This window comes from Candidatus Thiodiazotropha sp. AKIB8, from assembly GCF_058244675.1.
This window is the reverse complement of the sequence record NZ_JBSYOO010000052.1, coordinates 1-57,671: the sequence shown is the minus strand read 5'-3', so window position 1 is coordinate 57,671 and position 57,671 is coordinate 1. Positions and strand designations below refer to the sequence as shown.

Genomic DNA, 57,671 nt, shown 5'->3' with positions numbered 1-57,671 from the left:
AGATTATAGAGACCGACGGTGGACGTGCCTCTACCACCAATGGACTGGTTTGGCACATCGAATTGCAGATAGCCAAGTCGCCAGATTGGGGAAGCCTGAATGCTTCAAACGCAGACAAAGAGTGGCTTCTATTTGGTCTGTGGTCAGACAAGGAGGGGTTGATAAAAGCGCCAATGTCCAACAACAGTGGTGGCTTGAGAGTAGAATACCTGATTAAGGCCATACAGGATCTCCAACACCAACTACCCTTTCCTCTAAAAGACAATCGAGAATTATGGTTACTTGATGAACTGGAGCAAAAACCACTTGCACTGTTGATGTCGATGGTGCCGGGAGCCAGTTCCAATAGTCAGAAGCCGCGATATTGGAGAGGCTGTCTGGAAAATCAGGGGATAGGTGGTCAACATCGCTTTGCTGAAATTGATCGTCTGGAAATGGAAGTCAGAAAAAGGGCTGGATTCAATATCAGTCGGTTATGGGTGACCTGGGATTCACAACGCACCTATGCAGAAACAGACCATGGAGAGCATTTGAGCCGGAATATATTTCCGCCCTTTGGTATATCTGAGGATTGGCGAGACGAGAGGAAAAGAGCGTTAATGCAGCGATATCTCAACTGGGTCTCTCCAGCACTGTTAACTCTACCCAGTCTGAATGACATCGAGCGCGCAAGATTGGAATCGAATCTTGAGATGCGGGCTTGCCGCATTGAGTATTACTGGCGGCTCTATCCAAGAATACTGGATAATAAAAAGATCGTCTCTGCCCGGGTGCAGGCCAGATTGCAGGCAGGTGAGGGCGGCTTGTGAACACTAACACTAGCGGAGTAACGAATGGTTGAACTGGGTCATATTGCTATGTATGTGAGGGATCTGGGTAACTCAATAAGTTTTTACACAAAAGCATTGGGACTTGAGCTGCAAGGTAATATTTTTGGCGGCAAAGCTGCGGTGTTGACTGGTGGTCGTACCCACCATGAACTGTTACTGATAGAGATGGGGGATGCGCCGGGTCCTCTGCCAGGCAGACGTATCGGCATGTACCACATGGGATGGAAAGTCGGTAACGATCTGGCAGCACTCAAACTCACCTATGAGCGGATAACTGAGGCGGGTATTGTGATCGAGGGATTGGCAGATCATACCATCAGCCAGAGTATCTATTTACGGGATCCTGATGGTAATGAAGTGGAAGTGTACGTTGATGACCAGAGTGTTGATTGGCGCAAAGACAAACAGTGGATGAACGAACCTGTAAAACCTCTGGATCTAGGTTGATAATTATGATTGAGCGAATTATTAATCTGAAATTACTGCTTTTTTATACACTTTTTAGTTTTTCAGTTGTTGTGATTGCCGAGGATCAGCAGGGTTTGGAAACAGTGCCAGAGCTAGATCTGGTTCGCTATCAGGGACGCTGGTTCGAAATTGCCAGACTACCGAACAGGTTTCAGGATCAGTGTCTCGGAAATGTAACCGCCAATTACAAACAGTTGGATGATGGCAATATAGAGGTTATTAATCGCTGTCTTGATGAACAGGGCAAGATGGATGAAGCAAAAGGTGTTGCACGAATTATTGACAGATCGACCAACGCAAAATTGGAAGTTAGTTTTGTATCCCTTTTAGGTTGGAATCTGTTTTGGGGTGATTACTGGGTAGTCGGACTTGGCGACAGTTACGAGTATGCCATTATCGGTGAGCCAAGCCGCAAGTATGGTTGGATTCTTTCACGTAGTGATCATCTGAGCATGGAAAACTGGGTCGTTATTCAACAGATTCTGATCCAATCCGGTTACGATCCAAATGATTTTGTGCAGACAATACAGAAAGTTTCTGCTGATCTATAGATTTCTTATATAATGTCTGCCCCCCTTTTAAGGGGTCAAAAAAGTAGCGAATCAAAAGCTTGAGCATAAGTTGATTGGAAAGGGCAGGTGACTATCCTTTGTTTTTACGACCAACTATTATTGCTGGGCATAGACCTTTGATTCATCTATTCATGTGGATGAATATTGGGGTGAGTGATTGACAGAAGTGGTGGATTCCCGGTGGAGAGGGTGTATATACTGGGCAGGTAACACCTGAAAAAATTTCAACAGACTGCTAAGTGGTGTTTTTTTATTTTTTTCCAGTAGTTTCAATCTGATACTGGAAACATAGCGAGTTTCAGCAAAGGAGTGTCTTTATCAACATGGAAGTACCAGGCTTCAAACTCGGCAGACGCTATGATTTTGGGCAGCACTACCAAAGTTTCAGTGCGCTCAACCTGAAAAACCATAAAACTGTCGATATACAGTTATTTAATCCCTCGCTGGTTGCTAATCAGACATTTAAAACTCAGTTCAAGAAGATAAGCCAGAAGCTGATTGACAGCGATTTTGGCATCATAACGCCTATTCTTCACGCCGAGATATCGGATGATGCCTGCTATGTGATCACTGAACACCATGCCTGCACAGAGAAAATACCCTCTACCGGTTTGAACTCAAAAAAGTCTCAGGTTTTACAGATTGCTTTAAAAATCTCAGAAAGCCTGGCGGCGTTGCATAAATTGAGATTAGTCCATGGTGGTCTGGATTTGAGTGCATTGTGTTTCAAGTCACCAGATCTGTTGATATTGAAACCACCGAAGCTGCAACTTGTGATTCCTCTCTTGCGCCAGACTACATTCAAAGCAATGACACCAGCACAAAGGCAGTATTTAGCGCCTGAAGCTTATGATGACCTGACCCCGGCAACCGATTACTACGCACTGGGTGTGTTAGCCTATCAATTACTTTTTGGTGCCAATTCGTTTAATGCAAATAGTTTTAAATCTCAACTGCGAAATATATTCAACGAGAATAATAGAGAGCTTGAACATTTATTCATGCAGTTATTGACAGAGGATCCCAGAAAAAGAATCCAAAGCCATGAACAATTTAAGGCGGCAATTCAGCGGTGTGGTAACGGTAATCCTGCTAGTAAATCGTTCTATAACAGAGTCGCAACAAAGGTTATTCCTAAAGCGAAAGGCGCTGTAAAAACTTCCAACTCTCTTTGGAGCTGGATGATTCCTGCGACTGGTATCGCTGTTACTGCTCTGGCAGGGACAATTTTCTTTTCATTGACTCATGAAGCAAAACTACAGAATAGATTGCCTGAATTAGAAAGAGAATCAGTTGCTGAAACAGGTGACTTCGATAAAAATGGATTGGATCAAACCCCAAGTGTTTCAAATACAGACCATCGTGGAACCTCAGTCGGGTTCAATAAACTCATCCAGTCAGCATTAACTCAAAGTGAGACAAGTCCAAAAACCGCACTGAGGATTATTAATGTTGCACTCAAACAAAAACCTGATGATGCCGATGCGATCAGTCTGAAACAGCGCATCGAACAGCAGATTGAAATAGACTCGATTTTTGAGGATGCAGAATTCCTGCTGAGTAATATGCAATTACTCACGCCCGAGGGCGATAATGCCTATGAAGCCTATCAGACATTAGCCAGATTGCTCTCCCCTGATGATGAACGGGTGCTTGAAGGATTTACCAGAATCGCTGTTATCTACTATGCGCTTGCAGAAAATGAACTTGGAAACAACCAGCTCGACAAGGCTTTGGCGTATATCGATCTAGGGCTATCTGTTAAGAGTGAATACCCACAATTGCTTCAACTTCGTAGTAGTATCATCGAGCGACAGAATATGGCTGAGAGTGAATCACTGTTGGCAAAACATGATCAGCAACAACGTCGACGCGAACAACAACTCACAGATGAGCTTATTCGCAATCAGACCAATCAAATCAAGCAAACTAAGCAGACCTCGAGACACGATAGGAAACTAGAATTAGGCTATGAACAAGCCAGATAGATAGCGATAGGGTCACCTATCAGTCAGAACATCAACCACGCGGCCCACTAGAGTAAGAATCAATTATTCACAAACATCAATGATGCGGTTTGTCCCTCACCACATCCTCGTAGTATCCATACCGCACGTTAAGAGCTACACGCTTCAGGTCACGCAGAGGGCATAAGCAATTAATAGAGGTGCCCTTAACTATTTTCCTCAGTAATTTGTCACAAACTGGTGGTGGCATAGGTCACTTCACTGTTTATTTGAACGGCTATTATTTATTTAGAGATAGAACAAAACAGGGATTCTGACGAGAGATCTATCCGGTTTTGGTGGAGGAGTAATGGAATTGCGAATGAGTTTGGCCATTGTCAAACAACGCTCTTTGTAGAAAAACGCTATTTTGCTGACGTGATAAAACGCTTGTCGAAGTGACAGCAAGAATCATATCGGGGGATTGATATGTTGAATAACAATGAACTGATTCAAGATCTGTATGAACAGAGATCGAGAAGACGGGGTAGAGACAGGAAGATCAAGAAGATATCCGTACGTAAACTGGAGGCCCTGGCTGATGAACTGCGCGCTGTTGGCGATGAGCAGAGTGCTGAACATCTGGAGTGTCAGGCAATCGAACTACTGGATAAAAAAATATGCAGAAAGATCATCAGACAGAGTCGTCGCTCAAGCAGTGGCCTGGGTGATCTGGTAATGCCGCTGATGGAGGGAATAGGGTAGGCCAGTATTCAGGAGAGCCTTCCCTCGTAGTCCCTGTAATTGAACTTTCTAACAATCTCGATCTCACCAGTCTCATGACGGATCGCAATGGCTGGGTGACTCACCCCATTGAATTGGGTGGTCTTCACCATGGTGTAGTGGATCATATCCTCAAAGATGATCCGGTCTCCCAGTTGCAGTGGCTGGTCGAAGGCATAATCACCGATCACATCCCCAGCCAGGCAGGTTGGCCCGGTAAGCCGGTAGGTGTAGGGTTTGCTGCCAGCTAAACCGGCATCACGGACTTCGGCTCGATAGGGCATTTCAAGTATATCGGGCATATGTGCGGTAGCTGAGACATCCAGCAGGGCGATCGAAAGGCCTCCCCGTTCAATCAGATCCAAAACGGTGGAGACCAGCGGCCCGGTATCCCAGGCAATGGCAGAACCCGGTTCGAGGATTATTTCCAGGTGGGGATGACGATGGCGAAAGGCTTTGAGCGTGCTGATCAGACCTTCCAGGTCATAGCCATTGCGGGTCATCAAGTGTCCACCCCCTAAATTGCACCACTTCAAGTTGGATAGAAGATCTCCAAACTTCTCTTCTACGGCTTCAATCAGCCGTGCAGTGGCATCGGCACCGGATTCGCATAATGCGTGCACATGCAAGCCTTCAATGCCAGCTGGCAGGCCGTTGCAAATCTCCTCAGTAGAGATACCGAGCCTGGAGTGGATATGGCAAGGATTGTAGAGATCGGTTTCAACCTCATCGATACCTGGATTGACCCTTAATCCGCAAGATATACCTGAGGCGAGGGCCTCCTCTCCGAAGCGTTGCCATTGGCTCAAAGAGTTGAAGCTGATGCGGTCTGCAAGGGGGATCAGGTGAGGGAATTCCTCTGCAGTATAGGCAGGCGCATAGAGATGAACATGGCCACCAAAGTGGGTTTTTGCGAGACGCGCTTCATTGTATGAACTGGCTGAACATCCAGAGAGATAGTTGTTTACCATAGGGAATGCAGACCACATGGCAAAACCCTTGAGCGCAAGAATGATCTTGCACCCTGACTGCTGCTGTACCTGATCAATCAGCTGAAGGTTCTGTCTCAGCTTAGAAGCTTCCAGCAAGTAGCAGGGTGAGGGTATCGAATCCAGTTTACTGTACATCGATGGGTAGGCTGTCTATATCGATGTCGCATGCCTCATCCTGCCAGGGAAGACCATAAAGATTGAGGTCTGCCATAAACGGATCGGGATCGTATTGTTCCATGTTCCAAACCCCCGGTTTTTGCCAGCTTCCTTCTAGAATCATTTTGGCCCCGATCATTGCGGGTACACCAGTGGTGTAGGAGACACCCTGGGCCTGGGTTTCTCGATAGCATGATTGATGGTCGCAGACATTGTAGATATAGCGCGAAACAGGTTGTCCCTCTTTCTCCCCTTTAATGATACAACCGATGTTTGTTTTACCTTTAGTGCGTGGTCCCAAGGTGGCGGGATCGGGTAAGAGTGCCTTGAGAAACTGCAGCGGTACAATCTGTTGCCCCTGAAACTCCATCGGTTGGATGCTGTCGAGTCCAAGATTCTGTATGACTTGCAGATGTTTCAGGTAACTCTCTCCGAAGGTCATCCAGAAACGCATACGTTGAACCGGAATATGCTTGGTCAGGGATTCCATCTCTTCATGGTAGAGCAGGAACATTTTACGCGGGCCGATTTGTGGGAAATCAAAGACCCTGGAGATCTCCATGGGCTGGGTTTCCACCCACTCTCCCTGTTGGTAAAAACGGCCGTTTGCAGTGACCTCCCGTATATTGATCTCTGGGTTGAAGTTCGTGGCAAAGGCATAGCCGTGATCGCCGGCATTGCAATCCAGAATGTCCACTTGATCGATTCGGTCGAAATGGTGCTTCAGGGCATAGGCGACAAAGACGTTGGTGACACCGGGGTCAAAGCCGGAGCCGAGCAGTGCTGTCAGGCCCGCTTGTTTGAATCGATCCTGATAGGCCCATTGCCATTTGTATTCGAACTTTGCCTCATCGAGGGGTTCGTAGTTGGCGGTATCCAGATAGTGAACACCAGTTTCCAGGCAGGCATCCATTATGGTCAGATCCTGATAGGGTAGTGCAACATTGATAACCAGTTTAGGCTCGATATGTTTGATCAGAGCGACTAATTCAGGAACCTTGTCAGCATCCACCTGGGCAGTATGGATCTCAGTAGATTTGATTTCACTGGCAATCTGATCGCATTTCGAAAGGGTTCTACTGGCCAACCAGATGTCACTGAATACTTCAGGGAGTTGTGCGCATTTGTGGGTGACAACCCGGCCAACACCGCCGGCACCGATGATCAATACTCGACTCATTATATCTGCTCTCTAAGAATCATGATGATCCGCGGATTTTAGTACCACGTCGTTGGTTTTGTCTTCTGTTTTTTTTTAACTTGCTGGTGCTCCCATCTTACTGCAATTTTCCGTGAGGGAATGAGGAGTGTGGTGCGCGGCTCGAGTCTGGAATTTAAGATGTAGGGTGCCGACCCTGCCGAACCAATGCAGATAGGCATAATCGACTTATTGGTAGATATTTTTCTATAGAAAAATCAAATCCGATTGGCAATCTCAATCAGATTATTGTCTGGATCACGTAGATAGACTGATAGGATAGGTCCATTGGCCCCGGTTCGTTCGATCGGGCCCTGTATGATGTCGACAAAATTCTGCTTGAGGAGTGCCTCCACTTCATGCAGTGGTGTATCGGTGAGGAAGCATAGATCGGCTGATCCCGGCGTGGGTTCAGCCGCTTTAGGTTCAAACTCTTTTTTATACTCGTGCAGGTTGATCTTTTGAGCGCCGAATTTTAATGCTTTGCGATTACCCGCAAATTCGATCAGTTGCATGCCCAGTATCTGAGTGTAGAAGTCGCAACTCTTTTGAATATTATTGACGGTAAGTACCAGATGATCGAGATTGGATATCTGCATAATTGAATAGCGGAGAGGCTTATTAAAGCTGATTAAGGAAAAAGTTTTCCCGGTTAATCATTCTGTGGGTCATGTTGGGTACGTGGTCCAAATTCTGTGGAGAGACGTTGATCAATCAGGAAACGAATCTTTTGCTCCAGTGTGTCATCGAGTTCGTCATGTAGTGTCCGCACAATCTGCTCTCCAGCTTCATCGATAGCACGATTCAGTGCACTCTTGATCATTGCTCGCAGATCCTCTTCCAACTGCTGTGCAATCTCATCCCGCATGGCCAGCAGCACTTCATCATACTCTGGGATTCCGCTGTCTTCGGATGGCTCTGAACTATCTACGAAGGGATGAAATTCAGAGGCGATCTCATCCGCAGTAATAACATCTTCCAAGAGTGGAATATCAGTGACTATATTCTGTTTGTGCTCGTTATCGTTCATTTATCGATATCATGTTTTTTGAGTGGGTAGCCCCGATCACGGTAGAATCGGAAACGTTCCCGTCCTGCGGTCACTACTGGGGGCTCCTGGTCAATAACCTCTGCAACTCTTTCGAATCGACTGAAAAAGCTGGGGACCTCCTGGCTCAGATTGATCAGGACATCTTTTTCCGCTCCCGCATCCTGCTGGTGAGTGATGATCACCGGCGTGGCAGAGTAGTCACAATTGTCGACAACCCCGTGCGGTACAAAGCTCCCCTGGCGAAAGGTCCATAGCAAGCGATCGAGATGTCGTGTCTCATCTTCTGTGTCGGTATGTATGAGTATTCTACGCCCTTGATGGTAGATCTTCTCACACAATCGGCATGTCAAACTATAGCGGTTGCCTTTGACGCCTTCACCGAGCACGTAAAAATCGACTTGAGTCATGGATCTATCTCAAGTTCGAGGTGGTGATTTGTGCGCCTTGGGTTCACTGACCACAGCGCCCCATGAGAAAACGGGTCAGCAGCGGTACGGGGCGGCCTGTAGCGCCTTTTGCAGCTCCGGAACGCCAGGCAGTGCCGGCAATATCCAGGTGAGCCCATTTGAATTTTTTTGTGTAACGAGAGAGAAAACAGGCAGCGGTTATGGTGCCGGCCCCTTTTCCACCTATATTGGCCATATCGGCAAAATTACTGTCTAGCTGCTCCTGGTATTCATCCCAGAGTGGTAGCTGCCAAGCCCGGTCACCGGACTGGGATCCAGCATCAAGCAGCTCTTCTGCCAGAGCTTCGTTGTTGGCCATCAATCCTGATGCCTGGTCACCCAGTGCCACGATGCAAGCCCCTGTGAGTGTGGCGATGTCAACTACCGCCGCTGGTTTGAAGCGTTCGCAATAGGTTAAGGCATCACAGAGTATCAATCGTCCTTCTGCATCGGTATTAAGAATCTCAATGGTCTGACCAGACATGCTGGTGACCACGTCCCCAGGCTTGTTGGCATCACCATCAGGTAGATTCTCCGAACTGGGTACTACCCCGATCAGATTGATAGGCAGCTTCATCTCAACACAGGCCAACAGGGTGCCGAATACAGAGGCACCACCACACATGTCGTATTTCATCTCATCCATAGCGGGAGACGGCTTGAGGGAGATGCCGCCTGCGTCAAAGGTCAAACCTTTACCAACCAGCACCACTGGTTTAGCGCCAGGTTTGCCACCCTGATAGTTCATGATAATCAACTTTGCAGGCTGACGGCTTCCCCGTGAAACAGATAGCAGTGAGCCCATGCCGAGCTTTTGCATCTGTTTCTCGTCCAGTACCTGCACCTTGAGTTGATCATGATTTCGGCCTAATTTTTTTGCCTGATCTGCCAGATAGGTAGGCGTGCAGTGATTGCCGGGCAGGTTGCTCAATTCTTTGGTCAGTTTTATACCATTGGCAATGGCTTCACCCTGAGCAAGACTTTTTTGAGCCGATTTCAGCTGACGTCTGTCTGGCAGCAAAAAAGCGAGACGTTTCAAGGGGCGTTGTGCCTTTTTAACGTCACTCTTGGTCTCTGTGAACCGATAAAGAGTCTCTTCAGCCTGAATTACAGTTTCACGAATCACCTCGGGGGAGGGGATATCGCTGATTGCAAGATCGCTAAGGCCCCAGATGGCTTCAATGGAATGCCCACTGTTCAGGCTTTTAATCGCAGAAGTCACCGCTTTCATATACTTTATTCGGCTCAGATCCAAAGCGGGCCCTAATCCCAGCAGTAGAACCCGCTCGGCATCGACTCCAGGAATATCGTATAGCATCAGGTGTTGTCCGCTCTCCCCGGTCATATCACCTCGCTTGAGGATGCCTTGCAGAAATCCATTGCTCTCTTTATCGACCTTTTGAGCCATAGGGGATAATTGACGTTTTGCAAATACCCCCAGTATCAAACAGGCAGTGCGTTGCTTGACGGGATCACCGGATTTGATGCTGTATTCCATGAAGAGTCTGGCCTCTTTGCTTTTGTATAGTTCGGATAGTTTTACATATTATGGGAGGTTTGAGTGGCCGACAACCTGAAATAGAGAAGGGAATGGATAGATATTCACCATTTATTCCGATATCCATTGAAAACAGCAGAGGAAAACTGCCTCGTTGGCACTAGTGGGCGGTGCGGTATACTAGTTCAATACAAAATACCTAATGAGTACAGGAACACCATTTGATTACGCTGATTGACCGTTATCTGCTGAAAGAGGTTCTTAAGGCGATGTCGGCGATTCTGCTGGTATTGACCCTGATCTTGTCGAGCAACAGTTTTATCAAATTGCTCAAAGAGGTCGCAACAGGGGATCTGAATGGCGAGCTGCTGGCTCAGGCATTGGCCCTGCAAATGGTGGTCTACTTCTCCCGCCTGATACCTCCTGCCTTCTTTTTTGCGGTGCTTTATGTGGTTGGACGAATGTACCGGGACAGCGAGATGGTTGCGCTCGAGTCCTGCGGCATCGGGGGAATGAGAATCTATCGATCAATGCTTTTGGTGGTTATCCCCGTTGCCCTGATTACCGGTTGGCTCTCTCTCTATGTAACCCCCTGGGCCGGTCGACTGAGTGCTGAGTTATTGAGCAGTCAGCAGGGGCAGGCGATGGAATTGGCGGGTATCAGTGCAGGCCGCTTCAATGAATACAGTCAGGGCGATCTTGTACTCTATGTCGAGTCAATCACGAAGAATAAAAGGCACATGGAGAATGTCTTCGTACAGCAGCGCAAAGAGGGTGAGTTGACTCTGGTGAGTGCAAAGCGAGGCTATCAACGCGTCGATGCCAAATCGGGAGATCGCTATCTGGTGCTGGAGGAGGGGCTACGTTATGCCGGCACGCCGGGGCGGGCCGACTATCAGGTCAGTGAGTTCAACCAATATGCACTTCTGGTCAAGCCCTCTACAGGGGGTGAAGCAAAAGTGACGCGAAGATCGCTCTCCAGTCAGGCCCTGCTGAATTCCGATTCGATCAAGGATAGGGCAGAGTTCCAGGTGCGTATGTCTCAGGTTTTGGGTCTCTTGGTATTCGCGATATTGAGCCTGCCACTCAGTCGCACCATGCCGCGACAAGGGCCCTTCGGCAGGTTGGTATTCGCATTTGTGCTCTATACCGTCTATCTGAGTCTTCAGGGTGCAGCAGAAAACTGGATGGTCAATGCCACCACACCGGAGTGGCTGGGTATCTGGTGGGTGCATCTGATACTGGCAATTACAGGATTATTGCTACTGCTGCCGGACACCCCTCTGTTTCGAAGAGTAAGGCGTAGATTCAGGATGCAGAGCGCATGATCACCATCCTGGATCGCTATATTGGTCGTGCGGTTCTGACCGGCATTTTGGCGGTGCTACTGCTGCTTCTGGTTTTGATCGGATTTTTTGAAGTGGTGGCTGAACTGGAGGATGTAGAGCATGGCTACACCACTGGTATGGCCTATACCTATGTGTTTCTGGGTCTGCCCCGTTACAGCTATGAGTTGTTTCCAGTCGCTACCCTCTTGGGCAGCCTGATTGGACTGGGGATTTTAGCCAACAATTCGGAGTTGATGGCGATGCGTGCTGCGGGTGTATCTATCCCCAGAATCGTCCTTTCGGTATTGAAGGCAGGGCTGCTGGTATTGTGCGCTGTGGTCTGGCTTGGTGAATATTTAGCGCCTCAGGCTGAACAGCAAGCCCAACGTATGAAGATGGAGGCGCTCTCGGATCAGATCAGTCTGAAAACCCGATATGGATTTTGGTCAAGGGATGGAAATACCTATATCAATATCCGCCAGGTATTGCCTGACGCCCAACTGGCCGATCTCTCTCTCTATGAGTACGATGATCAGGCGCAGTTGCAACGGGCAGTATATGCCGAACGGGCAAGTTATGAATTAGATGGCTGGGTGCTACAAGGGGTGTCGATGAGCACCTTCAGTGAGAAGCGTGTTGAGATCAGCCAGCAGGAGACTCTGGCCTGGCAAACCCAATTGGAACCCTCATCACTCGATGTTTTGACGGTTAAACCGCACATGCTCGCTGCCTGGGATCTGTGGCGATATATCGATTATCTGCGCAACAATGGTCAGGCATCGGTCAGCTACGAAGTCGCTTTTTGGGGAAAGCTGGCGGCTCCGCTGGTTACCCTGGTGATGCTTTTTCTGAGTATACCCTTTGTCTTTGGCTCTCTGCGTAGTGCTGGCGTAGGCCAGCGGATATTTGTAGGAGCGATGCTTGGGATTATATTCTATCTGTTGAACAGGGCCTTCTCCTACATGGCTGTGGTCTACTCAATGGATGCGCTGTTTGCCGCAGCTTTTCCACTACTTCTTTTTTTGGCGCTGGCGGCGTGGATGTTCAGACGGATTTCATGATCGCTACTATTGTTACTATAAACCCTGAAGACGACATACTTAGTCGCCGGGTTAATAATCAGAATATTCACCCACTCTCTGACTATCTGGCGTCGGGTTAATAGGGGGTATCAAAGGGGTGGTTTCAATTGGCATGGTAAACTGCTTTTCCTTAAGTTTTTGCAGGCGTTCCTGTAACTCCTGAGTCAAATCCCAAAGCACAGGAATGATAAACAGTGTTAGTGCTGTCGCGGTTGCCAATCCGGTAACGAAAGTGGATGCCATGGTTCCCCACACCAAAGAGTAACTGGGAAAGCCGATGGCCATTGGCAGTAGACCAAGACTTGTGGTCAGCGTAGTCAAAAGAATAGGACGGAGTCTGATGTGAACACCCATGGTTATGGCCTGACGCCTGGGCACGCCTCTTCGATATCGTTTGTTGATGAAGTCGATCAATACCAGGGCATCATTCACTACCACCCCGGCAACACCAATCATCGCAACGAAGCTGTTGATGGTGAATAGTGATTGTGTGATCAGTTTGCCGAACACCACTCCGATCATGGCGAAAGCAATGGCAGAGAGAATGATTAACGGCTGCAGATAAGATTGAAACTGGGTTGCAAGGATGACATACATGACCAACACGGCAATGATAAAAGCGTAGCCCAGAGACTCAAACGAGCGCTGGGTATCCTCATGCTCTCCACCGAAGATAACAGAAGCACCGGGGTAATTGTCGCGGATGGTTTCATAGTAGGACTGAACCGCATTCACCACCGCAGGTGTCGAGGTGGGTGCACCTGTACGAATATCCGCCTTCAGACTGATGGATCGCTGACCTTGGTAACGGTTGATTTCACCTGTCTCATTGTAGGCCCTGACCTTGACCAGATCAGCCAGATAGACCGGTTTTCCAGCACGCTCCACCACAGGTATATAGAGGGCACTCTCCGGGGTCGTTAATATCGAGGGGTCGATTCGTAACTTTAAGTCAACCTCTTCATCGATATGACGGTATTTGCCCAGATAACGTCCATCCAGCACGCTCGCAGAAAGTTGTGCCACTTGACTGTTATCCAGACCGAACTCCGCAACCCGCTGCTGATCCACCTCAAGACGAAAAACCCGTTTTGGCAGTCCCCGGTCATCACTCAAATCGATAAGATGAGGCCCGATATTTTCTGAGTTGCGCATGAAGGCCAACAGATCAGTCGCAAGGTTCGATACTGCTTTCACATTCGCGCCTACAACTCTTACATTAATATCTTTACCACTGGGTGGGCCGTCTTTCTGGGGATGAATATGGAGTTTAAACCCGTCAGTCTCAAAGGTCTGTTTGAGCTTTTCACGCATCCGCTCCAAGTGCGTCAATGGGTTGTCGAAGGTCTGTTGATCCTTACCTGGCATAGTGACAATCACAGATCCATGGTTGTTTCCATAGATCGGCTCATAGTCTTCATTGAAATACATGCCAGCCATTCCTGAGGTAGCGGTGGCCATTCCGGGGCCGTCTTCCATTACTACATCCGCAATCTGCTTTACTCTTTGATTGACATCGTCAATGGAAATATTACTGGGACCAACTATATCGACATAGTATATCTTGTAGTCGTCGGGAAAAAACTGGATTCGCACCAAAGGCACTTTACCGCTGGCAGAGAGTCCGATTATTAACAGTGAAGCTACAAATAAAACTGCTACAACTGACATCGTCAGTAACCGGTTACGCATGGTTCGCTTCAGCATCCATTTGGTGAAGCGTCTGGTTACTCGCAACATTGCGTTGTCGCTATCCTGCAGCTTTTTGGTTTTTTTGTCGCGGGGTCCAAAATCGAGATAATGAATAGGTAAAATCAACAGACACTCGATCAGAGAGGCTCCAACGGCAAAGGTTACTGCCTTAGGTACCAAAGCAAAAAACTGGCCGGTGGATCCGCTCATAATCAATAGCGGCATAAAAGCGGCCACCGTAGTCAGGGTGGCAGAGATTACCGGCATCGCCACTTCAGAGGTGCCCTTGATGATCGCCTCTCGCAGCTCATATCCTTTCTGCACTTGTCGATAGATATTTTCTGTTACCACAATCGCATCATCCACTATGACACCGGTAACCAGGACAAGAGAGAATAGGGTGATTTCGTTTAAACTGTTACCGGTCAGATACATGATCAGAATGGTAATCATGAAGGCGAATGGAATACCGATTGTGACCAGTCCGGCATTTCTGATCCCCATGAAATACCAGATGACCAGGGATACAAGAATGATTCCAGCGAGCATATTCATGCTCAAGATGCTTATTCCATCATTGATATATACCGTTGAATCCTGGGTCAAAACCAGATCAACTCCTTGCGCCTTCAAAATTGGCTTAAACTTGTCTGTCAGCGCAATGACTTGGTTACGAATGTCTACAGCGTTACCCAGTTCAGATTTGATTACCTTCAACCCCAATGAAGCTTTACCATTGACCGTGGTGATGACGATAGGATCGCGGTAGCCCATACCAATGTGTGATGATAGATCTGCAACCCGTAGCAGACTGCCATCAGCATCACGCCGTACAACACATGACTGCACCTGTTCAAGGCTGCGAAAGCGCTCATCCATTTTGATACGGAACTCACCGCTCTCATTGGTATATTTACCCGCAGGTATGGTTTGATTTGCACCGCTGACAGCTTGTGCAACTTGATCGAAGCTGACACCCAGTTCGCGCAACTTTTTTGAATCGAGATAGAGATGGAACTCCTGAGTCTGTCTACCTGAGAACTCCACTTGTTGCACGTCGGGAATCTTTGAAATTTGAGTTTTGATCTCCTCTGCCATCAGAGCCAGTGTTCGATTGTTAAGGTCTCCAACCAGGTTGACAGCAATTACCGGTAACCAATCTTGTACCTTTGTATTCAGCAGTTCCGGTGGGTCAATCCCTTCTGGAAGTTCGTTAATGATATTCATCACCTTAAAACGAACCTCGTTGAAGAGGGTGTCATAATCAGAATCGTCAATGAATTTTAGGCGAATGTTTGAACTTCCACTAAACGAGGTGGAGCTTATCCACTCCACATCATCCACCAATTCCAAGGCGTCTTCGATTTTGCGGGTGACCAGACTCTCCACCTCTTCTGGAGAGGCACCAGGGTAAGCGGTGAAGATGATGACTTCACCAAAACCAAAATTGGGATAGCGTTCAGAGGGTAGTGCAAACAGGGAGATGAATCCCGCTACCATCAACATGACGAACATCAGGTTATAGAAAACCCGTTGTTTTAGAGAGAAGGCAACAACTTCGCGCATAGGTCTACTCTTCAAGGGCTATGAATTGATCACCAGGCTTGACGTCCGGTGAAACCACTCGAATCCAATCATCATCCAGTCCCTTGGATCGACCAAGATAGACAACTGGGATCTCATTGCCGTCTGACCGTTTCAGCCAATACTGCTCATAGCGTTGTTGAAGTGCGCTTTGCGGCACTAACACTGCCCCTGATCGGGTTGGAATATTCAGGGATAGATCCACTCTTAATCCTCCCCGGTGAGCAGGTAGTCCCTCTGAGAGTTCTAACTCGAGATGGATCTTGCGGGACTGATCATCAAAGGCGGGGGAAACCCTGATCAGCTTTGCCGGTAGTTCTGTTTGTAGATCCGGAAGGGTTACTTTCAGACCACCACTCTGTTGTGCGGTTTTCAGCGCCTGAAACTCTCCCATACTGAGTGCAAATGGCGCCACCAGGCGACTGTAATCACCGACCTCAAGGACAGGTTCCCCAGCATTTACCCATTTGCCTGGTTCAACGTGACGTTTTATAACCCGCCACCCATCTGGCGCTTTAATGCATAGCCTTTCCTTGCGCTCTTTTAGTATGTCAGCCTCAATGGCCAATGCCTTAAGTTGGTTTTCGGTCTTGTGCAAGCTTCTCAGTGCCGTGTCTAGCTGGCTTTGAGAGGAGGAGTTCTTTTTTAGTAATTTTTTGTAGCGAGCTGCCTCCTTACGGAAATAGGTACTATCCACTTTTAACAGTCTACGTTCTGCTTTATTGGTGCTCAGTTCCAGTTTCAGGTAGGTGTCATCCAGACATGCGAAAGGTTCTCCTTCCTTTATGCTGTCACCCACATCTCCATTTACTGTTGCGATACGTCCTGCTTGTTCTGCGGAGAGGGTAAGCCTCGAATGAGCGCGGGTAAAGCCTGACTGTACCTCTCTTTGTACCGCCGCCTTTGCTAACACTAATGTGTCAGTTGCATTTATAGGGGAAGTAAAAAAAGATACAAAAAGGGCGAGGAGAAGAGAGTTGAATTTCATGGCGTTTTAGTCCTTGTCCCAACGAGAAACTTCATGACCTGGAATCTATTCGCAAAGACGACCACTCTCCCGCCAATGATAAGGCGGGGAAGTGGTCTGATCTTTTATCAAGCAGTATTATCGGTTGCTATGCCACTCTGCATATCCTTTGGCAAATTCATTCAATTCCTCTTCAGGTATAAGAGTGTCAAACCGATGTGGTTGTGCGGCCTTGAATCCATGTTTTTCTGCCAGTCCGGTGATGTAAGCCGCTTCCTTCTGGGTCAGAATCTGACCAATGCTGTGATCCCCCTCTGCTGACTCCAGAGCCAGGAGGATGGTTTCACCCAGGCATCCCCAGCAGACGCCTGGTGGGAGACCCATCGCACTAAACTCCACGGGGTCTGGAAGTTCGACCAGACCGCCATCAAAGATGAGTGCTTTGGAATTCCGCCCCGCGTCGTCGGAGACGTTTGGTGGTCGAGCTACATCGCAGACGATAGACCAGTCTCTGAGATGATGGGCTTTGATAATGGCAGTATCAGAGTTTGTTGCCGCGACGATGATGTCAACGTCTTTCAAGCCTTTGTCGAGATCTGTTGTTATTTGGATAGGGAGTTCATTGTGCATACGTCGAACAGCGCTCGCGACTGAGCCGTTTTTGGCCTCGTTCATTGCTGCTGCGATATCACAACGCAATGAGCGAACTAACTCACCATCACTCTCTTTACTATGAAACCCATTCGGTCCAAGCTCATCATCGTTCAGCAAGTCACTATATATCTCATCGGCAATGGCCTGGCAGCGCTCGACTGCATCGGTATTCGAGGCGTTGCCAACGAGAACCAATGAACCGATCTTATCTGCAATCATCAGTGAAACAAGCCGTCCAATGGCGCCAGTAGCTCCAACAACAGCGACCCGTGCCTGACTGAGATCGACATCCACACGCTTAGTGATCTCTTCGATTCCGGCAACGGCCAATACCGAAGTTAATGTGTTACCACTGGTAACCCAGGCATCCTTCCCGGCAAGTACCTGGTTGCTCTGATTGGCAAGGGTGGAGCCACCCTGGCTGACGATAGAGGTGAACCCTCCCAGTCCAACGATGGATGAACCACGTCTGGCCGCCATTTTCTTGGCACGCTCAAGCATGTACATTGTCTCTTTTCGGCCGATCGAAACCATATCCTTTGGGATCATTGGCAGAAACATCAGCCATCCTTCTGAGACCTTCCCCGTTTTCGATTGAACCCCTTCAATATGGTGTACGAAACCTGGTCCTACTCCTCGACTCCACTTGCGCAATTTTTCCATCTGTTCCGAGGTGAACTGCTCGAATGAAGGATCGGCATCGATGAAATCATGTTCATGCATATAGTGAACGACGAAGGAGAACTGACTGCCTGGTTTGTTCCTGTCATACTCACGGGATGGGGCGAGCTGGCGCTGTTGAGATTTTTCGTAACGTTTGCCACCTTTAACGACACGCAGCGTTTTGCCTACGAACGTCTTGACAATGTGATGGAAGTCTCTGCGATCCAGGGCATCGCACATGCAATCAAGAGCATTGATGACGTAGTCTATTTCGGTGCGGCCGACAGAGAATGGTGGCTGTAGCCTCAATGTATGAGAGCTGTTGAAGGCGGGAGCCGTGACAATTTTATGTGCATTGAACAGGTATGAGCTGAAAGCAGCGATCAGACCCTCATTCATGCTGAAGAATGTCATCGAGCCGGAGCCATCCCCAGGCTCGAATGGATAAAACTCCAAGCCGGCCATAAATCCTTTACCGCGAACTGTTTTGATTACTTTTGGATAACTCTCTTGCAGTGCCTGTAGGCGACTGGCTAGATACTCGCCGTTTTCAGCAACGTTTTTGATGATCTGTTGGTTGTCACGCTGAAGAATCTCAATCACCTTGGTTGCGACACGACAGGCGAGGTTGTTGTTTGCGTAGGTGGAGCTGTGTAGTTGGCCGAACTCATCATCCCAGGTATCGGGTGTGGTAATGCAGGCCCCAATCGGGATCAAGCCACCACTGAGGGTTTTAGCAAGGGTCATGATGTCTGGTGCTCCAGCATCCTCAGGGAGTCCGAACATCTTTCCGGTTCGTCCAAGCCCGGTTTGAATCTCGTCCAGGATAGTAAGCACGCCATGGGATCGGCATAGCTTAAAAGCCTCAGCCAGATAGCCGGGAGGGGCAGCTACGACTCCGCCTTCCCCCTGGATAGGCTCAACGATGAATGCGGCAATATCATCCTGACTCTGGGCCAGACGCTGTTTGAGCGCATCGATATCCCCAAAGGGAACATAGTCAAAATTCTCTACTGGTGCGCCGAACGGTTTCTGATATAAGTCCCGACCTGTTGCAGAGAGTGCGCCTAATGTTTTACCGTGAAAACCGTTGGTGGTTGAAAGTATGATCTGCCGACCAGTACGCGCACGAGCCAGCTTAATGGCCGCTTCCACAGCTTCCGCGCCACTATTAGTGAAGACACAAACATTCAAATCCCCTGGTGTTATCTCGGCCAGCTTGGCTGAGAGTTCCTGTGCTGCGATGGGCATCAGAGGCTGAATCATGGTTGGAAGTTGTTCCCGCTGAGCTTGCATACATGCATCCCAAAGTTCTGGGTGGTTATGCCCCAGGGATACAGCGCCATATTGGGAGAGGAAGTCGATATATTCACCGCCTTCTGCATCAAAAAGTTGATGGCCAAGGCCGCGTACCAAAGGCTTATCAAGGCGAAACGCCTTCAAAAGTTCAGAGCGTGTGGGGTTGAATACCCCAGCCGATTCAGTTTCTGAGGCTTCGTTATCTGAGCCACCAAGCAGCTTTCTGATAGCGGCACGTTTTTCTTCGAGTGAAAGGCCACCGAAAGTAGGTGTTGTTGTATTCATTGTAGATATTCTCCGAGTATTCTATGTACCAGGTAAAAAGTTGGAAGTGGTGGGGGGAGTACTCCCCCCACTTGCCGAATTTAAGCTACGGCCTCTTCCTTCTTATCTACGTCGTTTACAGACTCTTCACTTGATATATTGCTGCTGCCATCACCATCATGAGGGATCTTCATGTGGTCGAGCAGCACTCCTGCCAGCTCAAAAATGCTGCCACTTCGCACCAGCTCAAGTACCGGGATATCGACACCGAACTTTGTTGAAACGCCATACTGCAACTCGACGGCCATCAAAGAGTCGATACCCATGTCAGATAGAGGCATGTTGATGTCGATCTTGTTGGCAGGTTTGTGCATCGTTTCAGAGACGAGTTCCACCACCATCAAAGCCAGCATTTCGTTGCGATCACCTGGTTCGATGGAAAGCAAGGCAGCACGTACTTTACCCGCTTCAGCATTTTTCCCAGACGACTTGGCTCCAACCACATAGGCCAGACTCGGAATGGCGGAGGAGGCTGGATTGAGCTGTCCCCATTTCGCCCAGTTCATGTCCATAAAGCCCAACTGGGTTCTGTCATCCCATAGTGCCAGAGCCATTGCTGCACAAGCATCGGCAGGAGTTATGGCATTGATGCCAGCTCTCGCCAGTTGTTCGAAAACAATGGCGTCCTGGGCTACCATGCCGACCTCAGCAAGTGCGCCCCAGTTAACACTGGTTGCAGGGAGTCCCTGCGCTCTTCTGTATTCCGCCAATGAATCGAGGAATACATTTGCCGCAACATAGTTGCCCTGACCGGGATTACCCATCAGTGCAGAGACTGATGAGAACAGCACGAAGTGATCTAAAGGTATATCGGCTGTATGTTTGTGTAGCAACCAAGCGCCACGAGCCTTTGGTGCCGCTACTTTGCGTAGTCTGGCCTCATCGAGATTGGCCAAAATGGCATCGTCAAGGACGGCCGCAGCGTGCATGACACCTTTCAGTGGAGGCATCGACTGGGCCAGGCTATCGAACATCGAAACGATATCCTCTTCTTTGCCCATATCAGCGCAGACTACACTCACTTTGACGCCCTGCTTCTGCAGATCTTTGACTGTGTTTTTAGCAATCTCCGTCTTAGCACCGCTTCTACCCACGAGGGCCAGGTTGCGCGCACCTTCAGTCACCATCCACTTCGCGATCTCCAGGCCAAAACCGCCCAATCCACCAGTAATGAGATAGGTCGCGTCAGGTTTCAGTAGTGTCCCTGTCTCTTTCAGAGGTGCGACCTCAACACCTTCAAGATCGTCGAAATCGATAACGATTTTGCCGATCTGTTTAGCCTGCGCCATAAACTTGAAGGCATCGGCAATCTGGGATGCAGGAAAAACGGTAACCGGTGTTGGTTTCAGATCCTTAGAGTGGAATAGCGCCCAGACTTTGTCGAACAGTCCATCCAGCACTTCAGGACTCTCACCCATGAATCGATCGAGATCGATGGCTGTATAACTGAGGTTGCGGTTGAAAGCCAACATCGGCATGCGGATGTTCTGCACGATGTCACGCTTACCGATTTCGATGAATCGGCCAAGTGGCGCCATGACTTGCAAACTTTTAATGATAGTCTCTTTGGAAAGTGAGTTGAGAACTACATTAACCCCTTTGCCGTTTGTCACTTTCTTGATCTGCTCTGAGAAATCCAGAGTACGAGAGTTGAAGATATGCTCAACGCCAATCGAACGGAGGTATTCCCGTTTTTCTTCACTGCCAACAGTAGCGATAACGGTTGCCCCAAGCCATTGTGCGATTTGTATGGCAGCCAGTCCAACGCCTCCCGCTGCGGCATGAATGAGTACCGTCTCACCTTTACGCAGACGGGCGACATCATTCAAAGCGTAATACGCGGTCAAGAAAATCGTCGGTATGCTGGCGCTGTCAGTGATACTCATCAACGGTGATGCAGGAACAGCAAACAGGTCTTTCACAGCAACAGTGATGTGAGAGCTGAATGAGTCGCGGAAGCCACCAACCAGCATATCACCAACCTTATACTCAGTGACGCCTTCACCCACGGCCACGATTTCAGCTGTTCCCTCCATGCCGAGGCTGGTCTGATGGAAAGTTGATTCGAGCGCTGCTTCTGGCAGCATGCCCAGGGTTTTCAAAATGTCTTTGAAGTTCATTGCAGCGGCGTGCATACGCAGCTCAATCTCTCCTGGCCCAGGTGCGCGACGGCGGATCTGCTCGTAATAGAGGGACTCGAATCGTCCCAATGCGCCTATCTTTACGCGAAATGCACCAGCCTCCTCAACTGAAAGCATCTCATCTTTCTTCTCCTCCTCATCCTCTTTCTTTGAGCGTGCCAGTGGTGTCAGTCTGTGTACGTAGCGTACCTCTCCACGCAACGCCACATCGGACTCCAGGTTATCGCTCAACAGTTCATTGGTGAGTGCTTGAACACTTTCAGCTGTGGCAGCAGGATCAAGGTCAATCACTGTACAGCGAAGGTGTGGTAGTTCACTGAGTGCTGTTCTGGCAAGACCGACGAGATAGGCCTGCCCAAGGGCTGGGCCCTCTTCATCGCCGATATGCTGGGCGCCCCGGGTAATCACATAGACTCTTTTTGGAGCCTGCTCCGGTTCATGACTGGCGAGTGCCTGCACGAGTTGCAAAAACTCTACATGCGCAGTGCCTTCACTTGGGTCATTCTCGGCCTTGTCGTTGAGACCCCACAGGTAGACGATGCGGGACTCTGCATCTGCCTGCTTCAGACTCTGCTCGAAGGGAAGTGACTCTTCTCCCTCAGTTTCAGAGCTGCTGCTATCAGTAGTATTCAATAAGGCTGGTGTTGGAATCTGCTCGATTTCCTTTACCCCAGCCTCACTCAGCTTACTGGATAGTTCGCTGGCAATCCCCACTTCGTCTGAGAACAGCAGCCATTTACCCTCGGGTGGAGAGATCTTAGCTGGTTCGGCTTCCTCCCATGTCATTACGTAGGAACAGCTTTCCAGGTATTTAGCACGGTGCTCCTTAAGTGAGACCAGGGACTGTAAACGCACCCCTTGTACTTCAGCAACCACCGCCCCATCGCTGTCGCAAATCATGATTTCACCGAAGATACGATCTTCAGATTGTTCGACAATGCGACCATAACTCCAGCACCGCCCATGCAGACGTTTGTGATATGAAATCCGCTTAATGCCTACGGGTACGAATGTACGTTTGTCGGAAGGATCCCAATCAAGTCCGGCAATCAGAGATTGCAAAGCGGCGTCTAACACCACCGGGTGCAGATGATAGGCTGACTCACTGCTCTGATCGCTCAATGGTTCAATTTCAGAGAGTACTTCCCCGTCACCCCGCCATAGATTTCGGATTCTCTGAAACATAGGTCCGTATTGCAGACCGTGTTCGCTTAAGCGTGAGTAGAGTTTTTCCGTGTCTACAGTGGTACTGCACCGGAGCTGAATCTCTTCCATGGGGATAGGCTCAGCAGCTAGCGGTGGAGAATTTAAAATTCGTCCATTGGCATGAAGCGTCCAGTTCCAACCATCTTCCTCCCTTCGTGTATAGATATGATATTCACTTTTATCTTCATCGAAGGTTGCTCTTAGAATCGGCTCACCCTTGCCCTGAAGCATCAGGGCGCGTTGGAACTCGATATCTTCAAGTGTCCCGGATTCGCTGTCGTTAATCAGTGACTGAATGGCGAGTCCCTGCTCAATGTAGCCTGCTGCTGGAAATATGACTGCCCCTTCAACGATGTGATCTTCCACATAGGAGGTCATTTCTCGATTCAGTTCACTCTGCCAGGTTGGTGTAGGGGCAAACGACCGCAGACCAAGCAGTGGATGATCAACCTCACCGGTACGGTCATGTTTCGATACGATGGTTTCGTTCCAGTAAAGCTCTCTCTGCCAGGCATAGGTTGGTAATTTTACATAGCTGGCACCTTTTCCGGTCACCGCCCGCCAGTCAACTGAATAGCCATTGACATGCAATCCACCCAGGGCGAGCAATATCATGGTTCGCTCGTCGGATTCACGCTTCAGAGTAGATATCACAATCTCCGGTTTTCCCTGGCTCCTGACAGCCTCCTTGATTGATCCACCAAGAACAGGATGGGGACCCACTTCGAGGAATGCCTCAGAACCTGCGCTAAGGATTTCTCCGATTGCCTTGGCAAACAGCACAGGCTTGCGGATGTTGTCGCACCAGTAATTGGCATCTAAATCGGGACCTTCTACCAGTGCACCTGTGACTGTAGAGTAGAGTGGGGTAGTCGGAGTTTGCGGTTTGATATCCTTCAGTGCTTCAATCATATCCGCTTTCAATGGTTCCATCTGTGGGCTGTGGTAAGCCACCTCCACACGGAGAAAACGGTTGAAGATTTGCTTTTCCGTCAGTGATTCGGCCACAGAGGCAAGTGCATCTGAATCACCCGACAGGGTGACAGCAGTGGCGCCGTTCACAGCGGCAATTGAAATAAGATCTGATTTGTCTTCGATCAAAGCGATAGCTTCATCGGCACTGAGCCCGACTGCCAACATTTTACCTTGTCCGGCAGCGCTCTGTTGCAGGCGGCTCCGATGGTAGCTGACACGAACGGCATCTTCGAGACTGAGTGCGCCAGAGACATAAGCAGCACTTACTTCACCCACACTGTGGCCAACGATGACTGAGGGTTCAACACCCCAGGAGCGCAATAGATCATTGAGTGCGACCTGAAGTAGGAAATTAGCAGGCTGGGCTATCTGGGTCTCCTCTATCCTCGACTCCGACTCTTCCGCTTGCATCTCGTTCAGAATCGACCATCCAGCGAGAGACTGGAAGATGTTGTCTATGGCCTTGGCTGTTTCGCGGAAGACAGGTTCACTCTCGAAAAGCTCGTGGCCCATCGCCCACCATTGTGGACCCATGCCGCTAAAAACGAAGACAGGCTTACTCTGCGAACGTGTCTGGCTTCTTCCAACACATGATTGAGAGCTGATCCCTGACTCGGCATAGTCGAGAAGTTCGGTTTCCAACTCTTCCAGTGATGATGCGACGATGGCCAGACGGTGTTCATGGTGTGCACGGCGAACGGCAGATGAAAACGAGATATTATGAAGTGCAGGGACATCATTAGATGAAAGGAATTTAACATAGGATTGAGCAAGTTCGGTCAGCGCTGCTGGATCCCGTGCGGAAAGCGTAAGAATTTCTGCTTGTTGTTCAGGCCGGGTGGTATCATCATCCAGCATAACCTGGGTTGGCGCACGTTCAAGGATTACATGGGCATTGGTTCCGCCATAGCCAAAGGAGTTGATGCCGACATAGACTGGTCGGTCATCCTCAGGTAACTTCTCCTTTGCTCGCGGTAGGCGAATGCCAAGGTCATCAAAGGGAATATTTGGGTTAGGTTCAATCAGATTGGCCTGTGGTGGAACCTCATTGTTTTTTAGACACAGTGATGCTTTAACCAGGCCAGCCACGCCAGCCCCAGCCTCAAGATGGCCAATCGTCGCCTTGACGGATCCCACCAGACACTGCTCATCACCTTTCCTGCCGGCACCTATGGTTCGTCCCAGTACGCCAGCTTCGACAGTGTCACCCACTGTGGTGCCGGTTCCATGGGCTTCGACATAGCGAACATCCTTGAAAGGCACGCCACTTTTCGTATAGACATCACGGATCAGATTCTCCTGTGACTCTGGATTTGGCACGGTAATGCCATCGGTCCGACCATCCTGGTTGACACCAGTGGCACGGATAAGGGAGTAGATATGGTCACCGTCGCGTTGAGCGCTTGAAAGTGGTTTGATGAGTACCATACCGGCACCTTCTCCGCGTGCATAACCATCCGCCCTTGAGTCAAAACTTTTACTGCGTCCATCACGGGAAAGAAAATGTCCTTTGGACATCAGCGTTGGGTACTCAGGACAGATCATAACGTTTGCACCACCAACCAAGGCAGCGGAACATTCACCTCGCCAGATCGCATGACATGCCAGATGGGTGGCCACCAGGGAAGAGGAGCAAGCGGTATCTAAGGTGAAGCTTGGTCCACGCAGATCAAAGCAATATGAAATCCTGTTAGCGATCATGGTCATAGATGCGCCAGTGGCAGAGTTTGTTCCGCTGGTGGATCTGTTTAGCGGACTCATCTGCAAGAGCATGCTATCGAGGGTAAAAGCGCCACAATAGACACCTGTGTTTGATCCGGCGAGATCAGCCGAAGAGATGCCAGCATCCTCCATGGCCTCCCAGGCTGCTTCCATAAGAAGCCGTTGTTGGGGATCTATATATATAGCTTCGCGAGGAGATATACCAAAGAAAGCGGCGTCGAACTTATCTATGGGTTCCTTAAGAAATCCGCCCTGTTTGACATACATCTTTCCTGGTGTGCCAACATCTGAGCTGTAGTAGCGGTCGATATTCCACCTTTCAGGGGGGACATCACAGATTGCGTCTAAACCTGTTCCAAGCATCTTCCAGAATTCGTCAGGGGTAGTAGATCCGCCAGGATAGCGGCAGCCAATGCCTACAATCGCAAGGGGTTCATGTAATTGTGTTGATGTTAAAGCTGAATCGGTGATGACTGATTCTGAATTAAATGGTTGATTGGTGTTCATCTTGTACCTCGTTTCCCTTTTCTTTCAATGATGAAGGAATTTTTATGGTTTTTTTAAATTCCTGAATTCAAAGCGCCTTGGTTTTCAATATCTTTCAGATTGAAAGCCATTGATTATTCGGTATTAAGGATTTTTTCTGAATAAGTATGTGTGTCGCTTTATTCAATGAAAAATAATAATAGTTGCATTGTCTGTATGATAGATCCGCAACCTTATATTTATATTGCTTTGTTTAATCTGATTGTGCTGAGTGCTTGTTTGTTAATCAATGATGATTGACAAGCGAAAAGTAATTGGCTCTTGCCAGATAGAAAGTATCATAAAAGTTTTTCTCTTCTTAAAATAGTTGTCCATAAAAAACCTAAATCTAGATTTATTCTAAGAATAACTTTAGATTTAAGTTGATTGTCCCAGAGGTGTTGTCTTCCATGAGTGTTTCTTGATCTTTGGTGTTAGTCACATCAGCAAACCATTAAGTATTGGGCTAAGAATTAATTGTTGATTTCCATTTATCATATATAGTCTGAGATTCATGCTTTTTCGGCAGCGATTCTATTCGCATAAAATTATTTATATATTGATGTGGATCAAACAATATGAATTTAAATATTAAGGGTATCTTGATAAACAAAGTCTTACTAATACTGATCTCAATCTCTACATGGTTTTCTGTATCAGATTGTCTGCAATAAAAAGTAATATTTTTCAATCATGATGGTAAAAGTGTGGTGTTTTTGTCTGTGTTAATTTAATATTTAGAGAAATAAATCCTGCTTAAACATATTGTTATTTATTTCTTAAAATACTGGAACTATTCTTAGAGTAATTCTAGAAACGAGATTTATATATATCTATCGGGTAGAGATTATGCTTATGTTGGCAGAGAGTGTTTGTTAATGATTTAGCTTAACTGTTCATTATAATTACAGAGCAGATCATGATAGGTGTATGGGAATGTAATAAGGCTAAAATAACTTTGTTTGGAATATTCAATATGTAGTTTCTTTGAGGCCTCTATTGTTGTCTTTTTCTTTAATTCTGAGCATCGTTACAAAGGTGGATTGATTTGAATTAGAGCTATTATTTCTTTCTGGATAGCAGATACTATTTTTTGTTTTTATGGGTATCTTATTCGCGATTAGTGTGTGTCTTAAAAAGAAATAAGGGGAGGGGTTTGTTGCTGTTTTACCCTATCTTGTGGGGCATGGTTCCAGCCTGCGATATTTAGCTAATCAGCAAATGAATTTTTAAATTATTTCTATCTCATGCTTTAGTACATGAGGATTAATGTCATTGCCAGTGTACAGTGAGTTGCAGGCCGATATAGTCTTTAACGATTGGGTCGACTCTCTGACGATAGGGGTCATTCCATTGCATGTTGTCCAGCGTTCCGAAGTTTGGGCTGCGATAGAAAGAGCGTAGTTCCAGTTCACTATCATTCTCAATAAAACCATCCACTACGCTGTTGAGGGAACCTAGTGGATCAGTCAGGACGAGAACGGTTTTATCCCAAAAGCTGAAGGATGACTGGCTCTTAATCTCCCGTCGGGTGTCTTCGAAATACCATCCCAACAACGATCCTACACCTGGTGTGAAAATCATATCTTGAATCGAAACGGGTTCGAACAGTGCCTCAAGTCCAAATTCATAGATTGCTGAAAGGGTAAAGGAGTACCAGAACGCACCAGTTTCACTGAGTCCACGTTCCCTGCCACGGGTATAATAGGTCATGCCCCAGTAGGGATGGAGGATATAGTTGATATACCACTCATCAGGATCCCAGCGGGGGTGAGTTACATTTTCCCACCATTTACTAACTGTATAGTCCTCTTTCTGTTCGTCTGTCCAGGCGGAGATATCTTCAGGAAGGACATAGAGCAGACCTACGATAAAGAACTGGTAACCGAAAAAATAGGCCGCATCCTTTTTAAGGCCGGGATAGTCTTCCGGGCTGTTATCATTGAGTTCTCTGCCGAATCCGTAGGGCCGGTCGATCTTTTCCTCTGGGCTATTCAAGGCGAGGGTTTTTGTCAGCCCATACGTGGAGGCATGCGCGAAAAGTGATTTACGCTCCAGTTCAGTCTCGTAAAATGAGACCGGACTTGTTGGCAGCCAATCTTTGCTATAGGCAGATGATGAGAACAGAACAGTGATGATCAGAGGGAGAATAGAGCGAAACACTAATCCGGTGTTGGTTAAGTCTGATTGTCTCATCACATTGTTCATACAGGAAAAATTCGTGGTTAAGCTAGAGCCGCTTCGATTAGTGTTAGCAGGCCCTAGTCTGTTTTGCTTCGACTAACATACCTGTCTGGCAAGATTATGATTCTCAGCAGCGGTTATATAATCGAAGGTGATTCTCATTGGCCACAGAGAGGAGTATCTGAAGAGCCAAAGGGCGCGATTATAGCGGATTGATGAAATAGAGCCCACTAGTTCTTCATGGGCATGGTGATTAATTTGTTTTGCGTAGGTTTTCCAGGTTATTAAGTACTCGCTGGGCTCGTTGAATCTTATCTTTTGCTCGTTGATCCTGGGGGTCGAGGGCCAGAGCAGCACGCCAGGTTGCCTTAGCGCTTTCAATTTCACCATCCCTGTATAGGCGATCTCCTGCGCTGAGCAGGTTCTCGATATACCTTTCAAGCTGCATATTGACCCTATTCAGCATCTCCTTGGCTTTCGCGTTTTTGGGTGCATCTTTCAGAATCGCCTTGAGGGTGTTTTTTGCATCTCTCAGCTGGCCGCTCTCTGATAGTCTGCTGGCCTCGGCAAGTCGCTTGTTCATTCGCTTGCTCCAGCGTTTTTGGCGATTCGTCTTCTCTTTTTTCTCCAGCGCCTTCTTGTTTTGGCTCTGCTCCCTCAGCAAATGGTCCATCAGGTTTTGATCAGAATCATCCAGCTCAAGGGAGAGGGCGATGCTCAGGCAATCCTTGGCCAGAGCATTGTTTCGTTTATAGTGGCGCCAGCCACATTCGGAGAGGGCTCTGCGCATACTCTGTAGTTGGGCTCTAGTCTGGGTCAACAACTGCTCATATTGAGGATTTGAACTGGATTTGGTGAGCTTTTCCAGGATAGGCAATTGATTCTTCAGGGCAGAGGTATTACTGATCAGAAGCTGGTCGTTCAGCTCCTCTTCTATAACCTTCTGTTGCCCACGAAGGTTTTTCAGTTCATTGATGTAGCTTTGGTTCTTATTCTTTCCGAGACTGGCTTCGTTAAGCAGCTGAATTGCTTCACTATAACGCCCTTTGGCTACCAGTTGACGGCTGTAATTCAGAGAATCCTCCTCGACAGGTGCAGGGGGTTCTCGGGTTTCGAGCAGCTGGCATCCGCTTAGGAGTATCTGACAGAAGCAGAGTGTGTAAATGCTTAGTGAGGAGTTCATCCAGAGTGTTTATTCAAAATATAGGCCATAGTGCGCATCAACCATTGACCAAATTCTCGCGATGGTGTTCCCGCGATTGAGGGGGTGACGAGATGCTTTTTACCCCTGATCTTTAATTCAGGTTGTTGGTGCAGTTCCACCATCTCACTGACTCCTGGGAATTCTGCTGTGGTCTGACTCATCATAATGCCATCTGCCGGAGCTGCGCCACACAAGCGAGAAGCCAGGTTTACACTATCTCCCACAACGGTGTACTCCAATCTATCAGGAATGCCGATATTGCCCGCAAGCATGACACCACTGTTGATGCCGATGCGAAGCATTATCGGCTCTTTGCCCTCTTGTCTGCGCTGTTTGTTGATATGGCGGACCAGGGCTTGAATCAACCAGGCACAGCGTACCGCTTGCAGGCCATGTTCCATATCCGCTTCCGGCACTCCAAACAGGATCATAGCACTGTCACCGATGAATTTATCCACCACGCCGCGGCAGCGGTGTGCTGCTTCAGCAATAACACCGAGATAGAGATTGAGTAATGAGGCCACCTCATCCGCTGGCAGGTCCTCTGAGAGCTGAGTAAAACCGACAATGTCACAGAACAGTACACTCCCAACCATCTCCTGGTTGGCCAGTCGGGGCTGGGAGAGATTGGAGAGGATCTTGTCCGCAACAACCGGGGAGACATAACGGGACAGGGCGTCCTCGACCTGACGCTTTTCCAGCATGCCCGCTGACATTCGTTCGAAATGGGCATAGACCTGGCCTATCTCATCCTTTCGCTTTTCATCACCCTCGAAGATCATCAGACCCGCTTCAGGGTGTTGCAGGCCTGCCTGGGCGAGTAGGGTGATGGGGCGGCTCAGGCGCTTACTCAATACATAGGAGAGGATGCCTGCGATTAGAATCAGACCGATGGTGGCAAAGCTGATAATGCGTATGGTTCGTTCCTGATTGCGGTCGAGGAATGCCCGATCGAGGGTGATCATTGCATGACCCGCAATGACATCCCGGAAGTTTATGGGACTGAAAAAGGTGATTGCCGGGTGTCGTCTGTTATCCTCGTCCCGCCAGGACCAGATCATCGGTGTAAGCTCATCGGCGGTGGGCAGCTGATGCGGTACATTTCCGGAAATGACCCAGTTTTTATCTGTGGGTACGATTGCAGCACCCACGACATTGTCATTCTGGGTCTGGCGGCTTACCAGGCCTTGCAGGTTGAATTGATCATCAGCCAGCAGTGGTTCACTGGCAGAGTGTGCCAACTGCTCAACCAGAACCTCACCGAAACCCTTGACTTCCCGCATATGGAAGCTGGTCTGCTGAGTTATCAGGAACCAGCCGAGTATACCCATGACCAGTGTGATCAGGGTGCCAATATAGATCGTCCATTTGATGGAGATCGGTACAGGCGCTTTGCGAAATAGTCTAACCAGCCAGTTTATCAAGTCGATGATCCAATATATTCAGAAGGAGTAGTACGTGTTTATATTGGTATGATTATTGCGCTTGGGGTGTCCAAGGGAGTGAGATTATAACCTCATTTATTGATGCTGTCGCAGCAAGTTGTCGAGAATGGGTCAGGCCACACGTTTAATATGCTGCATCAGTCTCGCTGAGATCTCCTCAATAGACATAGAAGTTGTCTCAAGATATGGGATGTTATAGTGCTTAAACAGACCTTCAGCCAACTTTACCTCCATCTTGCACTGCTCCAGAGAGGAGTAGCGTCGGCCTGGGCGTCTCTCCTGACGTATACGTTGCAGTTGATGGGGGTCGATGGTCAGGCCATACAGTTTGTCCCGATAGGTTGTCAGGGTTTTGGGTAGTAGATCGCTGTGCAGGTCGTCGTCGGTAAGGGGATAGTTGGCAGCCAGAATACTGTGTTGGAGACCTAAAAACAGGCAGGTTGGGGTTTTTCCACTGCGTGAAACGCCAACCAGTATCAGGTCTGCTGTCTCGTAGTTTTTAGTGATTGCACCATCGTCATTGTTGAGCGCAAAATTGACGGCATGGATGCGTTGATCATAGGCGCGCCCGTTATTTGTTGTATGAAATCTGCCCAAGGCATGGGAGGAGGGCAGCTTCAGCTCATCTTCCAAGCGAACAGTGAAGGTTTCGAAAAAATCCATTACCGGTACATCGAGGGTCTTGAAATAGTCCCGGATCGAAGGATCAACCAGTGTTGTAAAGACAATCGGTTTCTGACCAGATTCAATGGTTGTCTGATTGATTCGCTCAGCGACCCGTCTGGCTTTATCAAGGTTGTCGATGAACGGCCAATGTACCGTCTCATACTCAAATCCATCAAATTGACTCAGCAGAGAGCGTCCCATTGCTTCGACGGTGATGCCTGTATGGTCAGCCAGGAAATAGACAGTGCGCTTCATCGGATTTTCTATTCAAGCAAAAGAGGGGTGAGATTGCGAAACCATTTCAACTGGGGGGGCATGCCCCCCCAGAGGTTGGACTAGCTTTTCACGCCAGCCAATAGTCGCCATGTATCGATAACAGTATCGGGGTTGAGTGATATGCTGGCAATTTTCTGTTCAACCAGCCATTCGGCGAGATCGGGGTAGTCAGATGGCCCCTGGCCACAGATACCCACATACTTACCCGCTTTATTACAGGCTTGAATGGCCATGCTGAGCATCTTCTTTACGGCTGGGTTGCGTTCATCAAAGCTGCCTGCAACCAGTCCGGAATCCCGGTCAAGTCCCAGGGTCAACTGGGTCATGTCATTGGAGCCGATAGAGAAACCATCAAAATACTCCAGGAACTCATCAGCCAGAACCGCGTTCGACGGCAATTCACACATCATGATTACACGAAGGTCATTTTCACCCCGTTTAAGACCATTCTCTGCCAGTAGATGCATCACACCTGCGGCCTCATCCAAGGTGCGAACAAATGGAATCATGATCTCCACATTGGTGAAGCCCATCTCTTCCCGAACCCGCTTGAGTGCCCGGCATTCAAGCTCGAAACAGGGTCTGAAACTCTCAGAGATATAACGAGAGGCACCACGGAAGCCGATCATCGGATTCTCTTCAGAGGGCTCATAGAGCTTACCGCCGATCAGGTTGGCGTACTCATTGGATTTGAAATCTGACATACGCACGATTACCGGCTTGCCTTCAAAGGCGGCAGCCAGTGTGGAGATACCTTCCACCAATTTCTCTACATAAAACTCAACAGGATCGTCGTATCCGTCCATCTGCTCCTGAGCTTTGGCCTTGATATCCTCCGGTAGACTTCCGAACTCCATCAGAGCGCGGGGATGGACACCAATGGTGGTATTGATGATGAATTCCAGACGCGCCAGACCGATGCCGCCATTGGGAATACGGCTGAAGGCAAAGGCGCGGCTCGGATTGGCCACATTCATCATGATCTTCACCGGGGCTTCCGGCAGACTGGTGACATCCCCTTGAGTAACTGAAAATTTCAGCAAACCTTCGTAGATGAAACCGTCATCGCCTTCAGCACAGGAGACCGTTACTTCCTGGCCTTCCTGCAGGATTTCAGTGGCGTCATTACAACCTACTACCGCAGGGATGCCCAACTCACGGGCGATAATCGCTGCATGGCAGGTACGTCCGCCACGATTGGTGACAATGGCTGAGGCTTTTTTCATCACCGGCTCCCAGTCAGGGTCGGTCATGTCAGTAACCAGCACATCACCGGCTTCGACTTTGGCCATCTCGCTGGAGTCATTGATGACCTTGGCCACACCACTACCGATACGCTGTCCGATAGCACGACCCTGAGCCAATACCTTGCCACCACTCTGCTCTAATTTAAAGCGTTCCACTGAAGCGGTGTCGACCCGACTCTCAACAGTTTCAGGGCGGGCCTGAAGAATGTAGAGCTGACCATCATTGCCATCCAGGCCCCATTCGATATCCATCGGGCGTTGATAGTGTTTTTCGATGGTAACGGCCATCTTGGCAAGACTTTCGATCTGTTCACTGGTGAGCGAGAATTGGCGCTGATCCTGTTGATCCACATCGACTGTCTTGACCCGCTCTTCACCCGCCTCACCATACACCATCTTGATCGCTTTGCTGCCTAGATTACGACGCAGAATGGCGGGTCTGCCTGCCTCAATATTACCCTTATGGACATAGAACTCATCAGGATTCACTGCACCCTGAACTACTGTTTCTCCCAGACCATAAGAGCTGGTGATGAATACTGCATCCTTGAATCCGGACTCTGTATCGAGGGTAAACATAACACCGGCAGATCCGATATCCGAACGTACCATTCGCTGTATGCCCGCTGAAAGAGCGACATCCTCATGGGCGAAGCCCTGATGAACCCGATAGGAGATAGCCCTGTCATTATAGAGCGAAGCGAATACCTCTTTGATGGCGATCAGCACACTCTCCAGTCCATCGACATTCAGAAAGGTCTCTTGTTGACCGGCAAATGAGGCATCGGGCAGATCTTCAGCTGTCGCAGAAGAGCGGACTGCCACGGAAGGCACTGCATCTGCAGCACCGCTTAGCTTTTTGTATGCAGCAGTGACCGCATTCTCCAGCTCTTCGGGAAAATCAGCTTCCACCACCCATTCACGGATTGTCTTGCCCGCTTCAGCAAGCGCAGTTACGTCACTTACATCAAGCTGCTGCAACAATGGGTCGATTCTCTCTGCAAGCCGGTTATGGCGCAGAAATTCGCGAAAGGCATGTGCCGTGGTGGCAAAGCCACCGGGTACAGAAACTCCGGCATCTGCCAGACCGCTGATCATCTCACCCAAGGAGGCGTTTTTACCGCCAACCTGATCAACATCGCCCATTTTCAGGTTTTCGAACCAGATTATTTGTTCATTCACCGCTTGCCCTCGGCTTTTAGATTGGTTGGATGGCTCATTCATTACATTTAACCTCTGAGGTGGTCTCCTTGACGCTGGCAGCTGTTACCGCTGCACAGACAGCTTTTACCGCAACCTGTGCCCTCTTCCTTGTGAGGACCATGTTCTGGATGCAGCTTAGAATAGTGTCGCGTGATGGACTGAACGATCAGCCAGCCCAGTAACAAAATGGGGATAATGGTCATGGCGATGAGATAATCGATCATCAAATCAGCCTCCAAGTCCGGCGAAGCCCATGAATGAGAGGGATAGCAGGCCGCCCAACATTAAACTGACCGCAGCGCCTTGGGTGATACTTGGCATGGTCGAAAGTTCCAGTTTCTCTCGTAATCCGGCCATCAAAAGGATGGCGAGAATAAAACCAGTACCTGCTCCCAGGGCATAAACCAGGGATTGTAGAAAATTATACTCTTTAAAAGTCTGAAACAGAGCGAGGCCGAGGATTGCACAGTTGGTTGTGATCAAAGGAAGAAAGATTCCCAGTGAGCGAAATAGCCCAGGAGAGAACTTTTTCAGGGTCATCTCAACCAGCTGTACCGCACTGGCAATGACAGCGATATAGGCAATCAGTCGCAGAAACTCGATATCAAAGGCAACCAGTACCTGATTGATCATATAGGCACAGACTGAACTGACCAGCATCACGAACATGGTCGCCAGTCCCATTGGCAGGGCGGTATTGATCTTTCCTGATACACCAAGAAATGGACACAACCCCAGAAACAGAGCAAGAACAAAATTATTTGCCAGTACAGCATTGAGAAATATGAAGCTGAGGTTTTCTGTTGCCATATTGGTCACACTGCAGAGAAATAGGGTTGAATCATCATGGGCCGATCAATTGACTTTTGATCAGTCGGAATAATCTGCGCTTTTTTCGCACATATGTTGTTGACTGATTTGATCATGTTTCTGCGGCCGGATTAAGTTCTGAATCAGTTTTACGCTGTTTCAGCCATTCAAAAAACAGCAGCCAGGCTCCCAGTACAAGAAACCCCCCTGCAGGCAGAACCATCACTACCCAAGGCTCGAACCGTGGCCCGAACAGATCAAAACCAAACAGACTGCCAGCCCCCAGAATCTCACGAACTACTCCCAGGCAGAGCAGGGCAAAGGTAAATCCGATACCCATGCCGGTTGCGTTGACGATCGCTTTCAAAGGGGGATTTCGGGAGGCATAGGCTTCCGCGCGCCCGAGAATCATGCAATTCACCACAATCAATTGGATAAATGCGCCAAGGGCGTTATAGAGATCCAGTGATATCGCCTGGATGGTGTAGTCGACAATGGTGACAAAGGTGGCGATGATTACGATGTAAGTGGCTATACGAACCTGTTTGGGGATACTGTGCCTGAGCAAAGAGATCAGTGTGCCGGAGGCGAGGAGCACAAACATGGTGGCAACGCCCATTGCAAGGGCATTGATGGCAGAGTTAGTCACAGCCAGAACCGGACACATGCCCAGCAGCATGACGAACACGGGATTATCTCGCCACAGGCCTTCGTTGAAGGTTTCCCATGTTATGGTGTTGTCTTGTTTCTTTGCCATATTTGCCAGTCAGTTCTAATCAGTAATTGTCGATCAACAGGTCTCTACTTTTCCTTGCTCACGATCAAAGGAATCAAGCATATAGTGCACAGATCCAAACTTTTTGATCATGATTCCGGCTCATCTATCTGAGGTGGAGCCTCAGTCAAAACATCCAGGTTGGGCATCAACTGTGGAAGCAGCTGTTTTGACGATTGATTAAGTGCCTTTCCGACCGCCTTCGAAGAGATGGTAGCCCCGGATATGGCATCAATTTCCCACGGATTCTTTTTTGTGCCGTGTTTTACCGTTGTGATTTCATTGGCCAGCCCATCACCCTGCTGGTTTAACTTTGCCTCCAGGGCATCGAAATTGGCGACGAAATTATCATCGGTAATGATCTTGTCTCCCAATCCTGGGGTTTCGGCCAGTTTCAAAACCTTGATGCCGCGAATACATTCACAGGCAGGGTCAAAACCGTAGAGCAGGTAGATCATGTCCGCGTATCCCTGAGCCGCGGCTTTGGCAGCAACGCCTTTCAATGCGCCATTACTATCATACCCAGCATAGATCAGTGTGCCTTCCGCCGGGGTATCCGGGGTAACAGCGACCAGGCCGGATTCATTGACCACGAAATCACGCCGTGATACCGCACCGGGTATGACTTGAAATACCGCAGCTTCAGTAGCCCTGCGTTGGTTTTCAGCAATTATGGGTTTGGTCAGCTGATAGGTCAGCACAACCAGGAATCCGGATAGCATGGCTATACCCATCAGGGTACGGATCATTGGACCTGCAGGTGTTGAAGGGGGTATGGCTTGAGCTTCAGGGGTATTCACTTGCTTGTCCTCTGTTGCCCGAAAACCCTCGGTTGGGTGATCTGATCAATCAAAGGTGTTGCGGCATTCCCGAGCAGGATAGCGTACATCACGCCCTCGGTGAGACCGCCGAATAGCCGAATGATCACGGTTAGCGCACCGATCAATAATCCATAAATGATTACGCCCAGTGGTGTCACAGGGGAGCCAACCATATCACTGGCCATAAACCAGGCACCCAGCATCAATCCACCAGAGAGCAGGACGAATAGTGGATCTGGATAGCGTGAAGGATCGATTAGAAAGAAGATGCCTGCAGTAATCGCTGCACCAAGAAGAACCATCAACGGAATACGCCAATCAAGCATTCGCCTTGCAGCAAGATAGAGTCCACCAGCAAGGATAAGAATAGCGGATGTTTCACCGGCAGATCCTGCTGTGGTCCCCAGTAGAAGATCCAGATGTTCGGTTACCACGCCTTCGAATTTTTGTAGTGCCAGGGGGGTTGCGCCACTAAAGGCATCAACTGTTACTTCTGATACCCACTCTCCAATGGTTGGTGGTTGCAGGAAAGGCGGGGTGAGGGTGGTTGGAATGAATTGGCTGAATCTACCTTCGAAGAGGGCAGGAGTCCAGGTTGTGATTGCGACAGGAAAGGCAGCCTGAACAAAGGCTCGTCCAATCAATGCAGGATTCATTGCATTCATGCCCAGGCCACCGAACATCGCCTTGCCCAGAGCAACTGCGATAAAACCGGCAACCACACCCATCCACAAGGGAAAGCCTGGTGGTAGAGTCATAGCCAACAGAAGACCGGTGATGGTTGCAGACCAATCCCCAAGACTGTTGGGTTTGCCACTTAACTTATTGAACATACGCTCACTGAGCAGGCAGGTAGCTGTAACAACAACTAACAGGGCCAGCGCGCTGAGGCCAAACTGCCAGATGGTGAAGGCGCAGATGGGTAACAGGGCGTAGACCACATTGCGCATGATGATAACGACATCTTCCCCAGCATGAGCATGAGGAGATGTGCGCAATTCAATGGTTGGTTTTTTACTCATGTTTATTTTTAGCTCTATAACATCGGCTATCCGGGTTAAGCAGCCTGCTCCCGGTTGATCGCTTTTGCGATACGGAAATACTGTACTAGCGGAATGTTCGATGGGCAGACATAGGAGCAACAGCCACATTCGAAACAGTCGTTCAGATGATAGTCCAGACCCATCTCCTCATATTTTCGCTTGGCTGCAAGCAACCCCAGCATTGAGGGGTTGAGATGCATGGGGCAGGCATTGACACAACGGGCACATCGAATGCAGGGCCAGATTTTATGGCTCTCATCCTCTATGGAGGGCTCATTGAGTACCAGTAGACCAGAGGTGCCTTTGGTAATTGGGGTGTCCAGGGCCGAAACAGCAGGCCCCATCATCGGGCCGCCTAAAATGAATTCGGTACGAGAGCCTTCGTAGCCAACGTGCTCCAGGATATGTCTGATCGGAGTGCCCAGAGGAACCAGGTAGTTCGCCGGTTTACCAATTCCCGGGCCAGCGACGGTAATTACCCGCTCGATCAAACCTCGACCTTGGGGCAGCAGATCACCGAGAGCTGCCAGAGTACCTACATTGTTGACCACCACGCCAATATCGGATGGTAAGCCGCCGGTAGGGACTTCCCGGTTGAGCGCAGATTTAATCAACATCTTTTCAGAGCCCTGCGGGTATTTTGTCTCTACTGCTTTTACCTCAACCGGGCTTCCTTTGGAGAGGTGGCTCTTGAGTACCTCCACCGCATCCATCTTGTTGTCTTCCACACCGATGATCGCTTTCTGGGTCCCGGTAGCACGCATGGCATAACGGATGCCGCGTAACAGCGCCTTCGGGTGCTCCAGCATGATACGGTGATCACAGGTCAGATAGGGTTCACATTCACATCCGTTGATAACCAGTGTATCGACTTCTTTATCTTGCGGAATAGTCAGTTTCATGTGGGAGGGGAAGGCTGCACCGCCCAGACCCACCATGCCGCTATCCTGGATCGCCTGAATGATCTCATCCGGATTCAACTCACTCATGTCCCGGGGTTGTTCCCAGAGCACTTCCTGTGTTGAACCTTCGTAGACATCAATAACGATGGCATTTGTTTTTGGGCCTTTAGGCGTCGGCATTAACTCTATGCCGCGTATCCTGCCGGTGGCGGGCGCGTGCAGTGGTACCGAAAAGTTGCCATCGGCTTTCGCTATCGGCTCACCACGCACAACCTCCTGGCCTTTGTGAACCAGAGGTAGAGCTGGTTTACCGATGTGTTGATCCAGCGGCAATACCAATTGTGGCGGAAAGGGTAGACGACGGATCGGTTTATCCGCCGTATCCTTATGATAGGGTGGATGGATTCCGTGAGTAAAACCTTTCTGCCCAAACAGCAGGTCGAACAATCCCATAGCTTTCTGATTTCTTCAACAGGCGGAGCCGAAGCTCCGCCCACTGTTATTGTTGATGATCATACTGGTAGACCCAGGCCTAAGAATCACTGAAATTTCTCTGCACGTTTGACGAACTTGTCCAGATCTTTTTCAGATGAATTCCAGGGGGTTCCTGGATGGATACAGGCAGCTGTACACTTCTCAGCGGCCTTTACGATATCCTTGAACTGACCACCTTTGGGGTCGACGATAACCGCTTTCTTCTCGTCATTATAAGAGAAGATCTTAGGATTGATCTCGATACACTCATCGCAGGCGGTGCATTCAGGCGTCTCTATCCAAACCGGTTCATAGTCTGCTGCTGCACCATTGCCACCATCAGCAGCTGTAGTGCTGCCATTGGCAGATATAGATCCTGCCAAAGCGCCGGCATTACCACTTGCTGCCATGGAGAGCAGGGTAGAGCTGAGTCGGTTGGCCATATCGACCTTGGCCTGATCAACCAGTGCATCCACGTCAACCTTGTTCATCTCGCCGGCAATGCCTTTGAGTTGATGCCAGAACTGACGGCGCTCGTCACAGGAGTTTGCGATTTCCGGAGCACAGATGATACGCATTAAACGGTTCTTACTGTCGACGCCCCAGATATACGGGAATTTGCCTTCACGGTCATCCATATCCAGGTCAAGGAACTCTTCCATCGGGACCATGTCATCATTCCAGGTCTCTGGTGGTGCCATGCGGAACTGTTTGCGGAAGCGTCCTTCTGTGACGGCAAAGTCAGCGAAGGTCATCGGTACTTCCAGTTTGGATTCTTCACCTTTCTCGTTGAGATAGTCGATGGTATAGGTTGGCCAATCGTCATCCAGGGCCGGGTTGCCTTCCAGATCGATACACTCTTCGATGGTGTCACCCGCATCAGGGTCATACTTCATCAACGGATAGGCGCGAGACTCAACAGCCATCTTGGATTGTTTGTAGGCGATGTCATCACCGACGCCATGCTCCGGTGGACATACAGCATAGATGTTGAACAGAGCCGGACGGCGACTGTTGAGACCATCGATGTAACCTTCCAACAAGTGCGTGGTATTACTGATCGCACTCTGCAGCACATAAGTTGTTCTGTGAGCGATACCAATCAGCGAGACTTCCTTACGGATCTCCTCCTTACCTTTCATGGCTTTGCCGTAAGGACTCATATCCGCTACCTGGCCAATGTAGCCGGAGGTACAGGCCTGGCCACCAGTGTTGGAGTAGACCTGAGTATCCAGTACCAGGACCTTGATCGGCATACCCGATGCCAATGCACGGGAGAGGTTCTGGAAGCCGATGTCATACATCGCGCCATCACCACCGACCGAGACAACTGGTGGGCAGAGTTGCCATTCGTCTTCGCTGAACTGTTTCCAGTTGAACTGCTGGAAGAAGCTATCGTGTTCCGCAGAGTTAAATTTGCCAGAGAGTTCAAGCTCAGCTCTACGAATCGCCCCAAAGCCATCTGCCATCTTACGCATGTGACCTTCGAAAAGACCCATGGCAACTGATGGGCTGTCCTGAAACAGATGGCTGGCCCAAGGGAAAGGGTAGGGATTATAGGGATAGGTTGAACCCCAGACTGAAGTACAACCCGTAGCGTTGACAATACCCATCTCGGCACGTCCGTTATTGGTTACACCCTCGGTGTAGCGCCATTTCAGATCACGCAATTCATCCAGCAGCTGCGTCACCGACTGTAGCCATTCGCGATCAATGACTGTCTTCTCGCGATTACTGTCCAGGTTGTCACTGAGGTTGGAGAGGGTCAGGTCACTCTCATCGTCGCCTGATACGGCCTCTGCAATTGCTTGCGAGTTGCTCAGGTCGACGCCTTCTGCCAGTTTCAATCTGATGTGCTGCTCAAGCTGTTCGATCAGCTTATCGATCTTCTCGATCTGCTGTTTAACCCTGGGCTGCATCAACGCAGTTACAGTCGCGGTGAAGAGATGGATGATGGTCTTCTCACCACAACCCAGGCAGGCGCCGTCGCCACAAACCATGGAGTTGTAATTTTCTTTGTCCAGCAACAAGGTTTGCAGAGCGCCAACCTTCTCATCCAGGTCATCGATGCGATTAAATGAAGCGTCACTGGTTGGAAGATCGAGCCAGAAGTTCCAGTCATCACGCAATTTCTGGATTGCCTCTTCATCCTGAAGGGTAGCGACCAGGGCATCATCTTCACAGATCGTGACACACTCCATGCAGCCCTTACAGGTATAAGGGTTGACGGTGATGGAGAAGAGGCCACCGCTGTTGTTGTTCTTCTTCTCCATGTTGCCCCAATAGGGTTTGGTAACGGAGAAATCGAACTTGCCCATAGTCTGCAGAAACAGGCCAAACTCCTCTTCCAGAGCAGCGCGAGCTTGCTCTTCTACATCAGCCGCAGCAATCACTTCGAGTACAGCCTGATCCAGCATTGACCGCACATCGGCAGCTTCACCGTTATCATTCAGCAATTCCCGCAGACGTTTTTCGACGTTACGGCTCTCTCTTCGTAGATATTGAGTCGGGCGACCGCCTGTTTCGATGCGATCGATAGCGGTATTGAAGACATCGCTGACTCTATTGACCAGGCCGGGAATGGCACTGTCGGGACATATGGTGTAGCAGTCTCCGCAGGCGGTACAGTTTTCGGCAACCCACTTCGGATAGTCGAAGCGGATCTGAGTCATGTCACGATAAACGCCGGTAGATGCAGGGATCAGTGATAGCGCCTGATAGGGGTCCGCCAGATTGTCGTTACCCTTGCCAGAGGCATAAAAACTTCCGGTCTGCTCCCAGAAGCGGTGTACATCGGAGATGCCGCCTTCTGATTCGGGAAGCTGTTTGAGCATTACCGGCATACCGAGTTCTTTCTTTACCGGCATCTGAGCGGTAGCCCCGACAACCTTATTGGTGATTTCATGAATCTGATCAAAACCACGGCGTACCACACGCAGATTATCCTCAACCACGCGGCGTCCCTTGTTGCCGAACTTGGCCTCAAGCTGGGCTTCAATGGCAGAGAACAGTTTTTTCTCATCCAGACCGGACATCTCCATAAGTGGCGATCCGGCAAAGAATGCACCCTGGAAAGCATTACCCTGCATACGCAGCTGCAGCTCAACGTCTGAGGCTTCTTCACGGGCGATTTTGAAGCCGTCTACATAAAAGACGTGGATTTCGTTGTCGATGACCTGCTGCTGCATCCAACGTGGGAATGATTCCCAAACCTCATCGGCTGTTTCCAGGTTGGACTGGATAATCAGCGTTCCACCCTGTTTCAATCCAGATAAGGGATTGGAGTGACCGAACACGTTTGGATCGGGGCTTAACACTACGTCCACATAGTGATACTCACAGTTGAGTGGAATTGGGGTAGGTGCCGCAGAGAGATAATAGGTCGTGGGCTGTCCCTTTTTCTCCGAACCATATTTCGGATTCGCCTTGATCTCATAACCCAACAGATCATAGAGGGTCATGACCAGGTTTTTACCGGTTGTGATAGCGCCCCAGCCACCGACTGAATGCATACGCACAGTGATTGAGCCCTCAGGCATCAGGTTGGGGTTTTCAGAACCGCGCAGGGCCATATCAGCAATATTTGGATAGGCTTCTTTCAGTTTTTGCAGCTGGATCTCTTGCTTTGGCGTCTCCGCATCGCGAACAAAATCTATACCCAGGTAGAAAAACTTACGTTGGCTACCCTCTGGGAGCATGTTCTCCACAGCGCCAATCAAGGCCTCCGGCTGCAGGTCGCGGGAGCCAAGACCGTAGGCGCCGGAGTAGAGGTGGGGGGCATCAGCAAAATTGGTGTAGCTGTCATACTTTTCATAGGGCTGAGCGAGCTTGCCCGCTTTAGCCTGACCATTTTCGATACATTTCGAGATTGACGAGCGAACCTCACGCATCAGTGGCAGATCTTCGGCCAGAGGCTGGTCGGTACGTTCCAATACACAGACACCTTTTTTACCTTTTAAAACCTGACCAAGCAGATCTCCAGGGAAAGGACGGAACATGGTGATATCGACAACACCGACTTTCAGCTTGCGGGTCTTCTCAAGGTAGTCGGCAACGCCATGGGCTTGGACAATCATCGAACCCATACCGACGATGAGGTAGTCAGCCTTTTCAGTGTTGTAGCAACCCAGACGGTTATAGCGACGACCAGTCAGTTCATAGAAATCATCCATTGCTTTGTCAGCAATTTCAGGAATATGCTGGAAAAAGTAGGGACGTTGAGCAGCAGTCGTCTGCATGTAGGCGTCCTGATTCTGAACAGAACCGGAGAGCATAGGGTTGTCCACGTCCCAGATCGCTGGTACACGACGACGGGTTTCACCAAAGAGTAGCTTTTGCGCTGGTGTTGGGCATTCGATCTCATCATCAGGGCGGCCCAGGTACTCAGCGATCATCTCTCGCTCGGGAACCATTAATGGCTCGATCAAATGTGTGGTGAGAAATCCATCCTGGGCAACAGCAGCAGGGGTAAGGGAGAGTTCCGCAATCTTACGACCAATCAGATTTAGATCCGCAGCCCCCTGTGCGTTGTTAGCGAAGACCTGAAAAAAACCGGTGTCGTCGATACAGTGATAGTCGTCATGGCCACAGTGTACGTTCAGTGAGGCCTTAGTGATCGCACGGCAACCAATATTGAGGACGTAGGGCAGACGTTTACCTACAGCTGCGTACAGGGATTCGTGCATGAATGCCACACCCTGAGCGGAAGAGAAGTTGGTAGAGCGCAGACCCGTCATGGACATGCCTGCAGTCACCGCTGCGGCAGCATGCTCTGATTCCGGTTCAATAAAAATCAGTGAACGATCTGAGATGTTGATATGGCCTTTGGCTGTCTCTTCAGCCCAATATTCACCCATCTGTGTTGAGGGTGTGATTGGATAGGCACCAGCCGCGTCAGAGGCTTCCCTCTCACACATAATGACTGCTCCGTTACCATCCATTGCCATACGGATACCGGGGTATTTGAAGCTCTTCTCTTCTTTCTTACCGAACATGGAAACTTCTCTTTGCTAGGTTTGCAATTTACTTTCTGTCTCTAGAACAACAGGTTGTTATCAAGAGAAAACAAAAAGCATGGGCTTAAGGTTCTGTCTACCATCAAATAGGTAGTGCTTCTTTGCGTACAATACGTTTGGCTTGATGTCCTTTTACAACACCTTTGGTCTCATCAAGCCAGACAATAGCCCCTGTAGGGCAGCGCTCAGTAGCAATCGGGGAGGCTAGACTAATCTTGTTATAGTCGATCACAGCCAAGTTGTCTTGAATTGTAATTAATCCTTCAGGCGAATCTTTTACGCAGCGCTCACAAGCGGTGCATGCAACTTCACAATCATTTTCTGCAATATCGCCGTGTTCCAGGTTTTTACAGGCAACCCACAATCTATGGGATGCGTCATGAATCGAAAATAGGTCTTTTGGACAGATGTCAACACAATCACCACATGCGGTGCATTTTGTATTGTCCACAACGGGTAATCCGTAGTGGTCCATGGTAATGGCATCAAAGTCACACACCTCGGCACAATCAGCAAGGCCGATACAACCCCAGGTGCAGCTTTTCGGGCCACCTGCAACTACCGCTGCGGCACGGCAGGTCTCTAAACCTTTATATTGGGCGCGCATACGAGCGACATGATTACCGCCGGCGCAGGCCAGTCGAGCGACACGCTTTATCACATCGCCACTATCTACTCCCAGGTAGTCCGCAATCTCTTGTATGGCGTCGGCGCTGCTGACAGTGCATTGAGCCGGAGTGACTTCACCTGAGATCAATGCCTCAGCAAAGGGGCGACAACCCGCATTCCCGCAAGCGCCACAGTTGGTGGCAGGCAGCATGCCTTCAAGCTCGTCGATACGAGGGTCTTCAAATACCCAGAGCTTCTTGTTGGCAAATACCAGCATGGAGGAGAGCAATAGGCCTAGGATGCCCATAAATAGGATAGCGGTCGTTACGTTTAGTGCGATCTCAATATCCATTTCCATTACCAGATGTCATACGTGAGTAACCTAACTGAAACCATACTTATTCTAATGTTGGGGTTAGTATTGGTCTATGGAATGGGTTTAATAGAAAGTATTAATTTTTATAAATACTCGTTTAGCATTGAAAAAATTAATGATTGCATAAACTCTCTCTCAGGATCAGTAGCCGAATCATATAGACAACTCTATACCCACGGTGGGGGAATTCAACCATGACGCCTTATCAGTGAAATATAGCGGCAAATTTCAAGCTTTCTAAAATAGAAAATAGTTACTAATCAGGACAAAAATAAGTGATGCTCGTGTACCTCGTCATAGATTCTGTACCATTCAGAGCCGCCCCAATACGTCAGATCAAGGCGTGGCTCGCAGGGAATGGCAGGCCCTTTACAAGAGCCACAACGCAGGGCTGGCGTATTGGGGCGGCTCCCTCCGGGCGAGCCTGGAAGGGGTTATCCGCGGCGTTATGCCTCTTGGCAAGGGAGGGGCCATTCCCTGCGAGGCATGCCTTGCACTCCAAGGGCACTTCCTTCGGGGCGCGGCTAACCCCTTCCTGACTCGCTGAATGGTACAGAATCTATGACGAGGTACACTAGTTGAGCGACAGGTCAAAATGGCCACCATCCCGAGCCGCGTTCAAGTTCAGCACGGCAACTGGCGATCTGAGCGCGATAACGCTTAGCGTTTTTCTCGACTTTGCGGGCAACCTTGATCAGCCAGGGTTTCTTCTTGTAGCTCCCCTTTTTATAACCACCATGACCTTCGTGGTAGGCAAGATACTGTCGATAGGGATCCCACTTTGAGATGCCCAGCTTTTTATTGCTGTAGTTGGCATACCAGCCAATGAAGTCAACTGCGTCATCATAGTCATCTCGATCCGCCCATCGGTTGCCGGTTTGTTGCCGATACCAATCCCAGGTGGAGTCTTTGACCTGGGCATACCCATAGGCGGAGGATTTCCTGAACCAGGGAATAAACCAAAACAGCTTTTTTCTCGGTGGTTTGGCGTCATGTTCGAATCTGGATTCCTGGTGGATTATGGCCAGTTGCAGATGGATTGGAACACCCCATTTCTCAAATGACTCTTGAGAGGCTTCATACCAGTCATCTTTTTCATCAAAGATGTTGCAGGCGTTACCGGTGCTCTTTGGTGGCGAGCTTGAGCAGCTGGTTATCAGCAAGGCTGCCAGTATTGATATGATCCTAAGTTTTTTATTTTTAAGGAGAATAGCTCTATTCCTAAGGTTCTACATGAGGTCTTGAAATGCCAAAATTCAGAGATTTTCAGACGCCTCTCTATCTCACTTTACCCCGATAGTTATACAGGAGGACGATTCACTCAAGGTCACGTATAATGGCGCCGGTTTTGACCTTGGTTTGAGCGGAAATATCCCACTAAGGGCATTATATTTCCGCTGGCCTTACAAATAACATGAAATGAAAAAAACAACTATCAGGAGCGATCAATAATGAAGCTAATACTTTTGGGTGCGCCAGGTGCGGGAAAGGGTACAGTTGCTAAGCAGCTGACCAAACTAGACGGCTCTGTGCAGATCTCTACAGGTGACATTTTACGTGGTGCGGTGCAGGCAGGTACTGAGCTGGGGAAGCAGGCTGAAGCATTTATGAAGGCTGGTGATCTGGTACCGGATGACCTGATTATGGGAATTATGGAACAGCGCCTGCAGGAGCCGGATTGTGAGAATGGCTTTCTTCTTGACGGCTTTCCCCGCACTATACCTCAGGCTGAGGCATTGGGTGTGTTGTTGAAAAATATCGGTGTTGATCTCGATTTCGCAGTTGAAATCGATGTTCCCCGTGACGTGATATTGGATCGATTGACCACTCGACGCACCTGCGAAGCGTGCGGAGCCATATATAATGTTAAGAGTATGCCCACCAAGGTAGAGGGTGTCTGTGACAAATGTGGCGGTAAAGTTGTTCAGCGGGATGATGAGACAGAAGAGGCGATCTCCAATCGTCTGGATGTCTACCAAGAGAAGACTGCGCCTTTGGTTGGTTACTACAAAAACGAAGATATGCTGTTGACAGTCAGCGCTACTTCCAGTGAGGCGGTGGTGAATGCCATCCAGGAGAGATTGAACGGTTGATTCAGAGCTGACTCACAGTTCATTGACTCAACAAATCTATTTGCCCGGCTGAAAGTAACTATTGTATTGCCGGGTTAATAGGCAATAGACCCGCTCAGTGAGCGGGTCTATTGTTGATCTGGAATCTATTTGACAGGTTCACTCACTCGAAAGCAGAAAAAAGTGTCATTTTGTAGTTTCCCGTAGTAAGTGAGGAGCAATAAATGATTCGATTTCAAACAATGATCTATTCTTCGGTACAATTGATAAGGAGCGCCTCATATGGCTGAATTAGGTAAACCTTTCCTGCTTGAAGAGTATACCCTTGAGGATCTTGTAAAATATCCGATTCTTGTCTGGGCTGTACATGAAACAGGCGACACTGAGATGAAATATCTTACGCCGCTGCTCAATACAAGAAATCTCACCAGTGAATTCAATCACGCTAAAATTCTCCTGACCGTTGGTGATACAGGGGTCTATGCTGAGGCCAGCTACAATATGGAGGACCGCTCCATCTATTCGATCCTGATCTGGGATGGGAATGACTCGATTGAGGTGGAAGACAGTGATCTGGAGTCACCGGTCACGCTTCAAGCAGTGCCAGAGATTGACGGAGAAGCCGATGTGGCTTTCGTTCTCGCATCTAAGGAAGATTACTACGCATATCGGGAAGCAAAATAGGCTTGAAGCAATTAAATTGATGCAAAAACAGCATTGATGGCCAGAAGTTGCTATTCTATTAACCCGTCGATCTTATCAGAGCATGGCTTGCTTCGGCTGATAGTGAACCATTTGGTCGACGGGGTAATAAGAGGCACTATACCTGTTCATGTTCGTGCAGATGAATCTGCTCTGCTAAATGGATGGGGAGATTGAGTAAGGGGCGCAATCCGGCATTCTGTCTATATGCAACAGGGTGTTCAATAATGGAATATGTTGCTTAGATGCATAGCAATGTACTAAGAACAGTTTGCTGTACTTAGAAATGGGTAATGAAGGATGCAATAGATTTGGATATCCAGCACCAACCAGATAGTGTCAGTCTATATCATCTTGAGTTGACGATAGCTTAGTTATGATCAAGCTTTTTGGAATCTATATCTCAAAGGCGGTTGTTCTCCTCGGAGTGGCTGAGATATTGATCTTATTCTCATCGCTGCATGCTGCAATACTGCTTCACTTTAAGCTCACCGGACACACCCATGTTCTGACCAGTGTTGAGGATAATCTGGCAGTAATTTACGCATTGGTGATGTTCTCTTCAATGACTGCCTTGGGGCTCTACCAAAAGGGTTCGATGGCGACCTCCTCGGGTTTCCTTTTACGCATAATTCTGGCTTTTATTGTGGGCGGCTCAGTGATGGCTTTGCTGCTTGTTGTTATACCCATGTTCGATGATCATGGAAGGACAGTCCTGACCTACGCCTTAACCCTGTCGATACTGGGCGTTTTGGTGGCCAGGACAATATTTGTACGGGTAACCTCAGACAAAATATTGAAACGTCGAGTGCTTGTATTGGGTGTAGGCATCAATGCGGACCGTATAGAGGAGTCGATCAAGAAAAAAGATACACTGGGTGTTGTTGTGGTTGCCTATGTCAATCAGGGAGACCGAATCGAGCTGATCGATAAAGATAGGCAGATTGTAAAGGATCAATCATTATTGGAGATATCCAATCGTCTGGCTGTGGATGAGATCGTCGTGGCGGTTGATGACCGACGTAAAAAACTACCCAACCATGAGCTGCTTGAATGCAAGATCAAAGGCATTCAAATACTCGATCTGCTGACATTCTTTGAGAAAGAGCTTTCTATTATCAATATTGATCTGCTCTATCCAAGTTGGATGCTCTATACAGAAGGGTACCGCCAGAGAGCATTGAATCGAGCTATCAAAAAGAGCTTTGATATGTCGGTGGGTATCATCATCTTCATATTCGCGGCACCACTGATGGTTTTGGTTACCATCGCAAGCCTGATCGAATCTGGGGGCCGGGATCCGATACTCTATAACCAGGTTCGTGTAGGAAAGAACGGCAAGCTTTTCAAGGTCTACAAATTTCGTAGTATGCGAACTGATGCCGAAGCGGATGGTGTCGCAAGATGGGCGCAGAAGAATGATGCACGCATCACCAAACTTGGCGGTTTTCTGCGCAAGACTCGCTTGGACGAATTACCACAAATCTATAATATTTTGAATGGTGATATGAGTTTGGTAGGACCTCGTCCTGAAAGACCGGAATTCGTCATGCAGCTTTCAAACGACATTCCCTACTATCCACAGCGTCATTGGGTTAAACCTGGATTGACCGGTTGGGCTCAGATGCTCTACCCCTATGGGGCATCCGAAGAAGATGCCAAGAGAAAGCTTGAGTACGATCTTTACTACGTCAAGAATGCCAGCACTATGCTCGATTTCGTCATACTGCTGCAAACCATTGAGGTTGTGTTACTGGGTAAAGGTGCTCAATAAGTATTGTGTGTGCAGTTAGGGACAGAGTATCCAATCGTCACTACTATATTCGCGTAAGGCTTCTGGATAAGGCTGATAGTTGCTTTATCCGCCACCTGGCGGCCCACTAGCCTATATCGTGCTTGCTCTACAGCAGGTCCTCTTTGACCTATCTTAAACGGCTTCCGGCAAAATCACTCAAAATCGGCATCATGAGGTATCCAAACCTGAGGAGTAGATCCTACTGCTGGGATTTCAACTAAAGTGCTACGGCTGCTAACAGTTGCTCGCTCTCCTGATTATGCTCAGGATTTTGCGAAAATCTCAGTTTCTGTGGATAGGGAAACACGTCGGCCTGCATGCCGACAGCCAGATAATCCTGAGCCTTTTTCCAGCAGCTGCTATCGAATAAATCTGGGTGTAATTCCATCAAAATCTTACGTATTTTAGGATCTGTACTGACAAATGTGATGAACTCTTCTGGAAAAATATCGTTGGGATTGACGCTGTACCAGGGCTCATCTCTGAACAGATCGAGAGAGCTGCGAGGAGTTGGGATCTTGCGAAAGTTGCACTCACTGAGATAGCAGATCTCATCGTAGTCATAAAACACCACTTTTCGTTGACAATTGACGCCGAAATTTTTGAACAGCAGATCCCCTGGGAAGATATTTACCCCCATTAACTGCTTCAGAGAGAGGCCCCAATCGTCAAGAATCTCTCTGGCCAGTTGTTCGTCAGCCTCTTCCAGGTAAAGGTTGAGTGGGGTCATCCTGCGCTCGATATAGAGATGTCGGATGACCAGTTTGTCATCATCGATTTCGAGTTGATTGGCGATCGTATTCTGTAACTCTTCCAACAGAGATGGCTCAATCCGGTCGAGGGGAAGGGCAACATCGGCAAAATCCAGTGTGTCCGCCATACGCCCGATGCGGTCATGTTTTTTTACCTGTAGATAGCGCTCCTTGATTAGCTTGTGTGTCACCTCTTTCTGTGGTGGAAATTTATCGCGTATCACCTTGAATACGTAAGGAAAAGAGGGGAGGGTAAAAACCTGCATCACTAACCCGGGTGTTCCCGCTGCCCTGATAAATTGATCCTCACTCTCATCAAGATGACTCAATAGATCTCGATAAAATTCATTTTTTGCCTGTTTATGCAGACCGATACTCATATAGAGTTCAGAGAGGGTTTTATAGGGCATGATGCTCTTCAAAAAAGCCACTGTTGCTGTTGGTACCGGGGTTTTTGCCATGAAATAGGCTCGGGCAAAATTGAATGTCGCCTCCACATGTCTGCCGCGAATGAGCAAGGCATCGACATAAATCCCCCCCTGTTCATTGTTAATTAAGGGCAATATGAAGGGGCGTACTTTATCGTAATAGACCATTCTGCCGATCAGATAGGCTGCTTTATTGCGGTAAAATGGGGATTCCAGAATGTCGAAACTGAGGTCTTTGGGAAGGGTTTCAAATCCAGTTTGTGCCATCAGAGATTGCACAATACGATCGCAATCCCGTTCGATATCTTCATAGGGAAGGGAGAAATAGAAAGCTGAAAGCATGTCCCAAATGCAGCCTTTCAAACCGCCATCATCAACATGGAAAGACATGTAGACACGATAGCGCTCTGATAGCTCCTGTCGGTTAACCTGTGACGCTATAAAGATCTTATTATTATTATAGTAGCGCCTATCAAAAAGCCTGCAAAATACTGAATTATAGAATGTTTCAGCAAGTTCTGGCCGGCTATGCGAGCGAAGCAAACCAGTGTAGATCTGCTTCACTTCCTTCCAGAAATCGTCATCCAGAGAGTCAACATCAAAGCTCGCCTTGAGACGATCAATCGCCTCCTTGACCCGTAGATCATAAAAACTGATTCGCTTTGCTGAAGCTTCACGTACTGCTTGCCAGTCAGCATGCTCGAAGCGCTGACGCGCGGCACTGCTGATCTCCTGGAAGAATGAAAAGTGTCTTTCGAATCCTGTCAGGATCGATTGGGCAATCTGTTGAGGCTGATTATGCATTATTTTGGTGCGTACTTTGTTTCGTTAATTTAGATAACTGAGCAATTAACTAAGGTTTAGCAGATTTTTATTGCACTGCACTATTTTTTTTATCAAAGCTAACTATTGATATTTTTATGAAAATAATCTTGACCTTTTCACTATGCTTTAACGCAGTGCACAAAAAATAGACACGCTTCAGAGAAAAGCGGGTTGAACATTAAGCCGCAAAATATGCACCGAGTGAGTGCGCGGCAAACGAGATGAGGAGATTTAATACCATGACCAGTACGTCATCGAACCTCTGGCACCAGACCCAGGAGATCAGGATAACCGGCAATATGGAGCCGGGGTACCAAGAGATTCTCTCGCCTGAGGCGCTACATTTTGTCGCGGAGCTGGAGCGTTTGTTTGGAGATACCAGACGCGAACTTATGAAACAGCGCGGTTTGCGCCAACAACGACTCAATGCGGGTGTGCTGCCCGATTTTCTCGAAGGGACATCAGGCATACGTCAGTCAAATTGGAAGGTACGACCTGCACCTCAGGATCTACAAGACAGACGGGTTGAAATCACCGGTCCTGTGGATCAGAAAATGTTAATCAACGCCCTCAATTCAGGGGCTAAGTGTTTCATGGCGGATCTCGAAGATGCCCACTCGCCACACTGGAATACCACAGTAGAGGGGCAGATAAATCTGCGCGATGCGGTTAACCGTACTCTGAGTCACACCTCTCCTGAAGGAAAGCGCTATCAGCTCAATCAGCAGCTTGCCACGCTGATTGTTCGTCCCCGTGGCTGGCACCTGGAAGAGAAACACGTGAGTGTGGATGGCCGGCGGCTTTCCGGCGCTTTCTTTGATTTCGGGCTATATCTGTTCCATAACGCTGAAACACTGCTTGAAATGGGCAGTGGACCTTACTTCTACCTGCCCAAGATGGAGAGTTATCTGGAAGCACGCCTGTGGCGGGATGTCTTTGCCTGGGCCGAGCAGGAGCTGGGTCTGGAGCACGGGACTATACGTTGTACAGTACTGATAGAGACCATCACTGCTGTATTCGAGATGGATGAAATTCTGTATGAACTGAGAGATTACATCTGCGGACTCAATTGTGGCCGCTGGGACTATATCTTCAGCTTTATCAAACGTTTTCATGCCCATCCGGAGTGTGTGTTTCCCGATCGCAGCCAGGTCACCATGACCGTACCTTTTCTCAGGGCATACTCAAAATTGCTGATTAACACTTGTCATCGTCGTGGCGCACATGCAATGGGTGGTATGGCAGCGCAGATTCCGATTCGTGATGACCCTGAAGCAGATGCTGCAGCCAAAGAGAAGGTAAGGCAGGACAAAGAGCGTGAAGCCGGGGATGGTCACGATGGTACCTGGGTTGCGCATCCTGGCCTGGTACCCGTAGCGCTGGAAGTATTTGACCGGCATATGCCATCGGCCAATCAACTAGATCACCTCGATCCATCGTTGGATATCAAACCGGCTGACCTGCTACAGGTTCCAGATGGTGAGATAAGCGAAGCCGGTTTGCGTAACAACGTCAGTGCCGCACTGCGTTATACCGCTGCCTGGATCAATGGCAGGGGCGCCGTACCTATCCATCACCTGATGGAGGATGCCGCTACAGCCGAGATCGCAAGATCACAGATCTGGCAATGGATCCGTTACCCGAAGGGTGTTTTAAACGATGGCCGCAAGGTCACTTATCAGCTTTTCGATCAGATCGTCGATGACGAGCTGGGAGAAATCAGCAGAGAGATCGGCGATCTGGCTTTCGAGTCAGGTGCGTTCACTCAGGCAGCAGAACTGCTACGACAGATCGTTGCCAACGATGAATTTGAGGAGTTCCTCACCATTCCGGCATACGAGCAACTTGATTGATGGCTCGTAGCATATACCACCAAGAGATAATTAGAGATAAGACTGGAGACGATACAGATGACACGTAATGAACAGATCGAAGCCTTGAAAAAGGATTGGGCAGAAAATCCTCGTTGGACCGATGTCGAACGCGGCTATAGCGCGGAAGACGTAGTCCGTCTGCGTGGCTCAGTCCAGCCGGAATATACCTATGCGCAAAAGGGCGCGGAGAAATTGTGGGATCTGGTTCACGGTGATGCCAAAAAAGGTTATGTGAACTGCATGGGCGCCATCACCGGTGGTCAGGCAATGCAGCAGGCAAAGGCAGGAATCGAAGCGATCTATCTCTCAGGTTGGCAGGTTGCAGCTGATGGAAACACCTCTGAGACCATGTATCCGGATCAGTCTTTGTACGCTTATGACTCAGTGCCTACGATGGTGCGTCGTATTAACAGTGCCTTCAAACGCGCTGATGAAATTCAGTGGTCGAAAGAGCTGCAACCAGGTGACGATGGCTATACCGACTATTTCCTGCCTATCGTTGCTGATGCGGAAGCTGGTTTTGGCGGTGTACTCAACGCCTTCGAACTGATGAAGAACATGATTTCAGCTGGTGCGGCTGGTGTTCACTTCGAAGATCAGCTTGCAGCGGTTAAAAAATGTGGTCACATGGGTGGTAAGGTACTGGTGCCAACTCAGGAAGCGGTGCAGAAGCTGATTGCTGCTCGTCTTGCTGCAGATGTCATGGGTGTACCAACACTTGTTCTGGCCAGAACAGATTCCGAGGCTGCCAACCTGTTGACCTCTGATGTTGATGCCAATGATAAGCCTTTCCTCACCGGCGATCGCACAGCTGAAGGTTTCTACCGGGTTAAGAATGGTCTTGAGCAGGCCATCTCCCGAGGCCTGGCCTACGCACCATATGCTGACCTGGTGTGGTGTGAAACCGGTACACCGGATCTCGGCTTCGCCCGAGAGTTTGCCCAGGCAGTACTTGCAGAGAATCCAAATAAACTGTTGGCATACAACTGTTCACCTTCGTTCAACTGGAAGAAAAACCTGGATGACGCCACCATTGCCAAGTTCCAGGAAGAGCTATCCGACATGGGTTACAAATACCAGTTCATAACCTTGGCAGGTATCCACAATATGTGGTTCAACATGTTCGATCTGGCCTACGACTACGCACGTGGCGAAGGTATGAAACACTATGTCGAAAAGGTACAAGAACCGGAATTCGCTGCAAGAGAGAAAGGCTATACCTTTGCCTCTCACCAACAAGAGGTGGGTGCCGGATACTTCGATGACGTCACTACTGTAATTCAAGGTGGTGCCTCTTCAGTGACCGCTTTGACCGGATCGACTGAAGAAGCGCAGTTCGACAGCGCATCTGGCATGTAATCAAGACAGACTGTAGGTGATCTTGAGATTGATTGTATCGATCAATAGTCATCATCACCTCAGTCTCAACCCGGTTTTCTGCCCTTCGGCCGTGCTTATCAGCACGGCTTTTTTTTGGATTACCGGTAAAAAACTATGGCTTCTATTTAGCAAAGTCTATCTGCAAAGATTTTTTAAAACTCCTAAAATTCTATTAGTCCCAATTTTTTTAAGAGGTGCACAATGAGTACGAGTGAAAGCAAACTGAAAACAGCTGATCTCTACGATATCCATGAAGAGGCGTTACAGATCTGTTATCCAGGATTTCGCCATTATGGTGGGCACCGTACCTTCCATGGTTCCATCGCAACTTTAAAATGTTTTGAAGACAACTCATTGGTAAGAGATGAGCTGGATCAACCAGGCCAGGGCAGGGTATTGGTGGTAGATGCGGGGGGATCACTGCGATGTGCCATGCTGGGGGATCTGTTGGCTCAGAAAGCGGTAGATAACGGATGGGCAGGGATTATTATGCATGGCTGCATAAGAGATGCTGCTGAGATCAGAGAGATGCCACTTGGGGTTATGGCGATGGCCACTAACCCGCGTAAAAGTATTAAGAAAGGAGCAGGTGAAGTCGGTGGGGAGGTCTATTTTTCCGGTGTAAAATTCAGGCCGGGAGAGTGGCTCTATGCGGATGAAGATGGGATTGTGGTGTTGGATCGTCCCGCGATTTAATTGGACAAGTTTCCACCTGATTGAATATTGCTATTTAATCCCACGCAAAATCCAACATGAAGTGCGGTCAATTTTCGTTCAGGTATGGATCTGGTGTTGATTTATTAACTCTGACAATCTGCCCATTAGTGAATTATTTCTCTGAAATCTGTATAAACTGAGGACAACATATTTTGAAACGATGGTGTCTTCATGCTTTTGCTTATTGTCTATGTCTCAATAGCGTTGGGTTTTTCATTTCTCTGCTCTGTTGCGGAGGCGGTGATCCTGAGTGTCACCCATCCCTACATTTCAGTATTAGAGAAGGATGGGCATAACGCAGCCTACGTACTGCGGCGAATGAAGCAGAATATCAATGATCCCCTTGCCGCTATTCTGACGCTGAATACCACTGCTCATACCATCGGTGCTGCAGGTGCTGGTGCACAGGCTGCCGCTGTTTTTGGTAATGCCTATGTAGGCGTGGCTTCAGCGATTCTGACACTGCTGATACTGATCTTTTCTGAGATCATTCCCAAAACACTAGGGGCGCACTATTGGCGGCAGTTAGCGCCATTGACTGCCTATACGCTGCAGTTTCTGATCTGGATACTCTATCCCTTCATCTGGATGTCGGCACAGTTGACCAAACTACTATCAGGTGGACACAGCCATGGACAGTTCAGACGGGATGAGTTTGCTGCAATGGCGGAAGCGGGGGCCGAGGAAGGTAAGCTCGAAGAGCACGAATCATTGATTTTAAAAAATCTGTTATTGCTGCGGGAGACCCGTGTTAGTGATGTCATGACACCTCGTACTGTTGTCTTTTCACTGGATGAGAAGCTGACGGTGAAAGAGTACTTTGAACAATATAACAGCAGTCGTTTTTCCCGCATTCCGATCTACGAGGGGAATCGTGATCATGTCACAGGTTTCGTGCTTCGAAATGATCTGCTGCTCTCCCATGCCAGAGGTAACTCTGAAAACCCGTTGACTGTCTACCGTAGAGAGATGGTCGCAGTACCCGATAGCAGTTCACTGCAGACCACCTTTGAAATTTTCATGCAAAAGCGTAGCCATATCATGTTGGTAGTGGATGAGTATGGCAGCATGGAGGGTATACTTACTTTAGAGGATATTCTGGAGACCCTTCTTGGAATGGAGATTGTTGATGAAGGCGATAAGATTGATGATATGCGTAAGCTCGCCAGACGGCTTTGGAAAAAGAGAGCAGCTGCGATGGGGATAGAGATTGATGATTCAGATAATGGGAAATGATAGTAAGACTGAACGATCTGCTCTGAAATAGATTAAGTCAAAAGGCTACTTATCCTGTTGTTCTCTACAGTATGCTTTTGATTTCATATCAGCAGCCATGGGGTCTATCCCCTGGTTGATATACTCTTCTGTCATCTGCTTACGGCAACCTTGATAATTAAAAAGCTTAACATCCACTTTGTCAGAGCATCCTGATATTAATATTGCTCCAGCCAGAAAAACAGATTTCATCCACTGACTCCATAAAATAAACATATCGCCAATAGCTCATACTAACCTGATTGTGAGCTAATTCAACGCATTTGTTAGCTTTTAATGAGTAACAATAATCTATTGTAGAAACTGAACAGGTTTACAATTTCCTCTGTTTCAATGGGTTGTTGTAATAGTGAGGGTGGGGAAATGATGCCACACGATAAGCTATGATGAATCGTAGGGTGCGGCCCTGCCGCACCATCAGGGTGAGAATTCCCCAAAAAAGCAGATACTTTGGTTCACTATCAGCAGCGTCTCTACACCGACTCGTCAGGTGGTTTCGGTTTTAGTTGGGCATGGTGCGGCAGGGCCACACCCTACGCGTGGATTTATTTCGGGAAGTCATCAGGCTACTGTTCGAGCTTGATGGTTTTGTTGTGGGTGGGGGCATGCCACACGATAAGCTATGATGAATCGTAGGGTGCGGCCCTGCCGCACCATCAGGGTGAGAATTCCCCAAAAAAGCAGATACTTTGGTTCACT

The 57,671-nt window shown here is 48.7% G+C and carries 40 protein-coding genes (1 of these 40 running past the window's edge); 14 read left to right on the top strand and 26 right to left on the bottom strand.

Annotated elements, in window-relative coordinates; genetic code table 11:
* From AC4IFB_RS19590 to AC4IFB_RS19570, 5 genes are all read left to right on the top strand, one after another.
* Positions 1 to 809: the 3' portion of a hypothetical protein gene (locus AC4IFB_RS19590; RefSeq protein WP_490781061.1), read on the top strand. It extends 67 nt beyond the left edge of the window; 809 of the gene's 876 nt are visible here — the last part of the coding sequence; the start codon falls outside the window, past its left edge; its stop codon occupies positions 807 to 809.
* 24 nt (positions 810 to 833) lie between these two features.
* A complete protein-coding gene (locus tag AC4IFB_RS19585; protein WP_490781060.1) occupies positions 834 to 1,277 on the top strand; it encodes a VOC family protein in 444 nt (147 codons plus the stop codon).
* Between the two features lie 5 nt (positions 1,278 to 1,282).
* Positions 1,283 to 1,849 (top strand): lipocalin family protein, encoded by a 567-nt coding sequence (locus AC4IFB_RS19580; protein ID WP_490781059.1) that lies wholly within the window; start codon positions 1,283 to 1,285, stop codon positions 1,847 to 1,849.
* A 344-nt stretch (positions 1,850 to 2,193) separates the two neighbouring features.
* Positions 2,194 to 3,858, top strand: a complete 1,665-nt coding sequence (locus AC4IFB_RS19575; protein ID WP_490781058.1) for a protein kinase domain-containing protein — start codon at positions 2,194 to 2,196, stop codon at positions 3,856 to 3,858.
* A 447-nt stretch (positions 3,859 to 4,305) separates the two neighbouring features.
* The gene (locus tag AC4IFB_RS19570; RefSeq protein ID WP_490781057.1) at positions 4,306 to 4,581 is read left to right on the top strand and encodes a hypothetical protein; all 276 of its coding nucleotides are present in this window, start codon (positions 4,306 to 4,308) and stop codon (positions 4,579 to 4,581) included.
* Between the two features lie 8 nt (positions 4,582 to 4,589).
* On the opposite strand, the gene nspC is transcribed toward AC4IFB_RS19570, so the two are convergent.
* The 6 genes from nspC to AC4IFB_RS19540 form a co-directional block, all read right to left on the bottom strand.
* Entirely contained in the window at positions 4,590 to 5,726 is a 1,137-nt protein-coding gene (gene nspC / locus AC4IFB_RS19565) for a carboxynorspermidine decarboxylase (protein WP_490781056.1), read from the bottom strand.
* On the bottom strand, positions 5,716 to 6,927 hold the full coding sequence (locus AC4IFB_RS19560) for a saccharopine dehydrogenase family protein (RefSeq protein ID WP_490777448.1): 1,212 nt from the start codon (positions 6,925 to 6,927) through the stop codon (positions 5,716 to 5,718). The genes nspC and AC4IFB_RS19560 overlap by 11 nt, the downstream gene beginning before the upstream one ends.
* 236 nt (positions 6,928 to 7,163) lie before the next feature.
* Positions 7,164 to 7,544, bottom strand: a complete 381-nt coding sequence (locus AC4IFB_RS19555; RefSeq protein WP_490777447.1) for a VOC family protein — start codon at positions 7,542 to 7,544, stop codon at positions 7,164 to 7,166.
* Positions 7,545 to 7,597: 53 nt separating this feature from the next.
* Positions 7,598 to 7,975: a hypothetical protein gene (locus AC4IFB_RS19550; protein ID WP_490781055.1), complete on the bottom strand. Its 378-nt coding sequence runs from the start codon at positions 7,973 to 7,975 to the stop codon at positions 7,598 to 7,600.
* On the bottom strand, positions 7,972 to 8,403 hold the full coding sequence (locus AC4IFB_RS19545; protein WP_490781054.1) for a DNA polymerase III subunit chi: 432 nt from the start codon (positions 8,401 to 8,403) through the stop codon (positions 7,972 to 7,974). Before AC4IFB_RS19545 ends, AC4IFB_RS19550 begins: the two co-directional genes overlap by 4 nt.
* A gap of 43 nt (positions 8,404 to 8,446) precedes the next feature.
* Complete coding sequence (locus AC4IFB_RS19540) at positions 8,447 to 9,940, bottom strand: leucyl aminopeptidase (protein ID WP_490781053.1); 1,494 nt, start codon at positions 9,938 to 9,940, stop codon at positions 8,447 to 8,449.
* A gap of 221 nt (positions 9,941 to 10,161) precedes the next feature.
* Between AC4IFB_RS19540 and lptF the strand changes: the two genes are divergently transcribed.
* Together lptF and lptG are read left to right on the top strand one after the other, a co-directional pair.
* Positions 10,162 to 11,268 (top strand): LPS export ABC transporter permease LptF, encoded by a 1,107-nt coding sequence (lptF, locus tag AC4IFB_RS19535; RefSeq protein ID WP_490781052.1) that lies wholly within the window; start codon positions 10,162 to 10,164, stop codon positions 11,266 to 11,268.
* Positions 11,265 to 12,329, top strand: coding sequence for an LPS export ABC transporter permease LptG (gene lptG / locus AC4IFB_RS19530; protein ID WP_490777442.1), 1,065 nt, complete (start codon positions 11,265 to 11,267; stop codon positions 12,327 to 12,329). Before lptF ends, lptG begins: the two co-directional genes overlap by 4 nt.
* Positions 12,330 to 12,380: 51 nt before the next feature.
* Here the strand turns inward: lptG and AC4IFB_RS19525 are convergent, their stop codons facing one another.
* The 18 genes from AC4IFB_RS19525 to AC4IFB_RS19440 form a co-directional block, all read right to left on the bottom strand.
* Positions 12,381 to 15,608, bottom strand: coding sequence for an efflux RND transporter permease subunit (locus AC4IFB_RS19525; protein WP_490781051.1), 3,228 nt, complete (start codon positions 15,606 to 15,608; stop codon positions 12,381 to 12,383).
* A 4-nt stretch (positions 15,609 to 15,612) separates the two neighbouring features.
* Positions 15,613 to 16,614, bottom strand: coding sequence for an efflux RND transporter periplasmic adaptor subunit (locus AC4IFB_RS19520; protein WP_490781050.1), 1,002 nt, complete (start codon positions 16,612 to 16,614; stop codon positions 15,613 to 15,615).
* A gap of 117 nt (positions 16,615 to 16,731) precedes the next feature.
* On the bottom strand, positions 16,732 to 19,494 hold the full coding sequence (locus AC4IFB_RS19515) for an aminotransferase class III-fold pyridoxal phosphate-dependent enzyme (RefSeq protein ID WP_490781049.1): 2,763 nt from the start codon (positions 19,492 to 19,494) through the stop codon (positions 16,732 to 16,734).
* A gap of 80 nt (positions 19,495 to 19,574) precedes the next feature.
* On the bottom strand, positions 19,575 to 26,084 hold the full coding sequence (locus tag AC4IFB_RS19510; RefSeq protein WP_490781048.1) for an SDR family NAD(P)-dependent oxidoreductase: 6,510 nt from the start codon (positions 26,082 to 26,084) through the stop codon (positions 19,575 to 19,577).
* Positions 26,085 to 27,374: 1,290 nt separating this feature from the next.
* Positions 27,375 to 28,298, bottom strand: coding sequence for a DUF3943 domain-containing protein (locus AC4IFB_RS19505; RefSeq protein ID WP_490777437.1), 924 nt, complete (start codon positions 28,296 to 28,298; stop codon positions 27,375 to 27,377).
* 241 nt (positions 28,299 to 28,539) lie between these two features.
* Positions 28,540 to 29,469, bottom strand: a complete 930-nt coding sequence (locus AC4IFB_RS19500; protein WP_490781047.1) for a tetratricopeptide repeat protein — start codon at positions 29,467 to 29,469, stop codon at positions 28,540 to 28,542.
* Positions 29,466 to 30,914 (bottom strand): adenylate/guanylate cyclase domain-containing protein, encoded by a 1,449-nt coding sequence (locus AC4IFB_RS19495; RefSeq protein WP_490777435.1) that lies wholly within the window; start codon positions 30,912 to 30,914, stop codon positions 29,466 to 29,468. The genes AC4IFB_RS19500 and AC4IFB_RS19495 overlap by 4 nt, the downstream gene beginning before the upstream one ends.
* A 132-nt stretch (positions 30,915 to 31,046) precedes the next feature.
* Positions 31,047 to 31,856: a posphoenolpyruvate synthetase regulatory kinase/phosphorylase PpsR gene (gene ppsR / locus AC4IFB_RS19490; RefSeq protein WP_490777434.1), complete on the bottom strand. Its 810-nt coding sequence runs from the start codon at positions 31,854 to 31,856 to the stop codon at positions 31,047 to 31,049.
* A gap of 80 nt (positions 31,857 to 31,936) precedes the next feature.
* A complete protein-coding gene (gene ppsA, locus AC4IFB_RS19485) occupies positions 31,937 to 34,306 on the bottom strand; it encodes a phosphoenolpyruvate synthase (RefSeq protein WP_490781070.1) in 2,370 nt (789 codons plus the stop codon).
* Positions 34,307 to 34,353: 47 nt separating this feature from the next.
* Entirely contained in the window at positions 34,354 to 34,551 is a 198-nt protein-coding gene (locus AC4IFB_RS19480; protein WP_490777432.1) for a chemotaxis protein, read from the bottom strand.
* 4 nt (positions 34,552 to 34,555) lie between these two features.
* A complete protein-coding gene (locus AC4IFB_RS19475; RefSeq protein WP_490781046.1) occupies positions 34,556 to 35,137 on the bottom strand; it encodes an electron transport complex protein RnfA in 582 nt (193 codons plus the stop codon).
* A 112-nt stretch (positions 35,138 to 35,249) separates the two neighbouring features.
* The gene (rsxE, locus tag AC4IFB_RS19470) at positions 35,250 to 35,894 is read right to left on the bottom strand and encodes an electron transport complex subunit RsxE (protein WP_490781045.1); all 645 of its coding nucleotides are present in this window, start codon (positions 35,892 to 35,894) and stop codon (positions 35,250 to 35,252) included.
* Between the two features lie 107 nt (positions 35,895 to 36,001).
* The gene (locus AC4IFB_RS19465; protein WP_490781069.1) at positions 36,002 to 36,661 is read right to left on the bottom strand and encodes an RnfABCDGE type electron transport complex subunit G; all 660 of its coding nucleotides are present in this window, start codon (positions 36,659 to 36,661) and stop codon (positions 36,002 to 36,004) included.
* A 47-nt stretch (positions 36,662 to 36,708) separates the two neighbouring features.
* A complete protein-coding gene (locus tag AC4IFB_RS19460) occupies positions 36,709 to 37,755 on the bottom strand; it encodes an RnfABCDGE type electron transport complex subunit D (protein WP_490781044.1) in 1,047 nt (348 codons plus the stop codon).
* Between the two features lie 35 nt (positions 37,756 to 37,790).
* On the bottom strand, positions 37,791 to 39,131 hold the full coding sequence (rsxC, locus tag AC4IFB_RS19455; RefSeq protein WP_490777427.1) for an electron transport complex subunit RsxC: 1,341 nt from the start codon (positions 39,129 to 39,131) through the stop codon (positions 37,791 to 37,793).
* An 86-nt stretch (positions 39,132 to 39,217) separates the two neighbouring features.
* The gene (locus tag AC4IFB_RS19450) at positions 39,218 to 44,146 is read right to left on the bottom strand and encodes a 2-oxoacid:acceptor oxidoreductase family protein (RefSeq protein ID WP_490781043.1); all 4,929 of its coding nucleotides are present in this window, start codon (positions 44,144 to 44,146) and stop codon (positions 39,218 to 39,220) included.
* A gap of 103 nt (positions 44,147 to 44,249) precedes the next feature.
* Positions 44,250 to 45,128, bottom strand: a complete 879-nt coding sequence (locus AC4IFB_RS19445; protein ID WP_490781042.1) for an RnfABCDGE type electron transport complex subunit B — start codon at positions 45,126 to 45,128, stop codon at positions 44,250 to 44,252.
* 614 nt (positions 45,129 to 45,742) lie between these two features.
* Positions 45,743 to 46,324, bottom strand: coding sequence for a transglycosylase SLT domain-containing protein (locus tag AC4IFB_RS19440; RefSeq protein WP_490781068.1), 582 nt, complete (start codon positions 46,322 to 46,324; stop codon positions 45,743 to 45,745).
* Positions 46,325 to 46,603: 279 nt separating this feature from the next.
* On the opposite strand from AC4IFB_RS19440, the gene AC4IFB_RS19435 reads away from it, so the two are divergent.
* The 3 genes from AC4IFB_RS19435 (at position 46,604) to AC4IFB_RS19425 (ending at position 49,700) form a co-directional block, all read left to right on the top strand.
* Positions 46,604 to 47,245 carry an adenylate kinase gene (locus tag AC4IFB_RS19435; RefSeq protein WP_490781041.1) on the top strand — a complete coding sequence of 214 codons (642 nt, stop codon included), beginning with the start codon at positions 46,604 to 46,606 and terminating at the stop codon, positions 47,243 to 47,245.
* A 261-nt stretch (positions 47,246 to 47,506) separates the two neighbouring features.
* On the top strand, positions 47,507 to 47,908 hold the full coding sequence (locus tag AC4IFB_RS19430; protein WP_490777423.1) for a hypothetical protein: 402 nt from the start codon (positions 47,507 to 47,509) through the stop codon (positions 47,906 to 47,908).
* Positions 47,909 to 48,302: 394 nt separating this feature from the next.
* Entirely contained in the window at positions 48,303 to 49,700 is a 1,398-nt protein-coding gene (locus AC4IFB_RS19425) for a TIGR03013 family XrtA/PEP-CTERM system glycosyltransferase (protein ID WP_490781040.1), read from the top strand.
* A gap of 238 nt (positions 49,701 to 49,938) precedes the next feature.
* Here the strand turns inward: AC4IFB_RS19425 and aceK are convergent, their stop codons facing one another.
* On the bottom strand, positions 49,939 to 51,705 hold the full coding sequence (aceK, locus tag AC4IFB_RS19420) for a bifunctional isocitrate dehydrogenase kinase/phosphatase (RefSeq protein ID WP_490781039.1): 1,767 nt from the start codon (positions 51,703 to 51,705) through the stop codon (positions 49,939 to 49,941).
* Positions 51,706 to 51,965: 260 nt separating this feature from the next.
* Here aceK and aceB point away from each other — a divergent pair, with 260 nt between their 5' ends.
* The 4 genes from aceB (at position 51,966) to AC4IFB_RS19400 (ending at position 56,933) form a co-directional block, all read left to right on the top strand.
* Positions 51,966 to 53,579: a malate synthase A gene (gene aceB, locus AC4IFB_RS19415; RefSeq protein ID WP_490777419.1), complete on the top strand. Its 1,614-nt coding sequence runs from the start codon at positions 51,966 to 51,968 to the stop codon at positions 53,577 to 53,579.
* A gap of 57 nt (positions 53,580 to 53,636) precedes the next feature.
* A complete protein-coding gene (gene aceA / locus AC4IFB_RS19410) occupies positions 53,637 to 54,959 on the top strand; it encodes an isocitrate lyase (protein WP_490777418.1) in 1,323 nt (440 codons plus the stop codon).
* A gap of 222 nt (positions 54,960 to 55,181) precedes the next feature.
* Positions 55,182 to 55,676: a ribonuclease E activity regulator RraA gene (gene rraA, locus AC4IFB_RS19405; RefSeq protein WP_490777417.1), complete on the top strand. Its 495-nt coding sequence runs from the start codon at positions 55,182 to 55,184 to the stop codon at positions 55,674 to 55,676.
* 192 nt (positions 55,677 to 55,868) lie between these two features.
* Positions 55,869 to 56,933: a CNNM domain-containing protein gene (locus AC4IFB_RS19400; RefSeq protein ID WP_490777416.1), complete on the top strand. Its 1,065-nt coding sequence runs from the start codon at positions 55,869 to 55,871 to the stop codon at positions 56,931 to 56,933.
* Between the two features lie 45 nt (positions 56,934 to 56,978).
* On the opposite strand, the gene AC4IFB_RS19395 is transcribed toward AC4IFB_RS19400, so the two are convergent.
* Positions 56,979 to 57,164 (bottom strand): hypothetical protein, encoded by a 186-nt coding sequence (locus AC4IFB_RS19395; RefSeq protein WP_490777415.1) that lies wholly within the window; start codon positions 57,162 to 57,164, stop codon positions 56,979 to 56,981.
* Positions 57,165 to 57,671: the final 507 nt, after the last annotated feature.

Excerpts from the sequence above, each read along its gene's own strand:
- AC4IFB_RS19475 (WP_490781046.1), bottom strand. The coding sequence starts at position 35,137 with ATGGCAACAGAAAACCTCAGCTTCATATTTCTCAATGCTGTACTGGCA.
- AC4IFB_RS19515 (WP_490781049.1), bottom strand. The coding sequence starts at position 19,494 with ATGAATACAACAACACCTACTTTCGGTGGCCTTTCACTCGAAGAAAAA.
- AC4IFB_RS19505 (WP_490777437.1), bottom strand. The coding sequence starts at position 28,298 with ATGAGACAATCAGACTTAACCAACACCGGATTAGTGTTTCGCTCTATT.
- AC4IFB_RS19525 (WP_490781051.1), bottom strand. The coding sequence starts at position 15,608 with ATGCGCGAAGTTGTTGCCTTCTCTCTAAAACAACGGGTTTTCTATAAC.
- AC4IFB_RS19510 (WP_490781048.1), bottom strand. The coding sequence starts at position 26,084 with ATGAACACCAATCAACCATTTAATTCAGAATCAGTCATCACCGATTCA.
- AC4IFB_RS19580 (WP_490781059.1), top strand. The coding sequence starts at position 1,283 with ATGATTGAGCGAATTATTAATCTGAAATTACTGCTTTTTTATACACTT.
- AC4IFB_RS19520 (WP_490781050.1), bottom strand. The coding sequence starts at position 16,614 with ATGAAATTCAACTCTCTTCTCCTCGCCCTTTTTGTATCTTTTTTTACT.
- AC4IFB_RS19435 (WP_490781041.1), top strand. The coding sequence starts at position 46,604 with ATGAAGCTAATACTTTTGGGTGCGCCAGGTGCGGGAAAGGGTACAGTT.
- AC4IFB_RS19555 (WP_490777447.1), bottom strand. The coding sequence starts at position 7,544 with ATGCAGATATCCAATCTCGATCATCTGGTACTTACCGTCAATAATATT.
- AC4IFB_RS19430 (WP_490777423.1), top strand. The coding sequence starts at position 47,507 with ATGGCTGAATTAGGTAAACCTTTCCTGCTTGAAGAGTATACCCTTGAG.
- nspC (WP_490781056.1), bottom strand. The coding sequence starts at position 5,726 with ATGTACAGTAAACTGGATTCGATACCCTCACCCTGCTACTTGCTGGAA.
- AC4IFB_RS19445 (WP_490781042.1), bottom strand. The coding sequence starts at position 45,128 with ATGGATATTGAGATCGCACTAAACGTAACGACCGCTATCCTATTTATG.
- AC4IFB_RS19480 (WP_490777432.1), bottom strand. The coding sequence starts at position 34,551 with ATGATCGATTATCTCATCGCCATGACCATTATCCCCATTTTGTTACTG.
- AC4IFB_RS19400 (WP_490777416.1), top strand. The coding sequence starts at position 55,869 with ATGCTTTTGCTTATTGTCTATGTCTCAATAGCGTTGGGTTTTTCATTT.
- lptG (WP_490777442.1), top strand. The coding sequence starts at position 11,265 with ATGATCACCATCCTGGATCGCTATATTGGTCGTGCGGTTCTGACCGGC.
- AC4IFB_RS19425 (WP_490781040.1), top strand. The coding sequence starts at position 48,303 with ATGATCAAGCTTTTTGGAATCTATATCTCAAAGGCGGTTGTTCTCCTC.
- rsxE (WP_490781045.1), bottom strand. The coding sequence starts at position 35,894 with ATGGCAAAGAAACAAGACAACACCATAACATGGGAAACCTTCAACGAA.
- AC4IFB_RS19395 (WP_490777415.1), bottom strand. The coding sequence starts at position 57,164 with ATGAAATCTGTTTTTCTGGCTGGAGCAATATTAATATCAGGATGCTCT.
- ppsR (WP_490777434.1), bottom strand. The coding sequence starts at position 31,856 with ATGAAGCGCACTGTCTATTTCCTGGCTGACCATACAGGCATCACCGTC.
- AC4IFB_RS19585 (WP_490781060.1), top strand. The coding sequence starts at position 834 with ATGGTTGAACTGGGTCATATTGCTATGTATGTGAGGGATCTGGGTAAC.
- AC4IFB_RS19545 (WP_490781054.1), bottom strand. The coding sequence starts at position 8,403 with ATGACTCAAGTCGATTTTTACGTGCTCGGTGAAGGCGTCAAAGGCAAC.
- aceK (WP_490781039.1), bottom strand. The coding sequence starts at position 51,705 with ATGCATAATCAGCCTCAACAGATTGCCCAATCGATCCTGACAGGATTC.
- AC4IFB_RS19560 (WP_490777448.1), bottom strand. The coding sequence starts at position 6,927 with ATGAGTCGAGTATTGATCATCGGTGCCGGCGGTGTTGGCCGGGTTGTC.
- AC4IFB_RS19460 (WP_490781044.1), bottom strand. The coding sequence starts at position 37,755 with ATGAGTAAAAAACCAACCATTGAATTGCGCACATCTCCTCATGCTCAT.
- AC4IFB_RS19550 (WP_490781055.1), bottom strand. The coding sequence starts at position 7,975 with ATGAACGATAACGAGCACAAACAGAATATAGTCACTGATATTCCACTC.
- AC4IFB_RS19570 (WP_490781057.1), top strand. The coding sequence starts at position 4,306 with ATGTTGAATAACAATGAACTGATTCAAGATCTGTATGAACAGAGATCG.
- rsxC (WP_490777427.1), bottom strand. The coding sequence starts at position 39,131 with ATGGGATTGTTCGACCTGCTGTTTGGGCAGAAAGGTTTTACTCACGGA.
- AC4IFB_RS19540 (WP_490781053.1), bottom strand. The coding sequence starts at position 9,940 with ATGGAATACAGCATCAAATCCGGTGATCCCGTCAAGCAACGCACTGCC.
- AC4IFB_RS19465 (WP_490781069.1), bottom strand. The coding sequence starts at position 36,661 with ATGATCCGTACCCTGATGGGTATAGCCATGCTATCCGGATTCCTGGTT.
- aceA (WP_490777418.1), top strand. The coding sequence starts at position 53,637 with ATGACACGTAATGAACAGATCGAAGCCTTGAAAAAGGATTGGGCAGAA.
- rraA (WP_490777417.1), top strand. The coding sequence starts at position 55,182 with ATGAGTACGAGTGAAAGCAAACTGAAAACAGCTGATCTCTACGATATC.
- AC4IFB_RS19450 (WP_490781043.1), bottom strand. The coding sequence starts at position 44,146 with ATGTTCGGTAAGAAAGAAGAGAAGAGCTTCAAATACCCCGGTATCCGT.
- AC4IFB_RS19500 (WP_490781047.1), bottom strand. The coding sequence starts at position 29,469 with ATGAACTCCTCACTAAGCATTTACACACTCTGCTTCTGTCAGATACTC.
- aceB (WP_490777419.1), top strand. The coding sequence starts at position 51,966 with ATGACCAGTACGTCATCGAACCTCTGGCACCAGACCCAGGAGATCAGG.
- AC4IFB_RS19575 (WP_490781058.1), top strand. The coding sequence starts at position 2,194 with ATGGAAGTACCAGGCTTCAAACTCGGCAGACGCTATGATTTTGGGCAG.